52 protein-coding genes and 1 riboswitch (1 of these 53 cut by a window edge) are annotated in these 50849 nt (G+C 62.4%); of the genes, 19 read left to right on the forward strand and 33 right to left on the reverse strand.

Features of this window, described 5'->3' with window-relative positions; all coding sequences use genetic code 11:
• Together trmB and ACFX4T_RS19925 are read right to left on the reverse strand one after the other, a co-directional pair.
• Nucleotides 1–175: the 5' end (the start) of a tRNA (guanosine(46)-N7)-methyltransferase TrmB gene (trmB, locus tag ACFX4T_RS19920; protein WP_223946999.1), read on the reverse strand. Its footprint begins 731 nt before the window's first position; 175 of the gene's 906 nt are visible here — the first part of the coding sequence; it begins with the start codon at nucleotides 173–175; the stop codon falls past the left edge of the window.
• Between the two features lie 64 nt (nucleotides 176–239).
• Nucleotides 240–683: a hypothetical protein gene (locus ACFX4T_RS19925; protein ID WP_377653589.1), complete on the reverse strand. Its 444-nt coding sequence runs from the start codon at nucleotides 681–683 to the stop codon at nucleotides 240–242.
• Between the two features lie 136 nt (nucleotides 684–819).
• Here ACFX4T_RS19925 and ACFX4T_RS19930 point away from each other — a divergent pair, with 136 nt between their 5' ends.
• Nucleotides 820–2127 carry an MFS transporter gene (locus ACFX4T_RS19930; protein WP_377653591.1) on the forward strand — a complete coding sequence of 436 codons (1308 nt, stop codon included), beginning with the start codon at nucleotides 820–822 and terminating at the stop codon, nucleotides 2125–2127.
• Between the two features lie 68 nt (nucleotides 2128–2195).
• Here ACFX4T_RS19930 and ACFX4T_RS19935 read toward each other — a convergent pair whose 3' ends face one another.
• Together ACFX4T_RS19935 and ACFX4T_RS19940 are read right to left on the reverse strand one after the other, a co-directional pair.
• Nucleotides 2196–3488, reverse strand: coding sequence for an MFS transporter (locus ACFX4T_RS19935; RefSeq protein WP_377653593.1), 1293 nt, complete (start codon nucleotides 3486–3488; stop codon nucleotides 2196–2198).
• Between the two features lie 31 nt (nucleotides 3489–3519).
• Nucleotides 3520–4737 carry a M20 family metallopeptidase gene (locus tag ACFX4T_RS19940; protein WP_377653595.1) on the reverse strand — a complete coding sequence of 406 codons (1218 nt, stop codon included), beginning with the start codon at nucleotides 4735–4737 and terminating at the stop codon, nucleotides 3520–3522.
• A 140-nt stretch (nucleotides 4738–4877) separates the two neighbouring features.
• On the opposite strand from ACFX4T_RS19940, the gene ACFX4T_RS19945 reads away from it, so the two are divergent.
• Complete coding sequence (locus ACFX4T_RS19945) at nucleotides 4878–5915, forward strand: Lrp/AsnC family transcriptional regulator (RefSeq protein ID WP_216927505.1); 1038 nt, start codon at nucleotides 4878–4880, stop codon at nucleotides 5913–5915.
• A 60-nt stretch (nucleotides 5916–5975) separates the two neighbouring features.
• Here the strand turns inward: ACFX4T_RS19945 and ACFX4T_RS19950 are convergent, their stop codons facing one another.
• Complete coding sequence (locus ACFX4T_RS19950) at nucleotides 5976–6728, reverse strand: SAM-dependent methyltransferase (RefSeq protein WP_377653597.1); 753 nt, start codon at nucleotides 6726–6728, stop codon at nucleotides 5976–5978.
• Nucleotides 6729–6887: 159 nt separating this feature from the next.
• Here ACFX4T_RS19950 and ACFX4T_RS19955 point away from each other — a divergent pair, with 159 nt between their 5' ends.
• The gene (locus ACFX4T_RS19955) at nucleotides 6888–8867 is read left to right on the forward strand and encodes an FG-GAP-like repeat-containing protein (RefSeq protein WP_377653599.1); all 1980 of its coding nucleotides are present in this window, start codon (nucleotides 6888–6890) and stop codon (nucleotides 8865–8867) included.
• Here the strand turns inward: ACFX4T_RS19955 and soxR are convergent, their stop codons facing one another.
• Nucleotides 8868–9329: a redox-sensitive transcriptional activator SoxR gene (gene soxR / locus ACFX4T_RS19960; protein ID WP_377653601.1), complete on the reverse strand. Its 462-nt coding sequence runs from the start codon at nucleotides 9327–9329 to the stop codon at nucleotides 8868–8870.
• Between the two features lie 68 nt (nucleotides 9330–9397).
• Here soxR and ACFX4T_RS19965 point away from each other — a divergent pair, with 68 nt between their 5' ends.
• Nucleotides 9398–10792, forward strand: a complete 1395-nt coding sequence (locus ACFX4T_RS19965; RefSeq protein WP_377653603.1) for an MFS transporter — start codon at nucleotides 9398–9400, stop codon at nucleotides 10790–10792.
• Nucleotides 10793–11183: 391 nt separating this feature from the next.
• Complete coding sequence (locus ACFX4T_RS19970; RefSeq protein ID WP_377653605.1) at nucleotides 11184–12929, forward strand: DEAD/DEAH box helicase; 1746 nt, start codon at nucleotides 11184–11186, stop codon at nucleotides 12927–12929.
• An 18-nt stretch (nucleotides 12930–12947) separates the two neighbouring features.
• Here ACFX4T_RS19970 and ACFX4T_RS19975 read toward each other — a convergent pair whose 3' ends face one another.
• From ACFX4T_RS19975 to ACFX4T_RS19995, 5 genes are all read right to left on the reverse strand, one after another.
• Complete coding sequence (locus tag ACFX4T_RS19975) at nucleotides 12948–13598, reverse strand: MBL fold metallo-hydrolase (RefSeq protein ID WP_377653607.1); 651 nt, start codon at nucleotides 13596–13598, stop codon at nucleotides 12948–12950.
• A gap of 9 nt (nucleotides 13599–13607) precedes the next feature.
• Nucleotides 13608–14615: an aldo/keto reductase gene (locus ACFX4T_RS19980; RefSeq protein ID WP_377653609.1), complete on the reverse strand. Its 1008-nt coding sequence runs from the start codon at nucleotides 14613–14615 to the stop codon at nucleotides 13608–13610.
• Between the two features lie 227 nt (nucleotides 14616–14842).
• Nucleotides 14843–15229 carry a multidrug efflux SMR transporter gene (locus ACFX4T_RS19985; protein WP_223946988.1) on the reverse strand — a complete coding sequence of 129 codons (387 nt, stop codon included), beginning with the start codon at nucleotides 15227–15229 and terminating at the stop codon, nucleotides 14843–14845.
• 2 nt (nucleotides 15230–15231) lie between these two features.
• Complete coding sequence (locus ACFX4T_RS19990) at nucleotides 15232–15546, reverse strand: multidrug efflux SMR transporter (protein WP_216927523.1); 315 nt, start codon at nucleotides 15544–15546, stop codon at nucleotides 15232–15234.
• Nucleotides 15547–15555: 9 nt separating this feature from the next.
• Nucleotides 15556–15621: riboswitch (guanidine-III (ykkC-III) riboswitch) on the reverse strand.
• Between the two features lie 58 nt (nucleotides 15622–15679).
• On the reverse strand, nucleotides 15680–16309 hold the full coding sequence (locus ACFX4T_RS19995) for a HutD family protein (protein WP_377653612.1): 630 nt from the start codon (nucleotides 16307–16309) through the stop codon (nucleotides 15680–15682).
• A gap of 97 nt (nucleotides 16310–16406) precedes the next feature.
• Here ACFX4T_RS19995 and ACFX4T_RS20000 point away from each other — a divergent pair, with 97 nt between their 5' ends.
• From ACFX4T_RS20000 to ACFX4T_RS20010, 3 genes are all read left to right on the forward strand, one after another.
• Nucleotides 16407–17003 carry a phosphoribosylanthranilate isomerase gene (locus tag ACFX4T_RS20000; RefSeq protein WP_223946986.1) on the forward strand — a complete coding sequence of 199 codons (597 nt, stop codon included), beginning with the start codon at nucleotides 16407–16409 and terminating at the stop codon, nucleotides 17001–17003.
• A 262-nt stretch (nucleotides 17004–17265) separates the two neighbouring features.
• On the forward strand, nucleotides 17266–17715 hold the full coding sequence (locus ACFX4T_RS20005; RefSeq protein WP_377653614.1) for an SRPBCC domain-containing protein: 450 nt from the start codon (nucleotides 17266–17268) through the stop codon (nucleotides 17713–17715).
• A gap of 87 nt (nucleotides 17716–17802) precedes the next feature.
• On the forward strand, nucleotides 17803–18204 hold the full coding sequence (locus ACFX4T_RS20010; RefSeq protein WP_216926600.1) for a YccF domain-containing protein: 402 nt from the start codon (nucleotides 17803–17805) through the stop codon (nucleotides 18202–18204).
• A gap of 71 nt (nucleotides 18205–18275) precedes the next feature.
• Here ACFX4T_RS20010 and ACFX4T_RS20015 read toward each other — a convergent pair whose 3' ends face one another.
• From ACFX4T_RS20015 to ACFX4T_RS20035, 5 genes are all read right to left on the reverse strand, one after another.
• Complete coding sequence (locus ACFX4T_RS20015; RefSeq protein WP_377653616.1) at nucleotides 18276–19040, reverse strand: 2-phosphosulfolactate phosphatase; 765 nt, start codon at nucleotides 19038–19040, stop codon at nucleotides 18276–18278.
• Entirely contained in the window at nucleotides 19037–19906 is an 870-nt protein-coding gene (locus ACFX4T_RS20020; protein WP_377653618.1) for a DUF4031 domain-containing protein, read from the reverse strand. Before ACFX4T_RS20020 ends, ACFX4T_RS20015 begins: the two co-directional genes overlap by 4 nt.
• Before the next feature lie 224 nt (nucleotides 19907–20130).
• Complete coding sequence (locus tag ACFX4T_RS20025; RefSeq protein WP_377653620.1) at nucleotides 20131–21012, reverse strand: hypothetical protein; 882 nt, start codon at nucleotides 21010–21012, stop codon at nucleotides 20131–20133.
• Nucleotides 21013–21098: 86 nt separating this feature from the next.
• Nucleotides 21099–21749, reverse strand: coding sequence for a response regulator (locus tag ACFX4T_RS20030; RefSeq protein ID WP_377653622.1), 651 nt, complete (start codon nucleotides 21747–21749; stop codon nucleotides 21099–21101).
• Nucleotides 21746–22921, reverse strand: a complete 1176-nt coding sequence (locus ACFX4T_RS20035; protein ID WP_377653624.1) for a sensor histidine kinase — start codon at nucleotides 22919–22921, stop codon at nucleotides 21746–21748. The genes ACFX4T_RS20030 and ACFX4T_RS20035 overlap by 4 nt, the downstream gene beginning before the upstream one ends.
• Before the next feature lie 231 nt (nucleotides 22922–23152).
• Between ACFX4T_RS20035 and ACFX4T_RS20040 the strand changes: the two genes are divergently transcribed.
• The 4 genes from ACFX4T_RS20040 to ACFX4T_RS20055 are packed head-to-tail and all read left to right on the forward strand — an operon-like array spanning nucleotide 23153 to nucleotide 26263.
• The gene (locus ACFX4T_RS20040; RefSeq protein ID WP_377653626.1) at nucleotides 23153–23563 is read left to right on the forward strand and encodes a molybdopterin-binding protein; all 411 of its coding nucleotides are present in this window, start codon (nucleotides 23153–23155) and stop codon (nucleotides 23561–23563) included.
• On the forward strand, nucleotides 23560–24354 hold the full coding sequence (gene modA, locus ACFX4T_RS20045; protein WP_377653628.1) for a molybdate ABC transporter substrate-binding protein: 795 nt from the start codon (nucleotides 23560–23562) through the stop codon (nucleotides 24352–24354). The genes ACFX4T_RS20040 and modA overlap by 4 nt, the downstream gene beginning before the upstream one ends.
• 8 nt (nucleotides 24355–24362) lie before the next feature.
• Nucleotides 24363–25187 (forward strand): ABC transporter permease, encoded by an 825-nt coding sequence (locus ACFX4T_RS20050; protein ID WP_377653630.1) that lies wholly within the window; start codon nucleotides 24363–24365, stop codon nucleotides 25185–25187.
• On the forward strand, nucleotides 25184–26263 hold the full coding sequence (locus ACFX4T_RS20055; protein ID WP_216926591.1) for a sulfate/molybdate ABC transporter ATP-binding protein: 1080 nt from the start codon (nucleotides 25184–25186) through the stop codon (nucleotides 26261–26263). The genes ACFX4T_RS20050 and ACFX4T_RS20055 overlap by 4 nt, the downstream gene beginning before the upstream one ends.
• A 3-nt stretch (nucleotides 26264–26266) precedes the next feature.
• On the opposite strand, the gene ACFX4T_RS20060 is transcribed toward ACFX4T_RS20055, so the two are convergent.
• Nucleotides 26267–26884, reverse strand: coding sequence for a pyridoxamine 5'-phosphate oxidase family protein (locus ACFX4T_RS20060; RefSeq protein WP_377653632.1), 618 nt, complete (start codon nucleotides 26882–26884; stop codon nucleotides 26267–26269).
• Nucleotides 26885–27059: 175 nt separating this feature from the next.
• On the opposite strand from ACFX4T_RS20060, the gene clpB reads away from it, so the two are divergent.
• Nucleotides 27060–29717, forward strand: coding sequence for an ATP-dependent chaperone ClpB (gene clpB / locus ACFX4T_RS20065; protein WP_216926589.1), 2658 nt, complete (start codon nucleotides 27060–27062; stop codon nucleotides 29715–29717).
• A gap of 8 nt (nucleotides 29718–29725) precedes the next feature.
• On the opposite strand, the gene ACFX4T_RS20070 is transcribed toward clpB, so the two are convergent.
• A complete protein-coding gene (locus ACFX4T_RS20070) occupies nucleotides 29726–30613 on the reverse strand; it encodes a hypothetical protein (protein ID WP_377653635.1) in 888 nt (295 codons plus the stop codon).
• Nucleotides 30614–30856: 243 nt separating this feature from the next.
• Between ACFX4T_RS20070 and ACFX4T_RS20075 the strand changes: the two genes are divergently transcribed.
• The 5 genes from ACFX4T_RS20075 to ACFX4T_RS20095 all read left to right on the forward strand — a co-directional run bounded on the left by ACFX4T_RS20075 (nucleotide 30857) and on the right by ACFX4T_RS20095 (nucleotide 36054).
• The gene (locus tag ACFX4T_RS20075; RefSeq protein WP_024818182.1) at nucleotides 30857–31081 is read left to right on the forward strand and encodes a DUF3073 domain-containing protein; all 225 of its coding nucleotides are present in this window, start codon (nucleotides 30857–30859) and stop codon (nucleotides 31079–31081) included.
• Nucleotides 31082–31366: 285 nt separating this feature from the next.
• Entirely contained in the window at nucleotides 31367–33019 is a 1653-nt protein-coding gene (locus ACFX4T_RS20080) for an amidohydrolase (protein WP_377653637.1), read from the forward strand.
• Nucleotides 33020–33095: 76 nt separating this feature from the next.
• Nucleotides 33096–34367, forward strand: coding sequence for an MFS transporter (locus tag ACFX4T_RS20085; RefSeq protein ID WP_377653639.1), 1272 nt, complete (start codon nucleotides 33096–33098; stop codon nucleotides 34365–34367).
• Nucleotides 34368–34504: 137 nt separating this feature from the next.
• Nucleotides 34505–35287 (forward strand): VOC family protein, encoded by a 783-nt coding sequence (locus tag ACFX4T_RS20090; protein ID WP_377653641.1) that lies wholly within the window; start codon nucleotides 34505–34507, stop codon nucleotides 35285–35287.
• Nucleotides 35284–36054, forward strand: coding sequence for a VOC family protein (locus ACFX4T_RS20095; RefSeq protein ID WP_377653643.1), 771 nt, complete (start codon nucleotides 35284–35286; stop codon nucleotides 36052–36054). The genes ACFX4T_RS20090 and ACFX4T_RS20095 overlap by 4 nt, the downstream gene beginning before the upstream one ends.
• 232 nt (nucleotides 36055–36286) lie before the next feature.
• On the opposite strand, the gene purM is transcribed toward ACFX4T_RS20095, so the two are convergent.
• The 8 genes from purM to ACFX4T_RS20135 form a co-directional block, all read right to left on the reverse strand.
• The gene (gene purM, locus ACFX4T_RS20100) at nucleotides 36287–37444 is read right to left on the reverse strand and encodes a phosphoribosylformylglycinamidine cyclo-ligase (protein WP_377653645.1); all 1158 of its coding nucleotides are present in this window, start codon (nucleotides 37442–37444) and stop codon (nucleotides 36287–36289) included.
• The gene (purF, locus tag ACFX4T_RS20105) at nucleotides 37441–39066 is read right to left on the reverse strand and encodes an amidophosphoribosyltransferase (RefSeq protein WP_377653647.1); all 1626 of its coding nucleotides are present in this window, start codon (nucleotides 39064–39066) and stop codon (nucleotides 37441–37443) included. Before purF ends, purM begins: the two co-directional genes overlap by 4 nt.
• 134 nt (nucleotides 39067–39200) lie before the next feature.
• Nucleotides 39201–39545 (reverse strand): hypothetical protein, encoded by a 345-nt coding sequence (locus tag ACFX4T_RS20110; protein ID WP_377653649.1) that lies wholly within the window; start codon nucleotides 39543–39545, stop codon nucleotides 39201–39203.
• Between the two features lie 91 nt (nucleotides 39546–39636).
• Entirely contained in the window at nucleotides 39637–39978 is a 342-nt protein-coding gene (gene uraH, locus ACFX4T_RS20115; protein WP_216926580.1) for a hydroxyisourate hydrolase, read from the reverse strand.
• The gene (gene uraD, locus ACFX4T_RS20120; RefSeq protein ID WP_377653651.1) at nucleotides 39975–40484 is read right to left on the reverse strand and encodes a 2-oxo-4-hydroxy-4-carboxy-5-ureidoimidazoline decarboxylase; all 510 of its coding nucleotides are present in this window, start codon (nucleotides 40482–40484) and stop codon (nucleotides 39975–39977) included. The genes uraH and uraD overlap by 4 nt, the downstream gene beginning before the upstream one ends.
• Nucleotides 40485–40637: 153 nt before the next feature.
• Nucleotides 40638–41468: a phosphatase PAP2 family protein gene (locus ACFX4T_RS20125; RefSeq protein ID WP_377653653.1), complete on the reverse strand. Its 831-nt coding sequence runs from the start codon at nucleotides 41466–41468 to the stop codon at nucleotides 40638–40640.
• A gap of 900 nt (nucleotides 41469–42368) precedes the next feature.
• Nucleotides 42369–42755: a hypothetical protein gene (locus ACFX4T_RS20130; protein ID WP_377653655.1), complete on the reverse strand. Its 387-nt coding sequence runs from the start codon at nucleotides 42753–42755 to the stop codon at nucleotides 42369–42371.
• A gap of 438 nt (nucleotides 42756–43193) precedes the next feature.
• Nucleotides 43194–43316, reverse strand: coding sequence for a hypothetical protein (locus ACFX4T_RS20135; protein WP_377653657.1), 123 nt, complete (start codon nucleotides 43314–43316; stop codon nucleotides 43194–43196).
• Between ACFX4T_RS20135 and ACFX4T_RS20140 the strand changes: the two genes are divergently transcribed.
• The gene (locus ACFX4T_RS20140) at nucleotides 43315–44409 is read left to right on the forward strand and encodes a pyridoxal-phosphate-dependent aminotransferase family protein (protein WP_377653659.1); all 1095 of its coding nucleotides are present in this window, start codon (nucleotides 43315–43317) and stop codon (nucleotides 44407–44409) included. The genes ACFX4T_RS20135 and ACFX4T_RS20140 overlap by 2 nt on opposite strands.
• Before the next feature lie 110 nt (nucleotides 44410–44519).
• Here ACFX4T_RS20140 and ACFX4T_RS20145 read toward each other — a convergent pair whose 3' ends face one another.
• The 7 genes from ACFX4T_RS20145 to ACFX4T_RS20175 all read right to left on the reverse strand — a co-directional run bounded on the left by ACFX4T_RS20145 (nucleotide 44520) and on the right by ACFX4T_RS20175 (nucleotide 50647).
• Complete coding sequence (locus ACFX4T_RS20145) at nucleotides 44520–44792, reverse strand: hypothetical protein (protein ID WP_223946968.1); 273 nt, start codon at nucleotides 44790–44792, stop codon at nucleotides 44520–44522.
• A gap of 8 nt (nucleotides 44793–44800) precedes the next feature.
• Nucleotides 44801–45805: a C2 family cysteine protease gene (locus tag ACFX4T_RS20150; protein WP_377653661.1), complete on the reverse strand. Its 1005-nt coding sequence runs from the start codon at nucleotides 45803–45805 to the stop codon at nucleotides 44801–44803.
• 159 nt (nucleotides 45806–45964) lie between these two features.
• On the reverse strand, nucleotides 45965–46519 hold the full coding sequence (locus ACFX4T_RS20155; RefSeq protein WP_377653663.1) for a hypothetical protein: 555 nt from the start codon (nucleotides 46517–46519) through the stop codon (nucleotides 45965–45967).
• A gap of 194 nt (nucleotides 46520–46713) precedes the next feature.
• The gene (locus ACFX4T_RS20160) at nucleotides 46714–47133 is read right to left on the reverse strand and encodes an ATP-binding protein (RefSeq protein ID WP_377653665.1); all 420 of its coding nucleotides are present in this window, start codon (nucleotides 47131–47133) and stop codon (nucleotides 46714–46716) included.
• Nucleotides 47126–47458 carry an STAS domain-containing protein gene (locus ACFX4T_RS20165; RefSeq protein ID WP_377653667.1) on the reverse strand — a complete coding sequence of 111 codons (333 nt, stop codon included), beginning with the start codon at nucleotides 47456–47458 and terminating at the stop codon, nucleotides 47126–47128. The genes ACFX4T_RS20160 and ACFX4T_RS20165 overlap by 8 nt, the downstream gene beginning before the upstream one ends.
• A complete protein-coding gene (locus ACFX4T_RS20170; protein ID WP_377653670.1) occupies nucleotides 47448–49463 on the reverse strand; it encodes a glycosyltransferase family 2 protein in 2016 nt (671 codons plus the stop codon). Before ACFX4T_RS20170 ends, ACFX4T_RS20165 begins: the two co-directional genes overlap by 11 nt.
• Before the next feature lie 17 nt (nucleotides 49464–49480).
• Nucleotides 49481–50647 carry a PP2C family protein-serine/threonine phosphatase gene (locus tag ACFX4T_RS20175; RefSeq protein WP_377653672.1) on the reverse strand — a complete coding sequence of 389 codons (1167 nt, stop codon included), beginning with the start codon at nucleotides 50645–50647 and terminating at the stop codon, nucleotides 49481–49483.
• Between the last annotated feature and the right edge of the window lie 202 nt (nucleotides 50648–50849).

A 50849-nucleotide genomic window follows, 5' to 3' on the forward strand; every position in this document is an offset into this window, starting at 1 on the left:
CGTGACGCGGGACCTGGACGGCCCAACGCTCGGCGTGCTCCTCCCACGCGGCCTGCCTGCGGCCCTGCAAACGGGTGCCGCGGCGCACGAAACTGACCGGACGGCCACCGTACGTTCCGAAGGAAGCCTGGCTGCCGGGCGTTACTGGTCGCGGGGAATCTGGGGTTTCACTCATCCATTCCAGAATACTTTGGTTCGACCAGATGCTTGGCGGGACCTGTCTTCGGCGGGCTCCGGCTTCAAAAGAGAATCATGAAGCGTCGCGTTTCCATGAGCCATGCCACCACTATCAAACTCTTTACTACGACGATGCCCAAGCCCACACCTCCGATAATCCATGCCTTGCTGCGGCGTCCCCCGGGACCGCGGTTCCGGGCCAGCCACAGAGACACTGCGCTCAGCACCAGGGCACCCATAGTGCAAACGGTGGGGAGGCTCCAAAGTACGAGAGGAGCGACCCACCACCGGGGACCGGATGACGTTGGTGACCGCGTGGCCATGGCGGCGAACAGTCCAAGGGGGAGGGTTATGAACAGGAAAAACGGTGCCGCAAGGCCAACCACCACGCTGGAGATCGCTACGTTCAACCCCGGGGGCTGTACGGGAGGCACGAGCACGTAGCCAAGCGGAGGTTCGCTTTCAGCGTTTGACGGTGGAGGAAAGTGTTCAGGGAGTGTGTGCATGACTTCAACGCTATGGACGTCGATGCCGCACAGACAGAGGTAATCCGGCTTATGTGGACAACCTTGCCGCGCTTCAAGTCGCGGTCACATCACGCCCTTGAGCAGTAGATCGGACACGGCTGACAGAATAGGACGCGTGACCTCCTCGAACAGGCCCGGCGTCGCAGATGCAAGCGGCCCGGCAGAACCGATCCGCTATCAGGCCCTTCGCCCTGAGATCGCTGTGGATGCCGAGATCGACGACATCCCGGCGGCGGCCCCCACCCAGCTGCGCTCGCAACGAGGCCTGATCTACCTCGGCATCTGTCTGGTCCTGATCGGCCTGAACCTCCGGACGGTCTTTTCGAGCTTCTCGGCCGTCCTTCCGGAAATAACGTCCGACGCCGGGCTGCCGGGCTGGGCTGTGGTGGTCCTGACCACCGTTCCCGTGACATTGCTGGGCGTTTTCGCACCTCTTGCCCCGGTACTGGCGAGACGATTCGGGGCAGAGCGGGTACTGCTCGGAGCGATGGCTGTCCTCACGGCCGGACTCCTGCTCAGGCCAACGGAGGTCCCCGGAGCAGGGCACCTTCCAACACTCCTCGCCGGCACGGCAGCTTGTGGAGCGGCCATCGCTCTCTGCAACGTCCTCCTGCCGGGCGTCGTCAAGAGAGACTTCCCGCATAGGCTCGGGTTGATGGGCGGCCTGTACACCACGGCGATCTGCGCATCCGCAGCGCTCGGTGCAGGCTTCACGTATCCGGTTTTTGCGGCAACCGGCCAGTGGACTTCGGCGCTGTGGTCATGGGCGGTGCCTGCCGGCGTCGTGCTTTTGCTCTTCCTTCCACTGGCCGTCCGCCAGCATCCCGTGCGGCACCAGGCGGTCCGCGGCGGCGTGAACGTGTGGCGATCCGCGGTGGCCTGGCAGGTCACGCTGTTCATGGTGCTGCAGGCCATGATGTCGTTCAGTGTGTTTGCGTGGCTTGCGCCGATCCTGAGGGACCGGGGCATCGAGGGTGGGACGGCTGGCCTGATCGTGTCGGTGTCGATCGTGCTTCAGATGCTCGGTTCACTCTTTGCCCCTGCCTTGGCCACGCGATTCAAGGACCAAAGGATGATCAACACCGTGGTGGCCCTGATGACCGGCGGCGGTTTCGCCCTCAGCATCTTCGGGCCCACTGAGCTGATCTGGATCTGGACGGGGCTGCTGGGCCTTGGCCAGGGATCGCTCACCGCTGTGGCCCTCACCATGATCATGGTCCGCACCCGAGATGCCCACACAGCCGCCCACCTGTCCGGGATGATGCAGGGTGTCGGCTACGGAGTGGGCTCGGTGGGAACGTTGCTCGTGGGACAACTCCACCAAGCCACGGGTGGATTCACCGCCGCGGGCGTCCTGTTCCTGGTGGTCGGAGCGCTGGCGGCGTTCTTCGGCTACCGCGCGGGCCGCAACAAGTTCGTTTAAGCGCGTTGTGAGGCCCGCTCTACGCCCCAAAGTACGAACTTAGGGCACAGAGCGGGCCTCACAACGAGCTAGGCCGTCAGGTCCTTGCCCTTGGTCTCGGGGATCGAGAAGGCGAAGGCGATGCCGATCACCAACAGGATTACTGCGTACACGTTGAACAGGTAGCCCTGGCCAATGCTGCCGAGCCAGGTCTGCAGGTACGGAGCCGTGCCACCGAAGGCCGCGACGCAGATGGAGTACGGCACGCCTACACCCACAGTGCGAATGTGCGTCGGGAAGAGTTCGGCGTAGACGGCCGGGACAATCGATGCGCTACCAGCGATGAAGAACAGCATCACGGACATGGACACAGCCAGCTGCCACGGGGAGTCCTTCAGCAGCCACGTCATGGGGAAGTGCATGACCATGGCACCGATGGAGGAACCGATGAGCACCGGCTTGCGGCCGATCCGGTCGGACAGCTTGCCCCAGAAGGGGAGTGCGGCAATGAACACGACGTTGGCGATCACGCCGGCCCAAAGGGCAGCGCCCCGGTCCATCTTCAGCGTGGTGGCTGCGTAGCTCGGTGCCACGACACCCCAGATGTAGTAGACCACCGTGAGGCCAACGGTCAGGCCGATAACCTGCAGCGCCTGCTTGCGGTACTTGACGATCTGTGGCCACATCGGCAGGCGCTTTTCCTTGGGCGTCTCAGCCTCGAATGCGTGGGTTTCCTTCATCTTGGCCCGCATGAACAGCGCGTAGATGCCCAGTGCGCCACCGATGAGGAACGGAATACGCCAACCCCAGGCGCTCATGTCGTCCTTGGACAGGACAGCAGTGAGGATCGCGCCGAGCAGTGTTCCGGCGAGAATGCCGGCGGTGCCGGACGTGTAGATGAGCGTCGCCCAGAAACCGCGCTTTTCCTTGGGTGCCATCTCGGACAGGTACGTCTGCGACGACGGCAGCTCACCACCGTGGGCGAGGCCCTGGATGAGCCGGGCGAGCAGGAGCATCACGGATGCGAACGCGCCAACAGCCTGGAACGTCGGAGCGATGCCGATGAGGAGGCTACCGAGAGCTCCGAGGGCAACGGCTACCGTCATGGAGGTCTTGCGGCCAATGCGGTCGCCGATCCAGCCGAACACGAAACCGCCGAAGGGCCGAGCAACAAACCCGACGGCGAAGATCGCCAAGGTGGACAGCACGGCGGACGTAGGGTCGGCCTGGCTGAACAAAGCACTCGCGATGAACGGCGAGAACGTGGCGTAGATGGCCCAGTCGTACCATTCCACGGCGTTGCCGATGCCGGTTCCGACGAGCGTGCGCAGGTGGGACTTGTGGACCTTGACTTCGGTGGACGTTCCAACGGTGGCGGTCATGTGTTTCTCCAAGGTGGGGTAGGGCTGGGAGTTAGTTGGCGGCGAGGGCCGCGATGCGGGATACCGCGAGCTCTGCATACAGGGCAGCGCCGTCGGTGAGGACGCCGTCGTCGAACGTTGCGTAAGGCGAGTGGTTGAAGGGCGACGTCGCGTGGTCGGTGCCGGGGGCAACGGCACTGAGCCCTACGAATGTTCCCGGGACCTCGGCCAGCACCCGGGAGAAGTCCTCGGAACCACTCAGTGGAGTTGCCATCCGGGTCAGCCGGGACTCGCCGAACATGCCGGCGATGACCTTCTCCGCCGTGGTGGTTTCGTCCTCGTCGTTGATGGTGAGGGGGTATTCCTGCTGGTAGTCCACATCAACCTCCAGGCCGTGGGCTGCGGCGATGCCTTGGAGCAGCTTGGGTACTACATCCATCATCTTCTGCCGTGACTCTTCGGAGAAGGTCCTGATGGTGGCTTCGATGCGGGCAGTTTCAGGGATGACATTCCGCTTGGTACCTGCGTGCAGGACGCCAACGGTGAGGACAACGGGATCGAACATGTTGAACTGGCGCGTGATCATGACCTGAAGGGCGGTGACCATTTCCGCGGCTGCGGTCACGGGGTCCTTGGCTGAATGTGGGGCGGAGCCATGCCCGCCGGCACCGAGCACGGTCACTACGAGCCCGTCGGAGGAACTGAGCATCACGCCGTTCTTGGTGACGAACTGGCCGTGGGGTTCCAGCGAGGAGAAGACGTGCATGCCGTAAGCCGTATCTGCCCGTCGCCCGGCAGCATCCAGGACGCCTTCGTTGATCATGTAGCTGGCGCCGTCGAAGCCTTCCTCGCCGGGCTGGAACATGAGTAGGACGTCGCCGGCCAGCTTGTCGCGACGCTCAGCCAGGAGGGTGGCGGCTCCGGCGAGCATGGAGGTGTGGAGGTCGTGTCCGCAGGCGTGCATCGCTCCGTCTATACGGGACGTGTAATCCACGCCGGTTGTTTCCTGGACGGGAAGGCCGTCCATGTCTGCCCGCAATAACACCACCGGCTTGTCAGCCGAAGCGTAAGCTGCACCACCGCGAAGAACCGCGGTGACCGACGTCGTGTCCTTGCCCAGTGTGATCTCATACGGGAGTCCGTCCAGCGCCTTGAGCACCTTTTCCTGGGTGCGGGGGAGCTGCAGGCCGATCTCCGGTTCGCGGTGGAGGTCGTGGCGGAGGCGGACGATGTCGTGCTGCAGTTCCTTGGCGTCAGCGGCGATGGTCATGTGTTCTCCTGCTCTTGCTGGGTTATGGGTTCTTCTTGCAATTCTGTGGTGACTTGACTCACAATCCTAAAAACATCTGTAAAAATGCATGGAAACCCCAAAAACGCAGGATTCATGCACGGTTGAAGGAGAATGTACGCATGGAACTCAGCGAAGAGGATCTGCGCCTCATCAATGCCCTGCAGATTTCTCCTCGTATCAGCTGGTCCGATGCCGGCGAGGTCTTGGGCGTCCACGCCACAACCTTGGCCGCGCGCTGGGACCGCCTCAAGGCTGCCGGTGCGGCCTGGACTACGGCCCATCTCATGGGTGACCCGAAAAACATGTGCCTTGCCATGGTGGACATCGACTGCGAGATGGACCTCCGGCCGCAAGTCACGGCGGCCTTGGCAGAGCTCCCCGAGGTCATCACCATCGAAGAAGCGGCCAGCAACCGCGACCTGACACTCACCGTCATCACCCAGGACCTCGATCAGTTCAGCACCAGCCTGCTGCCGCGGCTCAAAGAAGTCCGCGGACTTACCAAGTACCACACCTCGCTCTGCACCCGGATCCACACCAGCGGCTACGCATGGCGGCTGAATGTGCTCACCAAGGGGGAACAGCAGGCGCTTCGGGCAATGGCCGGGCCCGAATCGGCCAACCCGTCTGCTCCCGACGCCATCGTCGTGCCGCTACCCGAGAGCCATCTGGCGCTGATCCCGCTCCTATCCCGGGATGGCCGGGCTTCTGCTGCTGAGATAGCCCGGGCTTTGGGGCGGCATCCCGCCACGGCGCAGCGTCAGTTGGGGCGGGTGCTGAACAGCAGAATGTTGTCTTTCCGCTGCGAGATAGCCCAAAAATTCTCCGGTTTTCCCATCACCGTCCAGTGGTTTGCGAACGTTCCGGCGGGCCAGCACGAAGCCGCCGCCACGGAACTGCGTTCCGTCAGGAATGTCAGGTTTTCAGCGTCCACCACCGGCCGTACCAACTTCACCATGATCATGTGGTTGCGGTCGCTGGCCGAGATCATGGAAATGGAACTCGCCATCCAGCAGCGGATCCCGGGCATCGAGCTCGTGGAGAGCGTAGTTATGTTGAATACGGCCAAACGGGTTGGCTGGATGCTGAACCCGGATTCAACGGCCACAGGAACCGTGGTGGCACCGTATGGGGAGTTGCTGCCGGAAACAGCGTAAGTTTCTTGCTTGAGCTCACGACGACGGCGAGTCCGGCCTGGGTGCCGGTTCCCGCCAGTATCAGGGGTGCTTCGTGGCCCGTAGGACCGTGTCCAAAACGGTAGCCGTCCCGCCCTCTGGACCGGTGATGGTGCGTTCCCGCGAAGTCAGGACGTTGACGAACCACGGCTCGCGGTCCAGGCGGAGCGATCCAGCCAACTGTTCCGGCGAGAAGAACATGCCCGTTTCACGGTGGTGGCTCCACGGAGCGAGCCCATGAGGGTGATGTCCTACCACCAGCAACGTGCCGCCCGGCGCTACTGCGGCTGCCGCTGAAGCTACGGAGTCGCGCCACGGCAGGAGGGGGCTGTGGAGGAACTGTGCTGAAACGAGGTCAAAGATGGGTTCCGGCTGCCAATCGGCCAGATCCTGTTGCTGCCAGGTAATCCGGTCAGCGTGACCGGATTCCTCTGCATGGGCTGCCGCACGTTCAAGCGCGACCGCCGAAACATCCATGCCGGTGACCATCCAGCCCTGCCCGGCGAGCCAGATGGCGTCTGCACCTTCGCCGCAGCCAAGGTCCAAGGCCGTTCCCGCGTGGAGCCCGGCCACTTCGGCGACCAACTGTGGATTCGGGTTTCCGCTCCATACTTTTGGACGCTCCTTGTACATGCCGTCCCACATGTCGGCGGCGTTGTCGGCGTCTTCGTGAAGGTTGAGCCCGCCATGCCTCGGCCCGCTGTGGTCAGTGTCTTGATGGGTGGCCTGGTGAGTGTTGCCAGAGGTGCCATTCGTGGCGTGGGGAGTGCCGCCGTCGTGAGTGTGTTCAGCCATAAGCCAAGCGTGCCGTGAGCAGGCTACTAAAGGCAACGCCCGTTGCTGCTTCGGCAAAACACACATACGAACAAAATGATCTGGTTTTTCCATTTGATGGTGACTAGCGTTTGAGCCAAGCGCCGGACACAAGTCATTGGCGCATGAAACGGGGGATTCATGATGTTCCGGACGCTTACGTTCACTGCGCGTGCTGCCGTTGTGGCTTTGGCGGCGGCCTTTACGCTCATGGCTTCAGGGCTACCGGCCCGGGCCAATCCGCTAAAGCCCGACGCCGTCGCGGGAGCCATCGCGCCAACCATCAGTGCGCCAACTATCACCGCACCTATGGCGACTTTCGGGACGCCGTACAGGATCGAGGTTCCGAGCCCACACTTTGCTGAGGCGAGTCCGGACGGCCGCAAGCTGTTCACAGTGTCCGCATCCGGGGCTTTCGCCTCGATCGACGTGGCCACCAGTACTGTGACTGCGAGCATTGATGTTCGTGATGTTACTGCCATGAAGGTCAGCCCGGACGGCGGCAAGGTTTACCTGGCCACAAGCGAGTTCCAGGAACACTTCCTCACGGTCGTGGACACCGCCGCCATAACGGTCGTGGACATACCGGTGGACGGCCCGGTCTTCAGCCTCGCATTTACCCCTGACGCGTCCAGCGTTTACGCGGCTGTGTACGGAACGCCGGCGGACACGGGCTCGACGCCGGGATCCGTTGCAGTCATCGATGTGGCGGCGGCGTCCGTGGTTTCCTCCATTCCCGTTGGTCGCGAGCCAACGCAGATTCTTGTGACGCCGGATGGGGCCAAGGTGTTCGCACTGAATCTCCTGGACCAATCGTTGTCCGCCATTGAGACGTCTACCAACACCGTGACCAGCACCATTCCGCTCGGCGGGACGTCAACCGGAGGGTCCATGTCCCCGGACGGATCCAAGCTGTATTACCCCAAGCTCGAAGGCGGCATCGCCATCGCAGGCGTCGCCACGGACACCGTGATCGGGGAAGTCATGACCGAATCCGTGGCCACTGCGCCAAGCTTCACTCCGGACGGATCCCGGGCATTCGTCGTGGACCAGAGTCCGAATGACAATTACGTTGCTGAAGTCGATCTGCAGGGGAATTCGCTGACACGGGTCAGTCTCGGTGAGGGCCCAGTCATGAACATGGGGCACTTCACGGTCCAGGTCAGTCCCGACGGTGCGCGGCTTTATGTGCTGGGCCACGACATCAACGTTCTCAGCCTGCCGACGCTCAAACCAGCAGGGGTCATCCTGTTGGAAGATGGGTTGCTTCCCCGTCAGCTGGTCATGCTCCCGGACGGATCCATGGCGTACGTCGTTCCGGGCAACCAGGGCGATTACGTCATGGCTGTTAGTACGGCGGATCCGGAGAATGTGTGGAAGGACTACAACTCCGATGGCACCACGGATGTTCTGGCGAGGGACTCCGCCGGCGGGCTCTGGCTGTATCCCGGAAATGGCAACAGTGGCTGGCTGCCCCGCTCACAGGTTGGCTCCGGTTGGAACATCATGAACCTGTTGATGGCGTCAGGCGACTTTGACGGTGACCGCAAACCGGACGTCCTGGCACGCGACGAGGCTGGTGATTTGTGGCTGTATCCGGGCGACGGCAATTCTGGTTGGCTGCCCCGCTCCAAAGTCGGCGTCGGCTGGAACGCGATGACCGCCGTCGTGGCCCCAGGTGATTTTGATGACGATGGCAAAGCCGATGTCCTGGCCCGGGATAGTTCCGGTGACCTCTGGCTATACCCGGGGAACGGCTCAGGCGATTGGCTTCCCAGATCGAAGGTGGGCACGGGCTGGAACGTAATGACCGCCATCATGGGCCCCGGGAACCTGCGGAATCCGGGGCGCGACATCCTTGCCCGCGACACCTGGGGCACGCTGTTTCTTTACGAGCCCGACGGTTCGGGCGGTTGGTTTCCACCCTTGCTGGTTGGCATCGAGTGGAACGTCATGTCTGCAATCGTCACCCCGGGCGACTTCGACAGCGACGACGTGCCGGACATCCTGGCCCGCGACGCCAGCGGCACCCTGTGGCTTTACCCAGGACAGGGCTTCGGCGGATACTCGCCGCGGGTACAGGTGGGAGTGGGCTGGAATGTCATGACTGCGATCATCTAACTATCCGGGCTGGTTCCAGCGCTGTGCTCCCGCGCCGGTGGCCCCCAGTTCGTCGGCTGGATTCTGAAGCGTGCATGATTTCAGGCTCAGGCAACCACAGCCGATGCAACCATCCAGATCGTTCCGCAGGTGTTGCAGGGCCGCGATCCGTTCGTCGAGTTCCTTGCGCCACCGCGACGACAACCGTGTCCAGTCCCGCTTGGTGGGAGTCCGTCCGTCCGGCAGGGAGTCCAGCGCCTCCCGGATGTCCTTCAGAGGAAGGCCAACCCTTTGCGATGTTTTTATGAAAGCGACGCGCCGCAGCATTTCGCGCCGATACCGCCGCTGGTTGCCAGCCGTGCGTTCAGCCGTGATGAGCCCATTGCGTTCGTAGAAGTGAAGGGCCGACGCCGATACTCCGCTGCGCTCGGAAAGCTCACCGATGCTCAGGGGCCGGTGGGCGCTGCCTGGAACTTGTGGCATGGCTGGTCCTCCGGTGGTGGGCGTGGTGGATTGACCTCAACATTAGTTGAGGTTCTAGGGTAACGTCCATGACCTCTGATACTTCAACGGCCGGGATACTCCGCCGTCCATATCTGCTGGCCACCGTTGGTGCGTGTGCGCTCGTTTTCCTCAGCGCCTTCGAGTCCCTGGCGGTAACCACCATCATGCCGCTCGTCAGCCGGGACCTGGACGGAGCCACCCTTTACGCGCTGGCCTTCGCCGGTCCGTTGGCGACTGGTGTGATGGGCATGGTTGGGGCAGGTAATTGGTCCGATCGTCGTGGTCCTGCAGCGCCGCTGTATGCATCGGTGGCGCTGTTCGTTGCTGGGCTGCTGATCGCAGGAACAGCCGGGAGCATGGAGGTCCTGGTGCTCGGCCGGCTCGTGCAGGGACTTGGTGGCGGTGCCATGACCGTTGCCCTGTACGTCTTGGTGGCACGCGTTTACCCGCCGACTCTGCATCCGAAAATCTTCGCCGCGTTTGCCGCTTCCTGGGTGATCCCTTCACTCGTGGGCCCGTTCGCCGCGGGCATCGTGGCACAGCTCAGCAGTTGGCACTGGGTGTTCCTGGGCGTGGTGGGGCTGGTTGTTCCCGCACTGTTGATGGTGGTGCCGGCTGTGCGAGGGATGGACTCGGAGCCCGTCACCGAAACCGTTCCGTGGGCCTTCGGACGCATGGGGTGGGCGGCGCTGGCTGCCCTGACCGTCCTCGCGCTGAACTTGTCAGCAGAGGTGCCGGGCGTGGGCGGGGTGATTGCCGTCGTCGCACTTGTCCTTGCCGTGGTGGCGGTCAGGCCGTTGGTCCCGCGCGGAACACTGGTTGCCCGCCGAGGACTTCCCAGCGTGATCCTCACCCGCGGTCTGGCGTCGGCGGCGTTTTTCGGCGCGGAGGTCTACCTGCCGTACCTGCTGACCGAACAGTACGCCTTCACGCCGACGTTTGCCGGGCTCACGCTAACCGGCGCCGCGCTCGCATGGGCGGGAGCATCCGCTTTGCAGGGCCGGTTGGGTTCGAAGCTGGCCGATGCCCTCTCCGTGAAAATTGGTGCCGCGCTGGTGCTGGTGGCAATCGTGCTGGCGCTGGTGACTGCGGCATTGGCACTGCCGGCAGCCATTGCTATTGGCGGTTGGATCCTCGCCGGCGGGGGCATGGGGCTCATGTACCCACGGCTGAGCGTCATGACGTTGGCCCTCTCGACTCCCGATAACCAAGGCTTCAACAGTGCAGCAATGTCCATCTCCGACTCCCTGGGCGGGGCGCTCGCCCTCGCCGCCACGGGACTCGTCTTTGCCGCATTTACGTCGACGAACCCGTTTGCGGGGGTCTTCGCATTGACGGCGGTGATCGCCGTCGTCGGGGTCGTCATAGCGCCACGGGTCGCCAGCCGGGCGGGCGCTTCCGAAACTCACGACGCCCAGCCAGAGGCCTCGCTCCATAAGTAGCCCGACGCCAGGTTGTGGTGCCGGCCGACTGCGGCGGCCCGTTCCACTTGTGGGGCCTGCTCTGCGCGCTATTTGGGCCCGGAAGCACGCAATCCGGGCCCCGCAACGCAGGCCTGCACCAGCCCGATGCAGGGCTGGACGCCGAACACTGTTAGAATGGGAACACTTGATGTGCGGTGACGCCCTGAAGCAGGTGGCCCAAAAGGCCACGTGACGGGGCATTTTTCATGTGAGAGGCACATCCTGCGTCGATGAACGCTTCCATTTGGTCCCGGCCAACGCTCCAGTAGCGAACCGGTAGACCACCTGACTTTTCCTCGGCGAACCCCTGGCCCAACCGGCGTCGGGGGCCGATGTCCGCAACTGGACACCGCCCGAAAGACATAAGTACATGACTACTTTTGCTGCCCTTGGCACGCCCAAGGCTATTGCTGATTCCCTCGCCGCAGACGGCATCGAAGAGGCATTCCCCATCCAGGTGAAGACCCTCCCGGATACGCTCGCAGGCCGCGACGTCCTGGGCCGAGGCCGCACCGGCTCCGGCAAGACCATCGCTTTCGCCATCCCTCTTGTGGCCCGCTTGGCCGAGCGTGAAGCCAAGCACTTCCGCAAGCCGGGCCGCCCCATGGGCCTCGTCCTTGCTCCGACGCGTGAACTTGCAACCCAGATCAACGCCACGATCGAGCCGCTGGCCAAGGCCATGGGCCTGAACACCACGGTGATCTACGGCGGCATTTCCCAGGCACGCCAGGAAAAGGCGTTGCGCGCCGGCGTCGACATCGTCATCGCCTGCCCGGGCCGCCTCGAAGACCTGATCCGTCAGCGCATCCTGACCCTCGAAGCGGTTGAGGTCACTGTGTTGGACGAGGCAGATCACATGGCTGACCTCGGCTTCCTTCCGGTAGTCAAGAAGCTCATGGACATGACTCCCACGCAGGGTCAGCGACTGCTCTTCTCCGCGACGTTGGACAACGGTGTTGACAAGCTGGTCAACCGTTACCTCTCCAACCCGCTGACGCACTCCGTGGATGACCCGCAGGCTGCCGTCACCACCATGGAACACCACGTCCTGGTAGTTAACGATCAGACCGTCAAGAAGCAGCTCATCGTCGAACTGGCCTCCGGCGCTGGCCGCCGCGTCCTCTTCATGCGGACCAAGCACCACGCCCGTAAGCTTGCCAAGACCCTCACAGACGCCGGCATCCCCGCGGTCGACCTTCACGGCAACCTGTCGCAGAACGCCCGCGACCGCAACTTGGCCGAGTTCTCCAACGGTGACGTTCGCGTCCTGGTGGCCACCGACGTCGCAGCCCGCGGCGTGCACGTTGACGACGTCGAACTCGTCATCCACGTTGATCCGCCCACAGAGCACAAGGCGTACCTCCACCGCTCAGGCCGCACGGCCCGGGCCGGTTCCGATGGCACCGTTGTAACGCTGACGCTCCCGGAGCAGCAGAGCGACGTCAAGAAGCTCATGAAGGCAGCCGGCGTCGACGTATCGTTCGAGCGCGTCACTGCCAACTCGCCGTTGGTCGCCGAGCTCGTGGGCGACATCGCTGACAAGGTTGATCCCCGCACCCGTGCAGCCCTCCTGGCGGCGAAAGCCCCGCAGGGCGGCGGCACGTCCACTGGCGCCAACGCCCAGCGCAAGCGCGCACGCCGTACCGGCGGCCAGGCTGCACCCACCGCGGGTGGCCGTGGCGGTCGCGGCGGACGCGGCAAGGTGGCAGCTGAGCCGGTTCGCACCGACATCAACCGCGCCGATCGTCGCGCAGCAATGAACGACGACGTCGCCCGCAGCCCACGTGGTCGCGGCAAGGCTGGTGCCACTCACCGCAACGACGTTCCCGGCTCGCAGGGTCAGGGCGGCCGCAGTGGTCGTCCAGCTTCGGGCCAGCGTGCTGCTACCGGTGGCCAGCGCTCAGCTTCGGCCCCGCGCACGGCATCCACCACGAGCACCCGTACTGGCGGAAACAAGGCTGTTTGGTCCTCGGCAACGGGCGCTACATCCGGCGGATCCTACGGTTCGGGTGCCTCCGGCAACTCAGCTCGCGGGGGCTCCGGCGCCGGTCGTCCGGCGCGCAGTGGCCCGCGCCGTGCATCGGCACCGGCGTCGAACGATCGTCGCGGCCGCTAACGCGCGGTCCGGCGGGGATCACCAGCCTCGGGCGCGCCACTCGTCAAGGTGTGGCCGCTCGGCTCCGAGCGTCGTGGGCAACCCATGGCCCGGGTGCACCACAGTCTCGTCCGGATAAACGTCGAACAGCCGCTCTTTCACGTCGTTCAACAGTGAAGCGAAACGTGAAGGATCGCCCTGTGTTTTGCCGACGCCTCCGGGAAACAACGAGTCCCCACTGAAAATGTGGGCGGGCCCATCCGGATCCTGGTAAACGAAAGCAATCGAGCCAGGGGTGTGTCCGCGCAAGTGGACCGACGTGATCTCGAAGTCACCGAAGCGCTCGACGTCGCCGTGACCAAGCCGGACATCCACAGGAACGGGCAGCGCATCGGCGTCGTCCGCTCCTGCAGAGGTGCTGGCGCCGGTAGCTGACACCAGCTCGCCCAAGGCGCGGATGTGGTCCCAGTGCTGGTGGGTGGTGGCGATTCGGACGAGCTTCGGCACTTCGGAAGTATCCGTTTCGCTGTCCTTCAGGAGTTGCTGAATGGCTGGAAGGTCGTCGGCGGCGTCGATCAACAGCTGCACGCCTGTGGACTTCGAGGTCAACAGGTACACGTTGTTGTTCATCTCGCTGACGGAGATGCTCCGGATGGTGACGTCACGCGATGAGTGAATGAGCGAATCCATCGGCTCAGTCTATGCAGTGGTCGTGTTGGCTTCGCGGCCTTGCGACACCCAGTTGGGATCGGCAGAACGCGAACCGACGACGGCGTCCGCGGCTTGGTCGAGCACCTCAAGTTGCGCACTTCCCAGTTGCAGGGACAGCGCGCGAAGGTTCTCGTCGATGCGGTGCGTTTTGCGCGTACCGGGGATGGGGACCACCGGCAGCCCAAGGCGCTTGCCTTGGGCGAACAGCCAAGCCAGTGCTACCTGGGCAGGAGTTGCACCCAGGTCATCGGCTACCTCGCGAACCGCGGCCACGACGGCCTGGTTCGCATCGAGGGCCTCGCCATCAAAGCGGGGAATCTTGTGGCGGAAGTCGTTTTCGCCCAGGTCGCTCGCGCTAATGGTTCCCGTGAGGAACCCTCGGCCGAGCGGCGAATAAGGCACAAAGCCGACACCGAGTTCCTTCGCTGCAGGAACAACGTTTTGCTCAACATCCCTGCTCCAGATTGACCATTCACTTTGGACCGCGGCAATGGGATGGACGGCGTTGGCCTGCCGAAGCTCCTCGGCTGTCACCTCAGACAGTCCCAGGTGCCGAACCTTGCCCTCTCGGACCAGCTCCGCCATGGCCTCCACGGTTTCCACTATCGGAACGCGGAGGTCACGGCGGTGCAGGTAGTAGAGGTCAATCACGTCAGTGTCCAGGCGGCGGAGGCTGGCTTCTGCCGCCTGCCTGACGTAGGGCGCATCGCCGCGAACTCCCGTGTAGCCGTTCGCGGCGTTGCCCTCTATTCCGAATTTTGTTGCCAGCTGGATCTCGTCACGCCGGCCTTTCAGGAGCTGCCCCACCAACTCCTCGTTGCTTCCGGCGCCGTAAACATCTGCGGTGTCGATGAAAGTGATTCCCGCATCCACCGCATGCCTAAGGGTTTGCAGGGCTTCAGCGGGGTCGATTCCCCCATAGACCGGTGTCAGGGCCATGCCGCCAAAGCCAAGGGGGCTTACAGTAAGGCCATCGCCGAGTTGAACTGCAGTCATGAACTTCTCCCATGCGTGTTGGTATTCGAAGTGCCCTTTGGTGGCGTGAACTCCGCCGCGGGCTTTGGTATTCCTGCTGGTTCTTCGGGTGTGGCCGACGCTCCTTCCCAGTTGGTCCGGATAGCACCCGGCACGCCTGCATGCCCGCCCCTGTGATTTCGGGGTTTCTGCCGCTGGACGAGGGGTGCCGGGGGAGGCAACTGGGAAGGAGCGTGGAGGAGTGCCGTCTACTCAGCGGGCGCCTGGGGGTTGTCGGACGGCAGCGCCTTCAAACCTGCAGCGCAACCCACGATTCCGGCGATGAAGAGCAGCTTCAACGGACTCGCGGGTTCGACGCCGCTGAGCATGGCCCAGCCAACAGTGAGCGCCGCGCCGATTCCAACCCATACCGCGTATGCAGTGCCCAAGGGGATTCGTTTCACGGCGATCCCGAGTCCGAGCATGCTCAATGCTGCTGTCACCGCGAATACCAATGTGGGAATCAACTGGGTGAAGCCGTTGGAGAGTCCCAGAGCAGTGGCCCACACGGCTTCGAGGACGGCTGAAGCAAGGAGAACCAGCCAGAAGACGCCGTTCTTCGCAGAGTTCTGGGTCGTGGTGGTTGTTGCGGCCATGGCTACGCCACCACCTTCAGGCCAACCACGCACGCGCCGATACCTGCGAGCAGCAGCAACCGGGCCGTCGTCGCGCGTTCCACCTTGGTGACCATGGCGTAAGCCGACGTCAGGACGACGCCGACACCCACCCACACCGCATACGCCGTACCCGTGGGAATGGATTGCATGGCGATCGCGAGTCCGGCGGTGCTGGCGACGACGCTGACCAGGAAAATAACGGTGGGGACTGGCTTGCGGAAGCCCTTTGATCGGTGAAGTGCAGCGGCCCAAACGGCCTCAAGGGCTCCGGAGAGAATGAGAATTAACCACGACATGACAGATCCTTTGGCCAGTCTTGTCGCGTGCCGGGTACTGAACCGTCGTCCGGAGGCTCCAGAACGGAACCTTCATTTCAGGCTAGCAACTCCTGCAGACCGTGGCCACTTTGGGTGGCGAAAGTCACCAGTCTTAGGCGTTTGGGGAGTCCACTTTGTCGATGGAGATCACGGCAACAAAACCCCTGCCCGAGATCTCGGGGCTCCGCGTATCCGAGCCCACCACGGCGTCGTAGCGGTTCAGCTCCACCGGCTCGGCTGCGCTGGCAGCTTGGCTCGCGCCGTCGGACTCGTCCTCCAGATCTGCCCCAGGCGAAACCGTCGCCTTGCCTTCCAGAAGGATGGCCAACTGTCCCTCGAAAACGGGGTGTGCGCGCTTCTTGGAGATCTCGACGATGGACGTGTACCCCTTGAACGCGCTGGCGCGAACGATGACGTTGAGGTCGCGGATATCCCCCGTGGGTAGCGTGGCTGACGACGCTGCCTCTCCCGAGAAACGGAACGGACGATACTTCTCGAGCGGGTGCTCTTCGCCGTCGATGGTCAGGAGCAGCAGCTCACCGTCAATGATGGTGATGACCCGTTCCATGCCGGGAAAATTGGAGAAGTCCCCGGCCTTGGAGACATCGGCGATGCTGACGCGCCAATCCCAGGCGCCGTCCTGGGCCGAGGCGACTTTCGGGTGGCTGGCGAGTTCGCGCGTCACCCCGCCTCCGTTACGCCACGGTTCGGGGTGGATGTCGGCAAAGCGGATGATCTCCATCCGACCAGCCTAGTGGTGGACACAGCTTCTGCGTTGTCATTGCGGCTTGCTAACGTCATATGTGGAAAACGTTTGTGAATACGGCTGGAGGCACGGAATGTTCGTCAAAGTGTGCGGCTTGAGCACGCCGGAATCCGTGCGCTCCGCCGTCGACGCCGGCGCGGATGCGGTCGGCTTCGTGCTGACTTCGAGCCCACGTGAAGTCAGTCCTGACCAGGTGCGTATCCTGCTGCCGCTGGTGCCCGCACATGTTAATGCTGTGGCTGTTTTCCGGCATGAGCCTGCCTCCGACGCCGTTTCTGTTGCGCGCGCCGCAGGACTCACCTGGGTTCAGCTGCACGGCACCCGGACTGCCGAGGACGTCAAAACAGTGCACGACGCCGGGATGCGGCTCATCCGGGCCGTCACCATGGGTGCCGCGCCGGACCAGTTCAGCGATCTGGGCGAGGATCTGCTCTTGATCGATGCAGCCGTGCCGGGTTCGGGAGAGTCCTGGGACTACGGGTCAGTGCGTGCGAAGGGACTTGGCGGCCGGGAGTGGTTGCTCGCAGGCGGACTCGAACCCGGCAACGTTGCGTTCGCTGCGGCTGCCGCGGATGCCTGGGGCGTGGACGTTTCCTCAGGTGTGGAGGCGTCCCGGGGAGTAAAGGACCTGGCGAAAATCCGCGCGTTCGTGGAAGCCGCAAAGGCCTGACATTCTCTCACGTCCTGCCGCTTTTGGCGCGTTCCTCTCTCACGTCCTGCAGCCGGAAACCCTGGATGGGTTCATGATGTGAGAGAAGGTTGGGCAATTCGGGTGATGATGTGAGAGAGCATCCGACTTGGCACTGGCAGCCTGGACTCGCTGACGGCAACACGATTCACTGGAACACGCCACTGGACTTTACACACGTAACCAAACACGGAACCAAACACGGAACCAAGCCAACGGACCACACGGAACCAGGAGCCACGCAATGAGCACGGAACAGCACACCCTGACCATGATCCGCGAGTTCGACGCCCCGCGTGAGCGGATCTTCGACGCCTGGATGGACCCCGATCAGCTGACCAAGTGGTTCGGACCCGTGGAAGTGGATGCGCCACGCGACAAGATCATCGTGGAGCCCCGCGTGGGCGGAATCTGGCAAGTGGTCATGACATGGACGGACGACGAGGGGGAGCAGGAAGCACCCATCGAAGCTGTCATCACGGAGCTGGACGCTCCTGCCCTGTTGGTGGCAAGAGCAAAGGCTGCTCCCGACGCAGACCATGAGTACGAGGAAATGCACCTCGAATTCGAAGACCTCAATGGACGCACCCGGATGCATCTCACCCAGGGCCCCTTCGCATCGGAAGAATGGGTGGAAATGACACGGGACGGCTGGGGAACCTCGTTCGACAAGCTGGACGCGTTGTTGGACTAAATCGCTCTTGATACGTCATCAAAGTCAGGGCCGATTCAGGGCAGACCCCTAGGCTTAATGTCGGTCCGGCAAGGGAGAATGGAGACTATGAAAACGCTGCTCAACATCATTTGGCTGGTCTTCGGTGGTTTCTGGTTGGCATTGGGCTATTTCGCAGCAGGCATTATCTGTTGTGTGCTCATTGTGACCATTCCTTGGGGCATCGCCTCGTTCCGGATCGGCGCTTATTGCTTGTGGCCGTTTGGCCGGATGGTGGTGGAGAAGCCCGGCGGAACGGGTGTCTTCGCACTTCTGGGCAACGTGATTTGGTTGCTCGTGGCGGGTATCTGGATAGCGATCGGCCACGTGGTCACTGCTTTCGCCATGGCCATCACCATCATCGGTATTCCGCTGGCAATCGCCAACCTGAAGCTGATCCCGGTGTCGCTGATGCCTCTCGGCAAGCAGATCGTGCCGACCAACCAGCCGTTCGTCAGCACCTATCGCTGAGGTGATCCGCTCCATTTAGACGACTCGCAGCCCGGCAGACGATTCCTACCGTCTGGCCTGCAGCGAGTCGTCTAACCGGTGGCACGAACGCCCTGAAAAGCCCCATCCGTCAGCAAGGCGACCATCGTGCTGCCATCCAACTCGGCGGCGATTGCCACGTCCTCAACGAAGCCCCCATCGATCAGTTCCCGCCCGCTGGAGCAGCCGCGCAGCACCGAGGCCAGCTTGGGCTCGGCGGCGTCGAAGGCCGCGGCCGCAGATCCGGCTTCCGGCGAGAAATTGCCGCGCCCCGATCCTGCTAGTCCGGCGATGAAGGCTCCTGCTCCGAGCTCGTCCTCCAAAGCTGGCCGCAACGAACCGTTGGTCCACTTCTCACCTGCGGCGATGACAGCAATTACGGCGTCATCCGGCAGGTTCGCATGGACCCAGTCGGCGGTCCCCGCGGCGTTGCGTAGGCACACAGCCACTACTTGCCGGGCCGAGTCGGCGAGCTCATGGCTGAGCGTCGAGCCGTTGGGCGAGGGCAGGACCACCCGCTCAAGATGCGGCGCATGACGCAAACTCGCTGGAGACAAACTCAACCCCTCCCCGCCACGCGGCCCGGCCAAGGCAGCGTGATGATGAGCGGCGAACTCACTCGCGGCAGCATCCCTCATCGGGTAGGGAAAAACGGCAGCCCCACGATCCACGGCGACGCTCACGCACGTCGTGAACGATAGAACGTCAACCACCACCGCAAGGTCCGCACGAGGCACTATGGCGCGGGCGCCGTCGAGACCCCATTCAAACCGGACCGAGTACGGCAACTGCCGCTGGGGCGCTCCGGCTTCGCTCATGCGAGTTCGGCCGTGAGGTTGCGGCGGGCCGCATCGAGCCAAAGCGCCTTGGCCCGTTCGCCATGGAAGAGCGGGTCAAGTGACAGCAGATGACGCACGACGGCGGCACGCCCCTTGGCGAAGTCGTCGTCACTGACGTGAACGTAGTCTTCCCGGACGGCGGCCAGGTAACGGGCGTAAGACTGTTCGTCGCCCCCGAGGACGGAGAGATCAGCGTCGCAGAGGAGGGCTCCGGCATGGTCGTCGGGTTTGGGATTATGTTCGGATGTGAGCCGAACCAGTCGGGCTACCTCGGCGACGTCTTCCGGGGCAAGCCGCGCAGCAGTCAGCCGGTCCTCGGCAAGGAGTGCGGACTCTTCCTCGTCCTGCCCTGCGACGCCTTCATAGACGGCGTCGTGGAACCAGGCCGCGAGTGTGACTGTACGGGCAGGGAGGGCCGGCTCCGTCAAAATGTCCAGGGCTTCGAGGACGGCGAGCAAATGGGTCCGGCTGTGGTACTTACGGCTGGCGTCCCCCCACCTTTCCAGGAGCTCCAGGCCGAGTTCCTCGTGTCCCGGGTAGGTACTGTTCCAGCGCTCCATCAAGGGAACGGTGAGGGCTTTGCTGCGTTCGCGCGCTGGAATGCGAAGGCCGCTCGCGATGAGTTTCCGCACCAGCACCCTTGCCTCCACGGGAATGGCGCCAGCCGCGATGAGGTCGTTGTAGCGACGTTCAGGAACGTCGTAGTGGTCGCCGTCGAACGCCCTTTCGGGAACTCCGGCCGCCGCGGCGAAAGCGTGGAGCTCGTCCAAGGACTTGTCCGATACCAGATGCGAAAACACTGTGCCGTGGGCGGGCCAAAGGGGCGGATCGACATATACGGCCATGGCCAAAGTGTAAGCCAAACGATCCTTCCCAGTTACCGGTCATCGGAGCGGCTACCGCCGAGCGTCCGCCCCGGAAACACAGGCTTCACTGCCGGTGTGGTTCACAGCAACTGGGAAGGAGCGTAGGAGTTCCTTGGCAACAGGGTACGGCTATGGCTCAGTCCCGGATAGAGCACGACGGCGGCAGGCACCGCGCGCACGCCGCGAGCTTGCAAGTTGGCCAGCTATCCCATCATGGCTGCAGCCCTGGCCGAGGCCTCACGACGGATCTGCTGAACTGCGGCCACCTCGCTATCCAGCTCTTGCATCCGGGTGGTCAAGTATTTGTCCAACACCGTGTTGAGCTTGGCATCGAAGCCTGTGCTCTCCCGGCATGTCGCGTCGGTAACGGCAATCTTGAGTTCTTTCTGTCCACCTGCCTCGAGCCCGGCCGAAACTGCTTCACCCGGTGCGCTGTATGGGAATGCGGTACTGGACATGCAGTCTCTCCAGCCGTTCACGGCAGCTTGGATGCCTGGGTCCTCCGCGGCGGCCTGGGTTGCTACCAGGACAGAGTTGTACGCCAGGCCTGTTGCCCGCATGTAGTCGTTGGCATTGGCGTAGATGGCCGTGATGCCCTCCCCTGTGCAACCCCCGGCAAGCATGCCCGTTCCACTTGAGGACTGAACCATGTTTTGTTCCTGGGGTTCGCCGCCATGCAGTGCCTTCTGGAAGCCAGGATCCGCGAATAGCTTGCCCAAATCGGAATCCGGGGCAGGCTCACCCGGTCCGGTCGGCTTGATCACCGAGTACCCGGAGGCCCTGGCGTCCTCAACTGTGAGGGTGTTGAAGCCAATGGCGTTTTTCAGATCGACCTTTTCCTGCCCTGCAGAGGCAGGCGTGTAGTCGTAGCCCGCCTTTGCCATGCACCGCCGGACGGCTTCCGCCAGCCCTTTCTCGGCCATGGCGTCGGCTGAGGCAAACTGCTCCGCAGTCCAGGTGATCCCTGAGACTGGACGCTCTGCAGCCTTGGTAAGTATGGACGAGACTCCCGGAGTTGCGGCGGCTGCGAGCGTTGCCGCTGCACCGGCTGCAAGAATCAGTGCCCCCACGGTTTTCTTTTTCACTGTTTCTCCTTGGTACGGGTAATGATCGATTTTTGGCAAAGCTGTAGCAGGACTCTGGCTGACGCCGGGACGTGAATCCGGTTGAATTAGCCGAGCAAGCTGTTTTCGTAGGCGAACGCGACGAGTTGGATCCGGTTCTTGAGCTTGAGCTTGGAGAGGATGCTGCCGACGTGGGACTTCACCGTCGCGTCGCTGAGCACCAGTGATGTGGCAATTTCTCCGTTGGCGAGTCCTTTCGCCGCCAACATGAAGACGTCGCGTTCCCGGACGGACAGGGGCTCAAGGACTGTTAAGTTTGCCCGCGACGGCGTGGTGTAGTCGCGCAGGAGTTCGTTGGTTGCAGCTGGCGCCATCACAGCGTGGCCCGCATGCACTGTCCGGATTGTTGCCAGCAGGAACTCGGGCGTCGCGTCTTTGGTGAGGAATCCGCCAGCTCCTGCCTGGATGGCTCGAACCACGGCTTCATCGTGCTGATTGGTGGTGAGCACTATGACTTTCGTTCGCCCGGTCTCTTCTGTGATGCTTCGGGTCGCACTGATCCCGTCCATGACCGGCATGCGGATGTCCATGAGCATCACATCAGGCTCCACCTGCGCCGCTAGTTTAACGGCCTGCTTACCGTCCGTGGCTTCTCCCACCACTTCGAGGTCGGGCTGGCTGCGGAGGATCATCTTCAGCCCTGCACTGAACAACGGCTGATCGTCCACCAAGGCCACACGGATCTTGTTCCCATTCACGGTAGGATTGCCTCCACTTCGAAGAGTTGGCCTTCGGTGACCGTTGTCAGTTTGCCGCCGGCCGCCGTCGCGCGTTCCCGCATCCCGGGCAGGCCCCTGCCGGTTCCCGACGCCGGAACTGAAGTGCCGTCGACTACCAGCCTTGAGCGGATCCTTAGACGCAATCCACTTGCCTCGCGCTCGGCCGTGACGGTAGCGCCCGCTGAGCGGTCACCGTGTTTGAACGCATTCGTCAGGCTCTCCTGGATGATTCTGTAAACAGTGAGGTTCTCCACGGGTGAGAGTCCTTCCAACCCGGCAGTGTGGATTTCCACCGGCATCCCGCTGTCTTTGAGCCGGTCCACGAGTGCGTGGAGATCCGCGGCACCCGGAGCTGGTTCCTCGAGTTCGGAACCGTAGCTTTGGACCAGTCGCCGGGTTTCCTGCAGCGCGGTCCTTGCCGCCGACGCGATGATGCCGGCCGCTTCTTCCACCGATTCCGGTTCCGTCCTGTGCGCGTACCGGATGCCTTCGGCCTGTGCGGTGATGACGGCCAGGGAGTGGGCCAGGACATCATGTAATTCCCGGGCGATCCTGTTGCGCTCCTGTTCGATGGCAAGGGCCACGGCGGTTGACTCCAGACGCAATTCGGCGCGTTCCTTGGCCTGCCGATTGGTGGCTGCCTGCCGTGCCGCCGCCGCCGCTGCCCAGCCGGCCAGGTTGAGCGCGGAGAAGGAGGCGAAGACGAGGAAAGCGTAGACCGCGATGCGCAGCGTGCCTGCCTCCGCCAGCTGCTTCCCGAACACGAAGTTGATCCATGTGGTGTCTGCGAACCAGTTCACTGTAATCAAAGCCGATGCGGCCAAGGCGGCAAGCGGCACGGGCCACCGCTGCGGCTCCCGCCAGGCGAGTGTTGCGAAGAAGAAGAGGAGGGGCAGGGCGACGTAGGGCGTGGCCCCCGAGAACATGACCGAGGGGAAGGCTCCCATCGCCTGAAGCCCCAAGGCCCCAAAGGCGAAGATAATTGCCGGGACGGGGACGAGTTCGGCTGCTGCCACTGCCGCCGTCAGGGCGATCAACATCGCACTGGCAGGGTTGAAGCCGCGCTCCTCAAGAATCATCAGCGCCACCAGCATGGCAGCGGCCGCACCTGGAGCCGCTGCGGGGCGGAGGGACTGACTTCTCGTGAGCATGTCTCCAACCCTAGGGTGCCGGCTGCACGCGCTGGTGCAGTTTTGGCCAGGTTCAACCGTGCGGGGGAGCAAGTTCGTCCGATGTGCTGACATGAGTATTTTACGACGGCGACCCTCACCGGGAGCTGCTCAGTGAATCCATGGCGGTCCAGCCTGCGACCCAACTGTCATATTGCGTTTTACGGAGGAATCACCCACGAAAATCCGCATCTGCGGAACTAGAATCATTCCATGCCGCAAATACGGATTTCCGAAGCAGCCCGTTTTCTTGGTGTCAGCGACGATACTGTGAGGCGCTGGATCGAGAACGGTACTCTCACCGCCCGGAAGGATGCTGCAGGCCGGCTCGCTGTGGACGGGCTGGAACTTGCCAAGGTTGCCCGCGATCAGGCCCATCTTCCGGACGATCCCACACGCACTGGCAGTTCGGCCCGGAACCGCTTCGTCGGGCTGGTCACGGGTATCACCGCGGACAAGGTCATGGCCCAGGTCGAACTCCAATGCGGGCCCTTCCGAGTGGTGTCGCTCATGAGCAGCGAAGCCGTGCGCGAGCTGGGCCTGGAACTTGGGTCAGTGGCTACGGCGGTTGTGAAGGCCACTACTGTCATCATCGAAACGCCGCAGGGAAAGAGCATCGTATGAAGCTCACACGCACCACAAGCGCCCTCTTTGCCGCGGTAGCCGCAGTAGTCCTGGCGGCAGGCCTTGCCGGCTGTGCTTCCAACACCACAGGCCCAGCGGCAACCGGGAATCAACCCGGTGGAACGATCACAATCTTCGCTGCGGCGTCCCTCAAAGCAACGTTCACCCAACTGGCCCAGGACTTCGAAGCCAAAAACCCTGGCACAACAGTGAACCTCAGCTTCGCCGGTTCCTCAGACTTGGCCACGCAGATCACCCAGGGCGCCCCGGCTGATGTGTTTGCCTCCGCTGACAACAAGAACATGACGAAACTGGCCGACGCGAAGCTCCTGGATGGCACAGCCCAAAACTTCGCCACGAACGTACTGGAGATCGCCGTCCCGCCCAGCAGCCCGGCGTCGATCTCTTCCTTCGCGGACCTGTCCAAACCAGGCGTCAAAGTTGTGGTCTGCGCCAGCCAGGTTCCTTGCGGTGCGGCCACGGAGACCATAGAGAAGGCCTCGGGGACCACCCTGGCCCCCGTCAGCGAAGAGTCGTCAGTCAGCGACGTGCTCGGCAAGGTGGTCTCGCAGGAAGCGGACGCCGGACTGGTTTATGTCACGGACATCAAGGGTGCCGGGAGCAAGGTCAAGGGCATCCCATTCCCGGAGTCCGCCAAGGCCGTCAACACCTACCCGATAGCCACAGTGGGCAGTAGCAAGAACAAGGAGCTCGCCCGCGCCTTCATTGCCATGGTCGCCGGAAGCGAAGGCCAGAAGGTCCTCAGCGACGCTGGCTTCGGCCCATCATAGGGATGTCAATGAGAAATCCCGCCTCCGGCTACCAGGGCATCCCGCGGTGGATCTACGTGATCGCCACTGTGGGCGGATTGTTGGTGGTACTGCCCCTGCTCGCGATGCTGGTGCGCGTGAACTGGTCCCAGTTCCTTCCGCTCATCACCTCCCAGTCGTCCCTCGATGCGTTGGGCCTAAGCCTGAGGACGTCAGCAGCAAGCACCCTGTTGTGCATCGTGCTAGGTGTGCCGTTGGCCCTCGTCCTGGCCCGCGGGGAGTTTCCCGGGCAGAGGCTGTTGCGCTCCTTGGTGCTGTTGCCGCTCGTGCTGCCGCCCGTCGTCGGAGGTATTGCGTTGCTCTACACATTCGGGCGGCAAGGCTTGCTGGGGAAGTCGCTCGAAATGGCCGGAATTCAGATCGCGTTTTCCACTACCGCCGTGGTGCTTGCACAAGCATTCGTGGCGTTGCCCTTCCTGGTAGTGAGCCTCGAAGGCGCCCTGCGGACCGCCGGAAGCAAGTACGAGGCCGTGGCGGCGACCCTGGGGGCCCGGCCAACCACGGTGCTGCGCCGCGTCACACTTCCCTTGGTGCTGCCGGGGATCGCGTCGGGCGCCGTTTTGTCCTTCGCGCGCAGCCTCGGCGAGTTTGGCGCTACCCTGACCTTCGCCGGCAGCTTGCAAGGCGTCACGCGCACCCTCCCCTTGGAGATTTACCTTCAGCGCGAAACTGACGCCGACGCCGCCGTCGCCCTGTCTCTGGTTTTGGTGGCGGTTGCCGCGGCAGTAGTTGGCCTCAGCTATGGTCGGCGCCCCAGCGCTGGTGGAAGCGCCCGTCCGGACGTCCAGCCATGACGTTTGAACTGGAAGCGAGCCTTCGATCCCGCAACTTCGACATGTCGATCAAACTTTCCGACGGCGAAACGCTAGCCATTCTCGGTCCCAACGGCGCCGGAAAATCAACGCTTCTTGGCGTGATTTCGGGTCTGCTGCGGCCGGATTCGGGACGTGCACAAATTGGCGGCAGGCAGCTTTTTGACCTCGACGGCGGCAACCACCGGTGGAGTGCCCCGCACCTGCGCGGCACTGCGCTGCTCGCCCAGGAGGCGTTGCTGTTTCCGCACCTGAGCGTGCTGGAAAATGTCGCCTTTGGGCCGCGCAGCAAGGGCGCATCGAAGGCTGCGGCCGGCGAAACCGCGCGGCTGTGGCTGACAGAGGTGGAAGCCATTCACCTCGAATCCCGTAAGCCGGCAGAGCTGTCTGGTGGTCAAGCGCAACGCGTGGCCGTAGCCCGCGCGCTCGCCGCCGAGCCCGAGTTGCTGCTCCTCGATGAGCCAATGTCAGCCTTGGATATCCACGCGGCGCCGCTGCTGCGCCGCGTCCTCAAACGGGTCCTGGCCGGACGCAACGCCATCATCGTCACGCACGACGTCCTGGACGCCTACATGCTCGCCGATCGCGTCGTCGTCGTAGAGAACGGGCGCATTTCCGAGGAGGGCCCAACCCGCCAAGTTCTCGAACGCCCTCGAAGCCACTTTGCAGCCGGACTTGCGGGGCTCAACCTCGTCAGCGGAATGATCACAGAGCAGGGAATCACGACGCCGGATGGCCGGCTTTTCGCCGGACAACACGATCCCGAGTGGTCACCTGCTCCCGGCCAGGAAGGCGTGGCGGCCTTTCCGCCGTCGGCCGTTTCCGTTTTCCTTGGCGACGTCCACGGAAGCCCGCGCAACTCGTTTCCCGTAACCATCAGGGATCTGGAGCCGCACGGCGACCAGATCCGCGTCAGGGCGGCCGGTTCGGGTACGGGGGAGCGCGGCACGTTGTCAGCCGATATCACTCCTGCGGCCTCTGCCGATCTCGGTCTGGTGCCCGGCATGAACGTGCGGTTCGTCGTGAAGTCCGCGCTGGTTTCGATCTATCCTGCCTAGGACCTACTCCCGGTAAAGACGCTCCGCGTAACCGGGCCCGTAGTAGGTTTCAAGGTCCTCCAGGGGAGCCTCGGGCTGGACATAGGTTTTGGAGAGCATCGCGATGCTCGGCAGGCCCTCGGAGTCCCAGGTTGACGGTTCCCACAAGCCGCTGCGCATGAAGGCTTTGCCGCAGTGCGTGAATACTTCCTCTATGGAGACCACGACGGCGGCGCGCGGCCGGTGGCCTTTGACCGTCATCTTCTCGAAGAAGTCGGCGTCGCTGACGACGCGTGCCGTTCCGTTGATTCGCAGCGTGTCCGTGCGTCCAGGAACCACGGACAAAATCCCGACGTTCGGGTTTTCCAGGATGTTGCGAAAGCCGAAGGCGAGCTTGTTTCCTGGGCGCTCCGGGATGGCAATAGTGGAGTCATCCAGGACCTCGATGAATCCTGCAGGGTCGCCCTTTGGTGACGCGTCCACCCGGCCTTGGGCATCCGCCGTCGAGATGACGCAGAAGGGACTGGCGGCCAGCCACTGCCGGTCGAAATCACTCAGTGAAGTGCGCACTTTTCGGCGCACGCGATCCAGGGGTAGACCGATCAATTGTTCCAGTTGTTCCACGGTGGAGATTGATTCCATGGCCTCAGCCTACGGGTGAGGGCTTCTGGCCCCCTGTTATTCACATAGCTCTGGTTTTGTCTGGACAGGGGTTTCGCCGTGGGCAAACATGGAAGGCAGTGGACCACAAAGCAAAGTTGAGCGTAGTAGACTCAACTTTAAAAGTATTGGTCTCACTCCAGAAAGGGAGCTCTCTTTGGACGTCAAATTCACTACCAAAAGCCAGGAGGCCCTTTCTGCGGCCGCCATGAACGCTTCCACTGCGGGGAACCCGCAATTGGAGCCGGCGCACCTGCTGAAGGCCCTCATGGACCAACGCGAGGGCGTTGCTGTTGCTCTCCTGCGCGCCACAGGTGCTGATCCGGATGCTGTCAGTGTTCAGGCCAGTTCGGCCATCAAGGCGCTGCCGTCCTCGTCGGGAAGCTCGGTCCAGCAAGCCCAGCTCTCCCGGCAGTCCATGCAGGCCATCCAGGCTGCCCAAAACGAAGCCGACAAACTCGGTGACTCCTTCGTCTCCACCGAGCACCTGTTGCTGGGGCTCTCCGCCGGTAGTGACGCCGTCGGAAAGTTAATGCGCGACGCCGGCGCCTCCCATGAAGCGCTCCTCGCCGCCTTGCCGGGTGTCCGCGGCGACCGAAAGGTCAACTCGCCGGATCCCGAGAATACGTTCCAGGCCTTGGAGAAGTTCGGCACGGACCTTACTGCCATCGCCCGTTCCGGGAAGCTGGATCCGGTGATCGGGCGCGACAGCGAGATCCGACGCGTGGTTCAGGTCCTGAGCCGGCGCACCAAGAACAATCCTGTGCTCATTGGTGAGCCTGGCGTTGGCAAAACCGCAGTCGTTGAAGGCCTCGCCCAACGCATGGTTGCGGGCGACGTCCCGGAGAGCCTCCGTGGCAAGACCCTCATTGCCTTGGATATGGCCTCCATGGTTGCTGGTGCCAAATACCGAGGCGAGTTCGAGGAGCGGCTCAAGGCGGTTCTTGAGGAGATCAAGAACTCCAATGGCCAGATCGTCACGTTCATTGATGAAATCCACACGGTTGTTGGCGCTGGTGCAACGGGTGACAGTGCAATGGATGCGGGCAACATGCTTAAGCCGATGTTGGCCCGTGGCGAGCTGCGCCTCATTGGTGCCACCACGCTGGACGAGTACCGCGAAAACATCGAGAAGGACCCTGCCTTGGAGCGCCGTTTCCAGCAGGTCTACGTGGGCGAGCCCAGCGTCGAGGACACCATCGGCATTCTGCGTGGGCTGAAGGAACGGTACGAAGCTCACCACAAGGTGGCTATCGCCGACTCCGCCTTGGTCGCAGCAGCAACCCTGTCCAACCGCTACATCTCTGGCCGTCAGCTTCCGGACAAAGCGATCGACCTCGTGGATGAGGCCGCATCCCGGCTTCGCATGGAGATTGACTCAGCGCCGGAGGAGATCGATCAGCTCCGCCGTTCCGTCGACCGCTTGACCATGGAAGAACTGGCCCTTCAGGGCGAGACCGATCCTGCTTCCGTTGAGCGGCTGGCTGCCCTCCGCGCGGACATGGCGGACAAGAAGGAAGCACTCAGGGCCCTGAACGCCCGTTGGGAAGCCGAGAAAGCCGGACTCAACCGGGTCGGTGACCTCAAAGCGAAGATCGACGAGCTGCGATCTGCGGCCGAAAAGTACCAGCGCGAAGGCGACCTTGAGTCGGCCTCGCGGATACTTTATGGCGAGCTGCCTGCCCTTGAACGTGAGCTCAATGCGGCTGCCGAGGAGGAGTCCGCCCGGGGCGATGCAAAACCGGACCTCATGGTTGCGGAAGATGTGACCGCAGACGATATTGCCGAGGTCATCTCCGCGTGGACCGGCATCCCCGCCGGGCGCATGCTGCAGGGTGAATCCCAAAAGCTGCTGCACATGGAAGAAGAACTCGGCAAGCGCCTGATCGGCCAAACCAAGGCCGTGCAGGCAGTTTCGGACGCCGTCCGCCGTGCGCGAGCGGGCATTAGCGACCCCAACCGGCCCACGGGCTCCTTCCTGTTCCTGGGTCCAACCGGCGTCGGCAAGACCGAGCTGGCAAAGGCCTTGGCCGACTTCCTCTTTGACGATGAACGCGCCATGATCCGGATCGACATGTCCGAGTATGGAGAGAAGCACTCTGTAGCGCGCCTGGTCGGTGCCCCTCCGGGATATGTCGGTTACGAGGAAGGAGGCCAGCTGACGGAAGCCGTTCGTCGTCGCCCGTACTCTGTTGTGCTGCTCGACGAGGTGGAAAAGGCCCATCCAGAGGTGTTCGACATCCTCCTGCAGGTTCTGGATGATGGCCGCCTCACAGACGGTCAAGGGCGGACGGTGGACTTCCGCAATACGATCCTGGTACTGACGTCCAATTCCGGAAGCCAGTTCCTGGTGGACCCGTCCCTGGATGACAAAGCCAAGCGTGATGCCGTCATGGCGGTGGTGCAGGCCTCGTTCAAGCCGGAGTTCCTGAACCGTTTGGATGAGATCGTTCTGTTCGACCCCCTGTCCGTGGACGAGCTTGCCCGGATTGTGGAGCTCCACGTTGCCGAACTCACCAAGCGACTGCGGGACCGCCGCCTGACCCTCGAGGTGACCGACGGAGCCCGCGCCTGGCTCGCGATGTCCGGCTATGACTCCGCGTACGGTGCACGACCCCTGCGGCGCCTTGTCCAGCGCGAGATCGGCGATCGCTTGGCCAAGGAAATCCTTGCCGGAACGATCACCGATGGCGACACCGTTTTGGTCGATACTGCGGCCGACCTTGATGAACTCACCATTGACGGACTCGAGTCACTGACAGGTCCCGACGGCGGCCCGTCCGTGGGCACAGGCCTACTGGTTCGGAAGAAGTAACTCGGGAGCTACCTGCTGAGGAGGTCTTCCTTGATGGTGTTGCCCGAATCCACAACTATGAAGCAATCAACGCGGCGGTCGCCCCGATCCCAACTGGTGGTGCTCGGGTAGACGTTCTGCTGAAGCAGTACGTACTTATCGGCCGCCTCGTGATTCAGCTTTACGTTGCCGCAGACTTCACGGCCCTTGTCCTTCAGCGCGTTCGTGCCGGGAAAGGAATCATCCGCGGGGTATATGTGGACGGCGCCCAGTTGGGCTGAATGCTCCGTGTCACAGGGAACGGCCCTGGCCTTGGGAGCATTGGGGTCGAAGTCTGCAAAGCAATCACCTACCTGGAAGTCCTTGGCTTCTGTATCCCGTGGTAACGGGCCAAGGCTCACGGTGGGGCTCGGGGTAGTGACCACAGCCTGCGGCCGGGTACCCAACAGGTTCAACAGCACCCAGATCACGACACCGATGAGCACCAGGACACCCACCACGATTCCGCCGATGACAAGCCGCTGGCGTTTCACAGGGTCCCCGTGCGGAGGGTTTTGAGGATCCTGGGCGGGATCACCTGGCTGGTAGGAACCGGGTGGCTGGTAGGGGCCTGCTGGCTGGGCCGGATGCTTAGGCTGGTCAGGATATTCTGGCTGGCCTGAGGGCTCTGGCTGGCCGGAGTAAGCGGGCAGCGCAGGATCAGGCTGGTCGCTGGGATTGGGCACGAAGTCCGGGTCAAGGTCGGGCGCAGGATCGGGCTGGAGGCCTGAAGCCTCGGGCTGTGTTCCCGAAGGTTGCTTCGGCTGCTCTCCGGGGGCCTGCGGCGGCGTGGGCGGTACCTTGGGCGCAGGCGGCACTCCGGCCTCGCCTTTATCCCGCGGTGAATCATCACGTGGTGGGGTGTTGTCCTCGCTCATATCCCGGAGTCTGCCTTCCTGCTTTGGAGCCGCATTGAGGCAGACTCTACCCAATTTTTGGGTGTATTGGAGGTGGTGGGGAGCGGTTTGGGGTGCAGTTGTACTCGACGCAGGCCCAAGGTGGCACACAGGCACCCCCGAAAGCATGTAATCTAGACATACGACAAATTGACCAAACATTCCGGGGCCTCACCGATAGCAAAGGTGACCACCTCCGGTCCAAGTACAAAAGGGGGTCACGCCATGGGGCGCGGCCGTCAAAAGGCAAAAGCTACCAAGCAGGCTCGGGACATTAAGTACTACTCCCCGAACACTGACTACTCGGCACTTGAGCGTGAGCTCACGGGCCCATCGAGTCGTGTAAAGAGCCACTTCCCCGAAGATCCCCCGGAGCCGGACTACTCGGCTTATGAGGACAAGTACGCGGAAGATGATGACGACGAGGTAGACACCCGCCGTATCGGATAGCTGTCGCAAACAATCGGTGCCTCTGGCACTGAGTTGCGTACCGCCGTCGTACATTAAGGTCGTCGCGCATCTCCGGATGCCGAATATCTCTAAAAGAGGCCCGTAGGGCACGCCATTCGTTGGTGTACCCGAGGGCCTCTTTTTTGTCTGGAAATTTGGTATACCAAATTTGTAAAAACCATTGCACGCAACCCCTGTCGGGTCTACAGTCTCTATCAGGTATCGACTCTTTATGACGGTCATGAGGATTTCGAAATACCAGGCTGCGGCCGGTAGGAGGCATAAATGGGACGGACGATACACATTGAGGACAAGTTTCCCGATGTCATCTTTCATAACGGAAACGTTCTGGCGGGGCCGTCGAGCACAAAGGGGCCAGTATCGGCCATTGCCATAGCCGACCAATGGATTGTCTATGCAGGCAATGACATTGAAGCGCTGGGCATGGCAGGACCTGACACCAGGAAAGTGGATCTACGCGGTCGGTTTGTCTGTCCGGGTTTCCACGACTCCCACAACCACATGTTGTCCACAGGTATGGGCATGCTGCTGCCTTCCTTGGCCCGCGCCAGTACAGTCGCGGAACTCTTGGATGTCGTTCAGCGGCAAGTAGAAACCGTCGAATCCGGGGCGTGGGTAGCAACCGCAAGTGACTGGCATGAAAGCGGATTGGCTGAGGGCAGAATGCCAACGCGGATCGAGCTTGATGCCGTGGCCCCCAAGAATCCGGTGATCCTCCGCCGGGGAGGACACAACGTTGTGCTGAACTCCCTGGCCATGTCGTTGTTCGGTATAGGGGACGACAGCCTTGCGCCCGAGGGCGCCAGCTACATTCGCGACAACGGGAAGCTCACCGGCCAGATCGTAGGGAGCGCGCACGTTGCAGGTTTGCTGAACCAGTTGCCTAAACCGAGCATGGATGACTATCGTGCAGCGCTGGAGGAAGTCCAGAAACGGTATGCCGCGGCGGGCATTACTTCAGTCATCGATCCCGGGCTGACCTTGGATGAAATGGCTGCCTATCAAGCTATCTACGGGGAGGGAGCGCAGAAGGTCCGGGTATCCATGATGTGGAAGCTTCCGACGCCGGCTGGCACAGCTGACGAGGCAGTCGACCTCCTCGATTCCGGTGCGGTAACAGCACAGCTCGATGACGTCTGGCTTCGTACCTTGGGCGTGAAGGTTTGTGTGGATGGCGGTGTAGAAACGGGCTTCTACCGCGATCCTTATGAACGGCAGGACGATCCCGAATTCCCGCGTGGCAAATCGTTCCAATCGGCGGCTGAGCTGGAAGCCATTTGCGTGGCGGCCAATCGTGCGAACCTTCCAGTAGGTGCGCACTGCGTTGGCGACGCTGGTATTGATATGGCCCTTGATGCCTTTGAGGCAGCCCATGCGTTGAGCCCCATCTCTGATGCCCGATGGACCCTCATTCACATGCTGTACCCCAACGATGATCACTGGAACAGGTTGAATGCCTTGGGTGTGGGGGTGGCCGCACAGGAACCGCTCCACTTTGCCCTGGGTGGCGGATTCGTCGAGTATCTGGGACGGGAAAGAGCGGCAAATATCGCGCCCCTGTCGCAGTATCTTTCCCGCGTCAACGTGCCCGTTGGTGGAGGTTCGGATAGCCCCGTGGCGCCCTTCGAGCCTCTTCGCGGCATGTCGAGTTCCGTCACCCGGCGTAGCCGCTCGGCGGGAGTGCTGGGCCTCGAATGGGCCATCAGCACATCGGAAGCCTTAGCAATGTATACCCACGGCAGCGCTTGGTGCGCAGCCGAGGAGCACAGAACGGGAACTCTCCGCGCGGGAATGCTCGCGGACCTCGTCGTCCTCTCCGACGATCCGCGGGCCGTGGAACCCGAGGAAATTCCAAGTATTGAAGTGGAACTGACCATGGCGGCCGGCACCATCACCCACGGTTCGCTGGGTTACTAGTCCACAACCACTCTTCCCCAACGCTGCCGGACATCCGCACGGCGGCTGATCTTCCGCGCCCTCGAAAGGAATCATCATGCTTGAATCCAGTACGCCCACTGGGACGCCCTTTCCGCCAGTGGCGACAGGCAAGGGTCTGTCACGCTGGCTGGTCATTATTCTCGCTTTTCTTGCCGTGCTGCTCGACGGTTTCGATACAGCCTCCTTGGGCCTTGCGGTGCCGGGCTTGGCCAAGAACTGGTCTCTGTCGCCCGCAGCCTTCGCTGCCCCACTGATCGCCACAAACGCCGGAGTGGTGGCGGGCTATATGCTCTCCGGACGGCTATCCCTTCGGTTTGGGTTGCGTCGCATGTTGCTTGCGGGTGTGGTGGTATTTGCCCTGGGGTCCGCTCTGACTGCCGTGTCTTCAGGGATTCCCTTCATGACGATTGCCCGTTTCTTGACAGGGGTCGGATTGGGAGCTGTCCTACCGTCAGCTATCTCGCTCGCGACAACAGGCAGGGACGGAGGTCAGCGCGAAAGGATTGCCGTTTTCGTGACCATGGGCCTGTCTGCGGGGTCTTTGGCGGCCGGTTTGAGCGGAGGAAAGCTGATCAGTGAGCTGGGATGGCAGTCCATCTTCTGGCTCGGGGCGGTGCTTCCCATCATCCTGGTGCCTGTCATGTGGTTTGGGATCAGCGAGGCGGATGCGCCCAGGCCGTCGCCGAAGGCAGGCCAAGAGACTGTCCAGAGCCTGTTCCGGCGTGGTTTCGCGTTGCCCACTGTGCTTCTCTGGCTCTTTGCTTTTCTGATCTTCGCCACGTTCTACGCGTTCTCGTCGTGGCTCCCAACTCTGCTCACAAACTTCGGGCTGGATCTTGCCATGGCTCCCCTCGGGGCAGCCTCGCTGGGTATTGGCGGAATCTTGGGAGCGCTCTTACTCATGATCTTTTCGGTGCGATTCAAGACCAGTTGGATGCTGGTCGTGGCGGCGTCTGTGGCCATTGGCTTCCTGCTCATGATTGCCTTGGGGCAGCCCGGCCAATGGCAGCTCCTACTCCTGTTCGCGGGAGTCGGCATGGGGCTGGCCAGCAGCATGGTGGGGCAAGCTGCGGTGGCCGTGTCCGTTTATCCCGCCACGTCACGTACTTCCGGCGTCGCATGGGCCGCTGCGCTGGGCCGTTTGGGCTCGATTGCCGGGCCCGCATTGGGCGGCATCCTGCTGTCGGCAGGCCAATCACCGCAGAATATCGTCCTTGCGGTCTGCGTTCCAGTTTTTCTGGCCGTAGTCGTCATGACGGCGTTGTCCAGGCGCCTGTCGCGCCAGACCACGGAAGACGACGTCGAACCCGTTCGGCTGCCCGGGTAATCAGGCGCACGTCTGGCGCAAGCAGTGGAAGCGCCATAGCGTAGTCCCCATAGACTCCGACGCGGGGTCACTTAGGGCCCAATCCAGGCCTCAACATGGGCCGTATGTGACCCTGCGTTGCTAGGAAAGGGAACGGCATGCCGGTGGTCGAGAGTTACAAGCAGGGGACTCCGTGTTGGGTGGACCTGTCCTCCACCGACGTCGAGGTCTCAAAGAAGTTCTACACCGAGCTCTTTGGCTGGGAACTGGATCCCATGGACGCCGGTAACGGCATGACGTACTACATGGCGAAGCTCCACGGACGGAAGGTTGCCGGCATGATGCAGCAAATGCCGGATGCTCCGGAGGGAATGCCGTCCTATTGGGCCAACTACATAGCCGTGGACTCCGCGGATGACGCGGCGGAACGGGCTGTGGCGGCAGGCGGGTCCATCTTGTTCGAACCTGACGACGTGCCGAACGGCAGCGGACGGATGTTCTTCGCCATAGATCCCACGGGGGCACAGATCGGCTTCTGGGAAGCTGGAACCCACCCCGGATCCGGCCTGGTCAATGAGCCCGGCACCATGATTTGGAATGAACTACAGACTGACGACGTCCCCAAAGCCGTGAAGTTCTACGAGGCCGTGACGGGGTGCAGCAGCGATACCGCACCAGCAGGAGATCTTCAGGAATACACCAGCCTGCTGGTGGATGGAAAGCGGATTGCCGGTGCCCTGAAGTTGCCGATTGAAGGACTCTCGCCTTTCTGGATGACGTATTTCGGCGTCGAGGACGTGGATGCCGGAGTGGCACGGGCTGTTGAGCTTGGAGCTCACGTCATCGCTCCGGCTTTTGATCTTCCAGGCATCGGGCGAATGGCTGTGCTCATGGACCCGGCCGGCGCCGCATTCAGCATCATGACAGGACTTGCCGTATGACTTCCCGGACCCATTATTCAAGCGGAGAACCCTGCTGGGCCGATCTGCAGACCCCCGATGTTTCCGCGGCCAAGGAGTTCTACGGCAAGCTGTTCGACTGGACCTTCACTGACCTGCCCACCCCTGACGGCCGAAGTTATGCGCAGGCGTTTGTCGGCAAGGATCTGGTGGCGGTCGTCGCTCCGCAGAATCCCATGCAGGAGGCTGCTGGCAAAATTGGCCAATGGAACATCTATCTCGCTGCAACGGACGCTGAGGAGATAGCGGAAGACGCCGTCCATGCTGGTGGGAAGCTCACGTTCGGCCCGGAGCAGGTGGCCGATACAGGCGTCCTGGCATTCATCGAGCCACCCGGCGGCGGGACCACGGGGATCTGGCAAGCGGGCACCCACATTGGAAGCCATCTGTTCAATGAGGCCGGCGCCTTGGCTTGGGCTGAGCTGCTGACTCCAGAACCTCAAGCAGCCATCGCGTTTTTCCAGCAGCTTTTCGGACATGAAGTCACCGAATATCCCCAAGACGACGGCGGCAGCTACAGCACGCTGATAGTCAAAGGCGGGGAAGTGGCCGGGGTTGTCCCTGCCGAAGAGGGCGAAGAAGCCGGTTGGCAGATCTATTTCGGCGTGGCGGATGTTCGTAAAGCCGCCGAAGCAGCGCTAGCCGCAGGTGGAGTGGTGCTCGTGGAGCCGGAAGACAAGCCAGAACCAGGATCTCTGGCTACCATCCAGGATCCCCAAGGCGGCGTTCTCAGTTTGATCCAGGTCTGAAAATCCAGGCGCCGGGGAAAATCTCCGCAGCTTTGGGATGTTGGCTCGGGGAGGAACGTGGCGTCCTGACCCTGTTTGAGCCAGGACATCCCAGGACTCGCCGGGGGTTGCGGCGTGTCGGCAGGCCTGCACGATCAAAAAGGGTCGGGACCATACAAGCAGCAAAAACAAAAGAGCGGCCGTGCAGTTGAGTTCAACTGTCCGGCCGCTCTTTCACCAAGAGGAAACGCGCCTACGCGTAGGCGTTCACCAAACGTACGGCACCGCCGTCGACACCCTTGGCGCCCTGGACGTAGTCCGGTCCGGTCTTGTCGATGGAGTCTGAATCCGCAGTTACCGTACCCATGATCCAGGAGGGCAGGCCGCGCTCGTTGAGGCGTGCCACGGCAGCGTCAGCGGCTTCCGGGGACACGATGGCTACCATGCCGACGCCGAGGTTCAGCGTGCGCTCAAGGTCGGCGAGGGGCACGTTGCCAAGCTCGGAAACCAGCTTGAAGATCGCCGGCAGTTCCCACGTGTTGCGGTCAACTGTGGCCACCAGACCCTGAGGGAGGACACGCGCCAGGTTGGCAGCGAGGCCACCACCGGTGACGTGGCTGAAGCCGTGGACGGCTGCGCCGGCTGAAACGGGGAACGTGCGGGCGAGGTCCAGGCAGTCGGCTGCGTAGACGCGGGTCGGCTCAAGGAGCTCTTCGCCAAGTGTGCGGCCGAGCTCGGAAACCTGGCGGTCCAAGGCCCAACCGGCGTGGTTGATAACGCGGCGGACCAAAGAGTAGCCGTTGGAGTGCAGACCCGAGGAAGCCATGCCGACCACCACATCGCCGGCGCGGACGCGGTCCGGACCGAGCAAGGCGTCAGCTTCGACAACACCGGTAGCGGCACCGGCGACGTCGTATTCGTGCTCACCCAGCAGGCCCGGGTGCTCAGCGGTCTCGCCGCCAACCAGGGCGGTGCCGGCAACGGAGCAAGCAGCTGCGATACCGCGGACGATGTCCGCAATGCGTTCCGGGACAACCTTGCCGCAAGCGATGTAGTCCGTCATGTAGAGCGGCTCAGCACCAACCACAACGATGTCGTCCACAACCATGCCCACGAGGTCGAAACCGATGGTGTCGTGGATGTCCATGGCCTGCGCAATGGCAACCTTGGTTCCCACGCCGTCAGTGGACGTGGCTAGCAACGGCTTCTTGTAGGTGAGCAGCTTCGAGACGTCGTACAGGCCAGCGAAACCGCCGACGCCGCCAATCACCGAGGCGTTGTGGGTTGCCTTGACGGCGTCCTTCATGAGCTCGACTGCGCGGTCTCCCGCTTCGACGTCGACACCCGCGGAGGCGTAGGTGATGCCTGTTGAATTCGGGGTGCTTCCAGCGGCGGGGGTTGCGGAGGTCATACAGACTCTTTCTTGTCGGCGTCGGTCAAACGATCAGCGTCGGTCAGCAGGTTCTCGAATTCAGCATCCGGGCCCGGATCGCAGCCCGTAGCTCCGGGCTTCTCGGCCGGATCCTCGATGTCATCGGCGGACTCAGCAGCGGGGGGCAAGCCGCCGAGGTCCGTGCGCTCCAGCAGGTTCTTGCCCAGCTTGTCAGCATGCGGCAGCTCAATCGGGTACTTGCCGGTGAAACAAGCCGTGCAGAGGCGCTCGCGCGGCTGCTGGGTTGCGCCGATCATGCCGTCTTCGGAAATGTAAGCCAGCGAGTCGGCACCGATTGCCTGGGAGATTTCCTCGATGGTGGCGCCGTTGGCGATCAGCTCTGCACGCGAGGCGAAGTCGATGCCGTAGAAGCAGGGCCACTGGACCGGGGGAGAAGAAATCTTCACGTGGACAGCCGCGGCACCTGCTTCGCGGAGCATCCTTACGATGGCGCGTTGCGTGTTGCCACGGACAATCGAGTCATCCACCACAACAACGCGCTTGCCCCGGATGACTGATTCCAAGGCGTTGAGCTTCAGGCGGATGCCCAACTGGCGCAGGGTCTGCGATGGCTGGATGAAGGTGCGCCCCACGTAGGCGTTCTTGACGAAGCCATGTGCGAAGGGGATGCCGGACTGCTCGGCATAACCAACTGCGGCTGGCGTGCCCGATTCCGGGACCGGAATGACGATGTCGGCCTCGTGGGTGTTCTCGCGGGCCAGCTGGCGGCCCATTTCAACACGGGCTTCATACACGGAGCGGCCGGCAATGGCCGCATCCGGCCGGGCAAGGTAAACGTATTCGAAGACACAGCCAGCGGGGGTTGCGTCGGCAAAACGCTGGGAGCGGACGCCGTCCTCGTCGATGGCAATGAACTCGCCGGGCTCGATCTCACGGATGAAGCTCGCACCAACCGTGGCAAGGCCAGCTTGCTCGGAGGCTACAACCCAACCGCGCTCCAGGCGGCCCAGACACAGCGGCCGGATGCCGTACGTATCGCGGGCGGCGTAAAGGGTTCCTTCATCCATGAAGACGAAGCAGAAGCCACCCTTGATCTTCGGCAGCAGCTCCAGAGCGGTCTGCTCCAGGGTCTTGCCCTCCTCGCCCTCAAGGAGTGCGGTCACCAAGGCAGTGTCCGAGGTGTTGCCCTGCTTCATTTCACCGGTCAACTGGCCATCGTTGCGCTCGAGGATCATTTCCCGGAGTTCAGCAGTATTGGTCAGGTTGCCGTTGTGGGCCAGGGCAACCGTGCCGGTCGCGGTTGCGCCCAAGGTGGGCTGCGCATTGGCCCAGTGGCTTGCACCAGTGGTGGAGTACCGGCAGTGGCCAACGGCCAGGTGTCCGGTAAGGGTGTTCAGGGTTGTCTCATCGAAGACCTGGGACACAAGTCCCATGTCTTTATAGACATTGATGCGCTTGCCGTCACTGGTAGCAATACCAGCCGACTCTTGTCCGCGGTGCTGCAGCGCATACAGCCCGTAATAGGTGAGTTTTGCTACTTCTTCACCGGGAGCCCAGACCCCAAAGACGCCACAAGCGTCCTGAGGGCCTTTTTCGCCGGGGAGAAGATCATGAGAAAGTTTTCCGTCGCCACGTGCCACTGGTCGATTGTCTCATGTTGTGGCCGTGGTAAGTTCCCGCTCCGGCTTTGTGACCCCATGAACACGCCCGATTCGGCCAAAATGCGGTGTGTCTCACAGTGGTACCCCCGAAAGCGGTGCGCTGGGCTGGGTGCCTAGCGACCGCCGTCGTGCTCTGGACCCTCATCCGGGACCGAATCCGGAACGGCCTCCACTACTGCCCGCTTGGACCGCTTGACGCTCATCCGGTCCAGGACCAGGGCGAGGATGGAGAACAGGATGACGCCGCCGGAAACGCAGGCCACCAGGAAGAAACCGAAGACGGTGTTGGCGTCGAAAGCGGGGTCCGCGGGACGGCCGTACGCGATGAAGGCGGCGGCGATTGCACCCACAATGGCACCGAGAATCATGAACGGAACGAACCTGGGTGCGCGGCGAACTGTAATTTCGCGGCGGGCAGTGCCATTTCCGGATTGGGCGTTGGTGTCCTCAGAAGCCATGCCTTCCAGCCTACCGTTCCTCGCCCAAGTGACAGTTAATCCCCATGTTCTTGGGAAACATAGGGATTAACTGTCACTTCGGCGGAGGTGGTCAGCTGCCGCGGTACGTCGAAAACGCGAAGGGGCTCAGCAGCAGCGGCACGTGATAGTGCTCGCCGGCATCCGAAACCGTGAAGTTCAAGTCGACTTCAGGGAAGAACGTTTCCGTGCCAAGGCCCTCGTAGTAGGCGCCAGTGGCGAAGTTCAGACGGTAGGCGCCGCCGGGAATCCGCTCCGGACCGAGATCCTTGATACGGCCGTCGGCGTCGGTCTCGCCCTTTGCGATCAGAGTCCAGTTGTCACCTTCGCGGACGTAAAGTACGACGGCGACCCCCGCCGCCGGGCGGCCGGAACCGGTATCCAGGATGTGCGTGGTTACCTGTGAAACAGTCATGCATTTTCTCCTTCGCTGATCACGCCTGCGAGTCGCAGCAACGCGATCTCCCGCAGCTGGCCAGCCACGATTGTGTCTTCTTCTTCGGGGGTGTGGGTGAGCCGCTCCTGAAGGGAAGCGAGGATCTCCTGGGCGCTGCGTCCTGCCGCGCGGATCAGAAAGACCCTGCCGAACTTCTCTTCGTAGGCGCGGTTTCCCTCAGCGAGGGCGGCGGCTGTGCCGTCGTCGCTGGGGTCCACTCCGGCCTGTTCCGAACGGGACATGGCCGCTTCGGTAGTTTGGGCCTTGGGCCTTTCGCCGATCCGGGGGTGGTGGGCGAGCGCGGACTCCACCTCTTCCGGCGTGAAGGGCTCGGCCGCTTGGCGGGCCTGCCCCAGCAGTTCGTCGACGCTCGTGAAGGGTCGGGCGTCTGCGACGTCCTCAACCCAGCGGCTGATGTCCAGGCAGGGGGTCAGGGTCCTAATGGCCTCGTCCCGGTCAACACTGTTGAATACTGCAAGCTCCATGCTTGTCATCCTCGTGCAAATGCTGGCATCCATGGTGTGGGCTATGCGGAACTCCTGCTTTCCAGCAGGAGGAAGCTTGCTTCTAGTGCTTCCGCATCATGGAACTGTTATTTCAGCATACGTAAATAGATAAGCCGAGCACTTGGGCTGGTGTCAAGAGAGTACCGCGTTGGAGCGCCGCGTTCTCACGGTGAGATAGAGGCGGTGCGCCGTGATGACCAAAGCAAGCCAGGCTATCCCGAGAATCCAGGCGGCCAGGACATCAGTGAGCCAGTGGTGCCCGAGGTAGACGCGACTCAAGCCCATAGTGGCGGCAAATGTTGATGCAAGCACTACCGTGATGATTCTGGCCTTGGCCGTTTTGAGGCGAAGAATGATCAAGTAAGCCACGATGCCCGCGATCACTATTGAATTCAGGGAGTGGCCGCTGGGGAACGACGCCGAGTGCTCGTACGGCGGAATGGCGTCCGCGAGGTCAGGGCGGGTGCGGCCAAACAGGGGCTTGCCTAGGACAGTCATGAGGAGTGAGCCCAGCCCCGCTGTCAGCATCAGGATGACAGGAGTCCAAGAGCGGCGCTTGGTGGCCAGGGCGATCATGATCCCCACCGCGATGATGGGCATGCCAACCGTGCCGCCGACGTTGGTGTAGGCCGTCACTGCGAGGTCCAGGCCAGGGGATCGAACGGACTTGGCGGCGTCAAGGACCGGGTGGTCAAGACCCGCAACCCCGTCGGCTTCTGTCACCGACTCGTAGACCTCACCGAAAGCCACCGCAAGGGACACGGCAATGACAAGCCCCACGGCCAACGTGATGATCAGCGCTGCATGCGGGCCCAGCAGTGTGGTGATGCGCTGTGCAGCTCCCGCGATGACGCGGCCTACAGGGGATTTCCACCGTGTGAGGTCCTTCCCTGCGACGAACCGGTCCTGGCTTACCTCGCCGCGGACGCCCTGCTCCGGCTGCTCTTTTCCTTCAGTCGTCACCCTTGTCCCCTCACCGGAGGCTTCCCCTCACCGTGGTGGCTGCCCCCACAGCTGCTGCCTCCGTATTGGTGAGCAACCTTAGCAGTCTGGGCTGGACGGTTGGCGCCCACCTGAAACCGTGCCATCAGCGCGGCGAAATCGGGAGCGCCTTGGTTCCGAGATTCCTCAAGGATCCCTTCAGCTCGTTGCTTCCCTTAACTTGAACAAGGCAACTCACCCCGTCTGCTGAATCTTGGAAGAGAGCCTCGAGATTCGTTTCGTTGCGGTTGAACCCGTTTGCGGTATATTCCTCAGCACGAGCCCGACAGTCCGTTTCCGCCGTCCCAGGGTCGCCGCTGAAGTAAACAATTTCGGCTGTATGAGGTTGATCGCAGCTGGCGTCACGCTGCGAGAATCGGTTCCAACACTGCCTCAGGACAGCGTGGTCCTGCTCTGTGAGTCCATCGCGTATCTTCGTTGTCAGTCCGGAGGGCACACTCACGGTGCAGCCGATCGATGCCACAACCGTCGGAACGAGGTCGTGGCGCAAGGTGTCCGTGGGCGTGGTTCCTCCGGCGTATTGAACCAGTGCCGGAAGGTCGCACGGACCATCATGCGAAACTATCTCTGCAGTGTGGGCCCGGTCGCAGGAAGAGATAGCTGACGCGGCATCCAGGCATTCCCCCTCTATCAGGCCGGGTTTGGTATCCGAAGTGCGGGTATCAGTGACCATACTGCTTTGTGGTGAGCTTTGTGGAGACGGGCTGCTGTTACCAGCACTCAATTGCGGTACGACGAATTGAAGGACGAACGTGGCTATTGTGGCCACCGCCGCCACTGAGGCCAGGGTGATTCGCGGCCATCGTTTCTTGCTGACTTTTGGGCTGCGGGTCGGCTGGTCCGGAATGCTCATAGTGTGGGTCAGTCGAGAGTTACGTCAGAGACCACAGCCAACACGGATTTTGAGTCGCGGCTCTCAGCATCCTCCACTGTGGCTTCGATCTTTACGGCATTCACCATCTTGGTTGTAACCGAAATTTCTTGAACGGTGTTGAACGGAACTTTGCGAACATCAAGCTGCTTGCCATTACCAACAACCCTAATGACGAGGATCTTGTCCGATGACTTGGAGTCATTGGCTTGGCCGACATTGAAAGTCAGACTGCTGAAGTTATTACCCAGACGGAGCTCGAGGGTCTGCTGTCCATAGGTACTGATTTGAGCAGCGATGCCAGAGACGCCAGCTTTGTCTTCTACGTCGAAGCGGTTTTCGGTCCAGCTGCTTTCGGGCTCGAAGAAGTCGGCCAAGGACAAGGTGGTACCTGCCTTTTCTGTGGCAACCGAGCTGGAAGAAGCAGGGGTACTGGACCGGCCCGTGGACGCGGATGCATGGGTCGACGATGTTTCGGAAGGTGTTGTGTCCGCACTTGGCGAGGGGCTTTTGGATGCGGCCGTCGCACTGGGATTTGCCGATACTGAGTTTGATTGTTCGCCTGCAACTTGACTGGAAACGCCTGGCGTTGCGCACGATGTTGTAGCCAAGGCCACGGCAAAAAGCGTGGCCCCGAGGCCAAAAGCGAAGTGTTTCAAGACATCCCCAATTCTTCGTGCAGCGCGAAAACGATTCGCCAATTTGAGGCATTTCACGCTGGAACGGCGCCAACAGAACTAAAGCAATAATGCCATCTGCTGCACAAAACTCTACTCATTGGTCAAACTATGTCGCTGGAACAATTTGGGCGGCCATTAGACCTTTGCCTCCGACGGAAACTGGAGCATGGAGGGGCGAAGACGGTTGGCGGCCACGGGCTCGCCCCGGACAACAGGCTGGGGCAGAATGACGAGAACCAGCTGAAGGAGTTCGCACATGCCAGACATACTGACGTCCAGGTTCCTGTTCGGTCCCGGCCCGAGCAACTGCTACCCCGAGGCCATGGCCGCGCTGGCCTACCCGGTGCTCGGGCATTTGGATCCGGTCTTTATCGAACGCTTGGACCGGACGTGCGAGGGGTTGCGGGCCGTCTGGGGTACTTCGAATGCGCGAACGCTGCCGTTGAGTACCACAGGTTCAGGCGGCATGGAGGCCGCTTTCGTGAACACCGTGTCCGACGGCGACGTAGCAGTGATCGCTGTCAACGGACTATTCGGGGCGCGCATGTGTGAGGTGGCGCGGCGTTGCGGGGCAACTGTCGTCCGGGTTGACCACGAGTGGGGTCAACCGGTGGATGCAGATCGGGTGCTGTCGGCCCATCCGAATCCGAAGGTGATCGCGGCCGTCCATGCTGAAACGTCCGTCGGCGTCCTCTCCGACATCGCTGCGCTCGGGGCAGGGAAGGGGGACGCCTTGCTGATCACCGATGCCGTGACGTCTATCGGCGGACTGGAACTCCTGGCCGACGACTGGGGGATCGACGTCGGATATGCCGGGACTCAAAAGTGCCTGGGCGTTCCGCCGGGCCTCTCGCCGTTCACAGTCTCGGACCGAGCGTTCGAACGGCGCGTCAAGGATCCCCGTTCGTGGTACCTGGATATCGGCCTTCTCGGCGGCTACGTAGGCGCTGCCAGCGGTGCCCGCACGTACCACCACACCGCGCCGGTCACCATGATCGCCGGTCTCGAAGCCGCGCTGGACCGCATCCTCGCCGAGGGGCTCGACGTCGTCCAATCCCGCCACCGCGCTGCTGGCGCTGCGCTTCAGAGTGGTCTGCAGGAGATGGGACTTGAGCTGTTTGCCGCTGAAGGCGCCCGGTTGCCCAGCCTCACCACGGTGAAAGTGCCCGACGGCGTCAACTCGTCCGCCGTCCGCTCTTACCTTCTGGAGAACTTCAGTATGGAGATCGGGTCCGGGGTGGGCGAGTTCGCGGACACGGTCTGGCGCATCGGAATGATGGGACCGAACGCGAACAGCGCCTCGGTGACCCTGGTGCTGGGCGCCCTCAAAGAGGCCATCGACAAGGCGTAAGTGAGCGAGCATTCCGGGAAATCGGCGATTATGTGAGAGAACTTCGGTCCTCTCTCACATCCCGACGGTTTTCTGGCGGATGCTCGCTCACATCCCGGCGGCGCCGACGATCAATCGGTGACGTGACCGGCGTCGTACGCCAGAGTCGCGGAAGCCGGGGTGGTGCCATCGGCGGGCTGGATCGAAGCGACCGTCAGGAGGCCAGCCCCCGGAAGGGCGACCGACTGACCTGCGCGGAAGGCCTGCTTTCGTTCCTGTTCGGCGGTCCGGATCCAGAACTGGATGGCGGGAGCACCGTCGGCAATACCGATCTTCACAACCCCAACCCTGACGCCGTCAAAAGTGGGCTGCATGCCTTGCTTGACTGTAACTAGCTGTTCCACGGTCATCCTTACTTCACGCCCACGGAGTACACGGAGTCAAAGTTTTCCTTGTACTCATCCTCGGTCAGTTCCAGGGTTCCGGCCTTCTGCTCACCATTAAGCTCCCCACCTGCAGGACCCCAAGGGTTGGCCAGAACAACGACTTTCTCGCCGTCGTCGTTGGTCTTTACGTCCACCACGATGTAGGCGTGGTTGGGGACGACATCGGTGCGGCTGACCTCGTCCGGCTCCCAGAACCAGTCAAAGTCGTCGTCCTTGACGTCTTGGGTGCCAACCGAGACCGCCTGACCGTCAGCTAGTTTGTCTTCGATCTCCTCAAGGTCCAGTTCGCCGTCCTTATCCGCCGACTGTCCCGTCATGAGCTCCATTGCATCGTTGCTGAACCCGCCATCAATGTCATCGTATGAACCGCCACGGTGCTCGGCCGCAGCACGTTCATAAATGGAAAGCCAGTTCGGCTGGCCGTCGGCGCCTCGGACTCCGCCCTCAGTGGACTTGGCCTCCACCGTCACTTCGACGGGTTTGCCGTCTTCGTAGAGAGTCACAACCCAGTGAGTTGGGGGGTCTCCTACGGGACGCATATGGGAGGCAAGGAATTCATCGAGTTTGCCTTCGCGCTCCAACGTCTGCGCCACAGAGCCAATGCCTGCCAAGAGCCAGCAGTCGCCGATTTGCCCTTGGTGGATATCGGCCGGATCACCTGCATCGGGGTCTTTACGGACGTCGCCTGGAACATCCACATCCGAAGTATTCGGATCCAACGGCCCCGGATCGCCGGGAGGATTTGAATCCTGTTTGCCTGCGTCGCCGGAACGGGTGCCTTCGGAACTGGTCTTGTCCTGCTCGTCCGCATTGCGGCTCAGCTCGTTGGCCTGGCTTTGCAACTCGCCGGAAATCAGCTTCAGCATCGGGCGGTGCTCCGACTCCCAAGCCGCCCGGAACATCACTGCGTCACGGCCGTCCCATGGCGCGCTGGATATGAGCTGGCCCAATTCCAGCGAAAGCGTGCTCATTTTTTCCGAATGCCGGGACATTGTCTTGGCGAGCGCCCGAAGTTGATCAATGTCAGCACCGTAGAATCCCGGCATCTGTCTGTCCCCCTATGCTTGAACCTGAAGCCTTAGCCAAGTTACCCGTGGGCGCTTGCGCATGGCGATGGGTAGAACTTCCCCTTAGCTCGCCGGAATCTCCGTGGGGTCGCAGGTCTTGGAATCCACGGGAACGTTCATGCGCAGATATGCCGGGCTTTTGGACTCAAGGATTACTGTGGCCCCGGTTCCGTCCGTGCTTCGGGTTACTGTCCAGCCGCCGGGAACCGGATCAATTCCACCGAAGGCGGGGAATTCGTGCTGCTTGAGGATGGGATCGGCCGTAGCGAAAACGGCTTCATAATTCTTGGACGGCTCCACAATATCTGCACTGCTCTTCATGCTCGCGGGGTGGAAAATGCACCGGCCGTCGTTGGTCAGGGTCATGGTGGCGGGCTTGTCCACAGCCCAGGTGATTGCCGGCATCGTCTTCTCAAACGCCGCGATCAGCTCCCTGCGCAGGGCGTCGTACTTTGCGAAGCTCTCTGTAACAGGGGCAGGCTCAGCAGTCACGGGAGGGGGACTGCTGGGTTCCGTATGGGGGCCGTCGGGAGCGGAGCAGCCCACCATGGTTGCCGCCCCAAGTATCAGGCCAGCTGCCAGTACTTTCCGTGAAGTGCGGCCCGTTCGGCGGTCCATGTCATCCCCCAGTTTCATCAAGCCCTCGACGTCGGGCGCTCACGGAATGCTTTCACAGTTGCGTCATGTCTGGCGATGGGCAGAACACCCCACCCTGCGTCCGGGACGTGGCGCGGGAGGTGAGAGAGGATTGCTTGAAAGCCTGTTGGATGTGAGAGAAGATCGCCCGAAAGCCTGTTGGATGTGGGAGAGGATCAGGTTTCGCGGGTCAGGATCCACGTGTTGGTGCCGTCCTGGCGCTCGAAGGTCACTGTTGTCACCAGCATCTCGATCAGCGCCAGCCCACGGCCGGACTCGGCTTCTTCGTCCGGCAAATCCGTCTGCATGTCCTCGGCGAAGGGCTCCCGGGCATTGTGAGCACTGACCCTTGCCACGAGACGGGTGGGCCGTACGGTGATGTCGACGTCGATCTCCACCGGCTTCTCGCCCACGGGCTGCGCGTGCTGGACGATGTTGGCGGCGGACTCGATCACGGCGGTTGTGAACGTCATTCGGTCCATCTCCGGCACGAATGAGGCGTCATCCCACAAAGCGTCCAGTTCGGTGTGGATAGCCTCGATCGCGTCGTCGTCGGAGGGTCCCCGGTAGCCCCTGCGGGCGATCACTTCAGTCATTTCCGAACGCCTCCTCCGCTGAGGAGTACGCGGTCAATACCCGGTCCATGTTGGTCAGCTCCAGGACCATCTTGACCTGCGGCTGCACACCCGAGATCCGCAAGTCGCCGCCCGCCTGACGGGCTGCTTTGAGGCAACCGATGAGCGCCCCAAGTCCCGACGAGTCCATGAAGTCGGTTTCTGCAAGGTTGACCACTACACGGCTGGATCCGCTGGCCACAACCTCGGCCACCACCTCACGGAGCTTCGGGGCTGCCACCATGTTCAACCGGCCAACGCCCTTCACCTCCGCGTAAGTGTCTTTGACTTCGTAGCTAAACTGCATCAGCATTCCTCTCTTCGGGGCGTTCGGGACGTTCGGGACGTTCGGGGCTTTCAGGACCTTCTGGAGCCGCCAATTCCTCAGGCACAAAGCCCTTGTACAAAACTGCCTTGACCAGGACGCTCAGGACCACAAGGTCGAAGGTTACCCACGCTACGTTCACCAGCGTTCCCAGGGGCTCCGACATACCGGAGAGGAGGCGAAGGACTCCAACCACCATGGCCAGGGCTAGCAACGCAGCGACGATGATCTGCGGACGAATCAGGCTCCAGCTGGGACCGCCACTCTGCCTGGCTTTGGGGGTGACGGCGAATCCGAGGGGACGGCCGAACCAGACGTTACGCGCCGCCGTCGTGCAGGCCTTGATCCAGGTGGGGAACAGCGCGAGGCTGTACTGCTGCCCGCGCCAGGTAGGTATCCCGTGCCCGGCGATGACGAACAGCATCTGGTTCACCACCATGAACGGTATGAAACGGATGAAGAAGTCCAAGCTCAGGCTGGTCACCGGAAGGATGCCGAGCGTCAGGTAGATGATGGGCGCCGCGAAGTACACCACGGCCGCGAAGCCGCTCAGGTAGCTCCACATGGTGGAGAAGTACATGAGCCGCTGGCCCCAGGTAAGGCGGCGTTGGACCAGAGGGTTTTCGCGCAGGAGGACCTGCATGGTGCCTTGGGCCCAGCGGAGGCGCTGGGTCAGCATGGTCTTGATGTCCTCGGGAGCCAGCCCGTTGGCGAGGATTTCGTGGTGGTACACGCTCTTCCAACCAAGGGCATGCAGGCGCATCGCTGTTGCCATATCTTCGGTGACCGAGATGGTGGCCAAGGGCATGATCGGCTGGGCTTCGTCGGTGCGTTCCACGGAGATGGCGTCCAGGACTGCGTGGACGGACTCGAGGGCACCGAGCGGTGACCAGTCGCGTCCGGACATACGGTCGACGGCGTCACTCGCCACAGTCGTGACGCCAGACTCGCCGACGTGGGCCAGTTCCATTGCCGCGATTTCTTCGAGGTCCGATTGGAGCGCCGAGAAGTCGGCAGCCACCAGGGTGCGAACGGCGTCGTCCACTTTGCGGCGTACGCGGTACGTGATCTCGCTCAAGGATGCCCCGGCTTCGAGCTCCTGCTGTGCACTTTCAGTCGCGGCTTCCACCTCGTTGAGCATTTGCTCCACCAGCGGGTTCTCCGCCTCCGCCGAGCGCCGGGCCTTCTTGATGGCAGAGCGCGACGCAGCCAGAGCACGGCGCACACTCTTCTCCGTGGCCTTCACGTAGCCCACCAAGCCGAGCTGCATCAGGGCGTCCCTGCGCAGGATTGCGTTGGAGCCGCAGAAGAACGCCGCGTTCCAGCCGTCCTTGCCCTGCTGGATGGGGCCGTAGAAGAGGGGCGCCTGGCTACCCAGGGGATCGTCGGCGGGAACGTTGATGAAGTACTGGGGCGTCTGGACCAACGCCACACGGTCATCGTTGAAGTAGCCCAGCGTCTTGTCCAGGATGTCCGGCTCAGGGATCTGGTCGGCGTCGAGAATCAACAGGTATTCGCCCGACGTGACCATGAGCGCGTTGTTCAGGTTGCCGGCCTTGGCGTGGCGCGGCATGTCCGGGGTCCAATCGGCACCGCGGGTCACGTACCCGATCCCGTTCGACTCGGCGAGCTCGCGCATCTCAGGCCGGTTGCCGTCGTCCAGGATCCAGGTACTGTGCGGCCAGCGGATGTCCTTGGCGGCGAGGGCCGTGGTCATCACCAGGTCCAAGGGTTCGTTGTACGTGGTGATGAAAACGTCGACCGTAGCGGTGTCTGGCGCCGCGGGCGGTGGCTTGCGAATCTTCAGGTTCCACACAGTCAGGCCGAAAAGCATGACGTCAATGAGGCTGTAAGTCTCGGCAATCACCAGCGGAACAGCGATCCACCACGCCTCCCAGTTCAGCGAAGCCAGCCAGCGCCACGCCACGTAGTTCACGCCCAGAATGACCGTTAGGACAACACAAAGCCGAGTCCAGAATCGCGTCACGTTCCCCCCTTTTGTGGCTAGTACTCAGCAACTCCGCTGTGGTTGCGTTCCAACCCTGCATCGAGTGTTGGGTGAACCTTACGCCGTCGGTGAACCACGACGGCGGTCACGTCATCTTCCGCTGTGTCCGCCGGTGCCAGCTCGAGCAGGGCAGCGCAGACATCGTCCGAGGTGCCCCCGCTCCGCGCCGCCTTCTCTACATTCCTTACGAACTCTTCAAGGGAATCGTGCGCGTCGAGCACGCCGTCGCTGACGATCACCAGCGAATCGCCGGGCTCCAGCTGCAGTTCCGCGGCCGGCCATTGCTGTCCGTCCATGATCCCGACAGGTGGCCCGGCGGAAACCAACCTCCGTGCCGCCCCCTCGGCCGGGACGTGCAGGCCAAGTCCGTGACCGGCGTCGATATAGCTGAGCTTGCCGGAAGCGCTGTCCAGTCGCCCGTGGAACATGGTCACGAAAGATCCGGACTGGTCCAGATCGGCGGTGAGGGTGGCGCTGGCGGACTCAAAAGCGTCAGCAATAGCCGGGGTGTCAGCCACGGACCGCATCACGGCGCGGACTGTGGCAGCTATCAAGGCTGCGCCCATGCCCTTGCCCATGGCGTCCGCGAACGTCAGGTGCATGCCGTCGCTGGTTTGGTACCAGTCGTAGAAGTCCCCACCCACGCTGCGCGACGGGCGGAAGGCGCCAGCGACGTCGTAATCGTTCAGCCGGACTGTTTCCTGCGGGAGGAGGCTCTTCTGCACCACCGCAGCGCGCGCGAGTTCGTCAGTCTGCCGCGTGTCCTCGGCGGGTGCAGCGGGCGTCCGGGCGCGGCGGAACAGCGCCCGGATGCGGGCCTGCAGTTCCTTGGGGCTGAACGGCTTGTTGATGTAATCGTCCGCCCCGGTGTCCAAACCGTTGAGCCGGTCAATCTCGTCGGCACGGGCCGTCAGCATCATGATGTAGGCGTCCGAGAACTCACGCATGCGCCGGCAGACTTCCATGCCGTCGATGTCCGGAAGGTTGATGTCCAGCGTCACCAGTTCGGCATTGGTGTTACGGACAGCCTCGACGCCGGAAAGACCGTCGGGCGCTTCTGTCACCACAAAATCCAGCTGCTCAAGAATCAAAACGAGGAGGCCACGGATGTCGGCGTCATCTTCGACGACTACAGCATGGCGCGGGGACACGGTTGAGACCATGGCTCCATTAACTACTGCCGCGGGGCTTTTGTCACGTTTAGTAAAGAGACGTGTAACGCCCGCTCATAATAGTGAGCGGGCGTTACAAAAATTGTGCAGTTATGTGCGAGAGGGATTCCCTGAAACCGCAGGCTGTCAAGCTGTGTGGAGTCAGTGGGTTGGTTGTTTGTTTGGTTCGGGGAGGTTGATTCCTACGTAGGTT

The sequence above is a fragment of the Paenarthrobacter sp. YIM B13468 genome (assembly GCF_042788025.1).
Taxonomy (GTDB): Bacteria; Actinomycetota; Actinomycetes; order Actinomycetales; family Micrococcaceae; genus Arthrobacter; species Arthrobacter aromaticivorans.

What these genes read in the sequence shown, in the direction of transcription:
- ACFX4T_RS19925 (WP_377653589.1), bottom strand. Translation starts at nt 683, where the DNA reads ATGCACACACTCCCTGAACACTTTCCTCCACCGTCAAACGCTGAAAGC.
- ACFX4T_RS19935 (WP_377653593.1), bottom strand. Translation starts at nt 3,488, where the DNA reads ATGACCGCCACCGTTGGAACGTCCACCGAAGTCAAGGTCCACAAGTCC.
- ACFX4T_RS19940 (WP_377653595.1), bottom strand. Translation starts at nt 4,737, where the DNA reads ATGACCATCGCCGCTGACGCCAAGGAACTGCAGCACGACATCGTCCGC.
- ACFX4T_RS19945 (WP_216927505.1), top strand. Translation starts at nt 4,878, where the DNA reads ATGGAACTCAGCGAAGAGGATCTGCGCCTCATCAATGCCCTGCAGATT.
- ACFX4T_RS19950 (WP_377653597.1), bottom strand. Translation starts at nt 6,728, where the DNA reads ATGGCTGAACACACTCACGACGGCGGCACTCCCCACGCCACGAATGGC.
- ACFX4T_RS19955 (WP_377653599.1), top strand. Translation starts at nt 6,888, where the DNA reads ATGATGTTCCGGACGCTTACGTTCACTGCGCGTGCTGCCGTTGTGGCT.
- soxR (WP_377653601.1), bottom strand. Translation starts at nt 9,329, where the DNA reads ATGCCACAAGTTCCAGGCAGCGCCCACCGGCCCCTGAGCATCGGTGAG.
- ACFX4T_RS19965 (WP_377653603.1), top strand. Translation starts at nt 9,398, where the DNA reads ATGACCTCTGATACTTCAACGGCCGGGATACTCCGCCGTCCATATCTG.
- ACFX4T_RS19970 (WP_377653605.1), top strand. Translation starts at nt 11,184, where the DNA reads ATGACTACTTTTGCTGCCCTTGGCACGCCCAAGGCTATTGCTGATTCC.
- ACFX4T_RS19975 (WP_377653607.1), bottom strand. Translation starts at nt 13,598, where the DNA reads ATGGATTCGCTCATTCACTCATCGCGTGACGTCACCATCCGGAGCATC.
- ACFX4T_RS19980 (WP_377653609.1), bottom strand. Translation starts at nt 14,615, where the DNA reads ATGACTGCAGTTCAACTCGGCGATGGCCTTACTGTAAGCCCCCTTGGC.
- ACFX4T_RS19985 (WP_223946988.1), bottom strand. Translation starts at nt 15,229, where the DNA reads ATGGCCGCAACAACCACCACGACCCAGAACTCTGCGAAGAACGGCGTC.
- ACFX4T_RS19990 (WP_216927523.1), bottom strand. Translation starts at nt 15,546, where the DNA reads ATGTCGTGGTTAATTCTCATTCTCTCCGGAGCCCTTGAGGCCGTTTGG.
- ACFX4T_RS19995 (WP_377653612.1), bottom strand. Translation starts at nt 16,309, where the DNA reads ATGGAGATCATCCGCTTTGCCGACATCCACCCCGAACCGTGGCGTAAC.
- ACFX4T_RS20000 (WP_223946986.1), top strand. Translation starts at nt 16,407, where the DNA reads ATGTTCGTCAAAGTGTGCGGCTTGAGCACGCCGGAATCCGTGCGCTCC.
- ACFX4T_RS20005 (WP_377653614.1), top strand. Translation starts at nt 17,266, where the DNA reads ATGAGCACGGAACAGCACACCCTGACCATGATCCGCGAGTTCGACGCC.
- ACFX4T_RS20010 (WP_216926600.1), top strand. Translation starts at nt 17,803, where the DNA reads ATGAAAACGCTGCTCAACATCATTTGGCTGGTCTTCGGTGGTTTCTGG.
- ACFX4T_RS20015 (WP_377653616.1), bottom strand. Translation starts at nt 19,040, where the DNA reads ATGAGCGAAGCCGGAGCGCCCCAGCGGCAGTTGCCGTACTCGGTCCGG.
- ACFX4T_RS20020 (WP_377653618.1), bottom strand. Translation starts at nt 19,906, where the DNA reads ATGGCCGTATATGTCGATCCGCCCCTTTGGCCCGCCCACGGCACAGTG.
- ACFX4T_RS20035 (WP_377653624.1), bottom strand. Translation starts at nt 22,921, where the DNA reads ATGCTCACGAGAAGTCAGTCCCTCCGCCCCGCAGCGGCTCCAGGTGCG.
- ACFX4T_RS20040 (WP_377653626.1), top strand. Translation starts at nt 23,153, where the DNA reads ATGCCGCAAATACGGATTTCCGAAGCAGCCCGTTTTCTTGGTGTCAGC.
- modA (WP_377653628.1), top strand. Translation starts at nt 23,560, where the DNA reads ATGAAGCTCACACGCACCACAAGCGCCCTCTTTGCCGCGGTAGCCGCA.
- ACFX4T_RS20050 (WP_377653630.1), top strand. Translation starts at nt 24,363, where the DNA reads ATGAGAAATCCCGCCTCCGGCTACCAGGGCATCCCGCGGTGGATCTAC.
- ACFX4T_RS20055 (WP_216926591.1), top strand. Translation starts at nt 25,184, where the DNA reads ATGACGTTTGAACTGGAAGCGAGCCTTCGATCCCGCAACTTCGACATG.
- ACFX4T_RS20060 (WP_377653632.1), bottom strand. Translation starts at nt 26,884, where the DNA reads ATGGAATCAATCTCCACCGTGGAACAACTGGAACAATTGATCGGTCTA.
- ACFX4T_RS20070 (WP_377653635.1), bottom strand. Translation starts at nt 30,613, where the DNA reads ATGAGCGAGGACAACACCCCACCACGTGATGATTCACCGCGGGATAAA.
- ACFX4T_RS20075 (WP_024818182.1), top strand. Translation starts at nt 30,857, where the DNA reads ATGGGGCGCGGCCGTCAAAAGGCAAAAGCTACCAAGCAGGCTCGGGAC.
- ACFX4T_RS20080 (WP_377653637.1), top strand. Translation starts at nt 31,367, where the DNA reads ATGGGACGGACGATACACATTGAGGACAAGTTTCCCGATGTCATCTTT.
- ACFX4T_RS20085 (WP_377653639.1), top strand. Translation starts at nt 33,096, where the DNA reads ATGCTTGAATCCAGTACGCCCACTGGGACGCCCTTTCCGCCAGTGGCG.
- ACFX4T_RS20090 (WP_377653641.1), top strand. Translation starts at nt 34,505, where the DNA reads ATGCCGGTGGTCGAGAGTTACAAGCAGGGGACTCCGTGTTGGGTGGAC.
- ACFX4T_RS20095 (WP_377653643.1), top strand. Translation starts at nt 35,284, where the DNA reads ATGACTTCCCGGACCCATTATTCAAGCGGAGAACCCTGCTGGGCCGAT.
- purM (WP_377653645.1), bottom strand. Translation starts at nt 37,444, where the DNA reads ATGACCTCCGCAACCCCCGCCGCTGGAAGCACCCCGAATTCAACAGGC.
- ACFX4T_RS20110 (WP_377653649.1), bottom strand. Translation starts at nt 39,545, where the DNA reads ATGGCTTCTGAGGACACCAACGCCCAATCCGGAAATGGCACTGCCCGC.
- uraH (WP_216926580.1), bottom strand. Translation starts at nt 39,978, where the DNA reads ATGACTGTTTCACAGGTAACCACGCACATCCTGGATACCGGTTCCGGC.
- uraD (WP_377653651.1), bottom strand. Translation starts at nt 40,484, where the DNA reads ATGGAGCTTGCAGTATTCAACAGTGTTGACCGGGACGAGGCCATTAGG.
- ACFX4T_RS20140 (WP_377653659.1), top strand. Translation starts at nt 43,315, where the DNA reads ATGCCAGACATACTGACGTCCAGGTTCCTGTTCGGTCCCGGCCCGAGC.
- ACFX4T_RS20135 (WP_377653657.1), bottom strand. Translation starts at nt 43,316, where the DNA reads ATGTGCGAACTCCTTCAGCTGGTTCTCGTCATTCTGCCCCAGCCTGTT.
- ACFX4T_RS20150 (WP_377653661.1), bottom strand. Translation starts at nt 45,805, where the DNA reads ATGAGCACGCTTTCGCTGGAATTGGGCCAGCTCATATCCAGCGCGCCA.
- ACFX4T_RS20155 (WP_377653663.1), bottom strand. Translation starts at nt 46,519, where the DNA reads ATGGACCGCCGAACGGGCCGCACTTCACGGAAAGTACTGGCAGCTGGC.
- ACFX4T_RS20160 (WP_377653665.1), bottom strand. Translation starts at nt 47,133, where the DNA reads ATGACTGAAGTGATCGCCCGCAGGGGCTACCGGGGACCCTCCGACGAC.
- ACFX4T_RS20165 (WP_377653667.1), bottom strand. Translation starts at nt 47,458, where the DNA reads ATGCAGTTTAGCTACGAAGTCAAAGACACTTACGCGGAGGTGAAGGGC.
- ACFX4T_RS20175 (WP_377653672.1), bottom strand. Translation starts at nt 50,647, where the DNA reads ATGGTCTCAACCGTGTCCCCGCGCCATGCTGTAGTCGTCGAAGATGAC.